Origin of the sequence: Amycolatopsis sp. VS8301801F10 (genome assembly GCF_046195355.1) — a bacterium.
Lineage (GTDB): Bacteria > Actinomycetota > Actinomycetes > Mycobacteriales > Pseudonocardiaceae > Amycolatopsis.
This window is the reverse complement of record NZ_CP176065.1, coordinates 6,119,141-6,174,449: the sequence shown is the minus strand read 5'-3', so window position 1 is coordinate 6,174,449 and position 55,309 is coordinate 6,119,141. Positions and strand designations below refer to the sequence as shown.

The 55,309-nt window shown below is 71.2% G+C and carries 55 protein-coding genes (2 of these 55 cut by a window edge); 30 read left to right on the top strand and 25 right to left on the bottom strand.

Features of this window, described 5'->3' with window-relative positions; translation table 11 throughout:
* On the bottom strand, positions 1–580 hold the 5' portion of the coding sequence (locus tag F9C11_RS29170) for a helix-turn-helix domain-containing protein (RefSeq protein WP_409180556.1). It extends 272 nt beyond the left edge of the window; 580 of the gene's 852 nt are visible here — the first part of the coding sequence; the start codon lies at positions 578–580; the stop codon falls past the left edge of the window.
* 113 nt (positions 581–693) lie between these two features.
* Between F9C11_RS29170 and F9C11_RS29165 the strand changes: the two genes are divergently transcribed.
* Positions 694–1,470, top strand: a complete 777-nt coding sequence (locus F9C11_RS29165) for an alpha/beta fold hydrolase (RefSeq protein ID WP_409180555.1) — start codon at positions 694–696, stop codon at positions 1,468–1,470.
* Positions 1,471–1,474: 4 nt separating this feature from the next.
* On the opposite strand, the gene F9C11_RS29160 is transcribed toward F9C11_RS29165, so the two are convergent.
* The 6 genes from F9C11_RS29160 to F9C11_RS29135 are packed head-to-tail and all read right to left on the bottom strand — an operon-like array spanning position 1,475 to position 6,710.
* Positions 1,475–1,936 (bottom strand): tRNA (cytidine(34)-2'-O)-methyltransferase, encoded by a 462-nt coding sequence (locus tag F9C11_RS29160; protein ID WP_409180554.1) that lies wholly within the window; start codon positions 1,934–1,936, stop codon positions 1,475–1,477.
* Positions 1,936–2,361 carry an acyl-CoA thioesterase gene (locus F9C11_RS29155; protein ID WP_409180553.1) on the bottom strand — a complete coding sequence of 142 codons (426 nt, stop codon included), beginning with the start codon at positions 2,359–2,361 and terminating at the stop codon, positions 1,936–1,938. Before F9C11_RS29155 ends, F9C11_RS29160 begins: the two co-directional genes overlap by 1 nt.
* A 16-nt stretch (positions 2,362–2,377) precedes the next feature.
* The gene (locus F9C11_RS29150; RefSeq protein WP_409180552.1) at positions 2,378–3,319 is read right to left on the bottom strand and encodes a TAXI family TRAP transporter solute-binding subunit; all 942 of its coding nucleotides are present in this window, start codon (positions 3,317–3,319) and stop codon (positions 2,378–2,380) included.
* Positions 3,316–4,704 carry a sensor histidine kinase gene (locus F9C11_RS29145; protein WP_409180551.1) on the bottom strand — a complete coding sequence of 463 codons (1,389 nt, stop codon included), beginning with the start codon at positions 4,702–4,704 and terminating at the stop codon, positions 3,316–3,318. The genes F9C11_RS29150 and F9C11_RS29145 overlap by 4 nt, the downstream gene beginning before the upstream one ends.
* 3 nt (positions 4,705–4,707) lie before the next feature.
* Positions 4,708–5,373, bottom strand: coding sequence for a response regulator transcription factor (locus F9C11_RS29140; RefSeq protein WP_409180550.1), 666 nt, complete (start codon positions 5,371–5,373; stop codon positions 4,708–4,710).
* 14 nt (positions 5,374–5,387) lie between these two features.
* Positions 5,388–6,710 carry an MFS transporter gene (locus tag F9C11_RS29135; RefSeq protein ID WP_409180549.1) on the bottom strand — a complete coding sequence of 441 codons (1,323 nt, stop codon included), beginning with the start codon at positions 6,708–6,710 and terminating at the stop codon, positions 5,388–5,390.
* 167 nt (positions 6,711–6,877) lie between these two features.
* Here F9C11_RS29135 and fabG point away from each other — a divergent pair, with 167 nt between their 5' ends.
* Both fabG and fabI read left to right on the top strand, forming a co-directional pair.
* Positions 6,878–7,582: a beta-ketoacyl-ACP reductase gene (fabG, locus tag F9C11_RS29130; RefSeq protein ID WP_043826988.1), complete on the top strand. Its 705-nt coding sequence runs from the start codon at positions 6,878–6,880 to the stop codon at positions 7,580–7,582.
* 41 nt (positions 7,583–7,623) lie between these two features.
* On the top strand, positions 7,624–8,391 hold the full coding sequence (gene fabI, locus F9C11_RS29125; protein WP_409180548.1) for an enoyl-ACP reductase FabI: 768 nt from the start codon (positions 7,624–7,626) through the stop codon (positions 8,389–8,391).
* Between the two features lie 52 nt (positions 8,392–8,443).
* On the opposite strand, the gene F9C11_RS29120 is transcribed toward fabI, so the two are convergent.
* Positions 8,444–9,613, bottom strand: coding sequence for a Cmx/CmrA family chloramphenicol efflux MFS transporter (locus F9C11_RS29120; RefSeq protein WP_409180547.1), 1,170 nt, complete (start codon positions 9,611–9,613; stop codon positions 8,444–8,446).
* 360 nt (positions 9,614–9,973) lie between these two features.
* On the bottom strand, positions 9,974–10,558 hold the full coding sequence (locus F9C11_RS29115; protein ID WP_409180546.1) for a TetR/AcrR family transcriptional regulator: 585 nt from the start codon (positions 10,556–10,558) through the stop codon (positions 9,974–9,976).
* Positions 10,559–10,645: 87 nt separating this feature from the next.
* On the opposite strand from F9C11_RS29115, the gene F9C11_RS29110 reads away from it, so the two are divergent.
* Positions 10,646–11,689, top strand: a complete 1,044-nt coding sequence (locus F9C11_RS29110) for a ferrochelatase (protein WP_409186995.1) — start codon at positions 10,646–10,648, stop codon at positions 11,687–11,689.
* Positions 11,690–11,977: 288 nt separating this feature from the next.
* On the opposite strand, the gene F9C11_RS29105 is transcribed toward F9C11_RS29110, so the two are convergent.
* Complete coding sequence (locus tag F9C11_RS29105) at positions 11,978–12,775, bottom strand: hypothetical protein (RefSeq protein ID WP_409180545.1); 798 nt, start codon at positions 12,773–12,775, stop codon at positions 11,978–11,980.
* A 100-nt stretch (positions 12,776–12,875) separates the two neighbouring features.
* Between F9C11_RS29105 and F9C11_RS29100 the strand changes: the two genes are divergently transcribed.
* Together F9C11_RS29100 and F9C11_RS29095 are read left to right on the top strand one after the other, a co-directional pair.
* Entirely contained in the window at positions 12,876–14,273 is a 1,398-nt protein-coding gene (locus tag F9C11_RS29100; protein WP_409180544.1) for an ATP-binding protein, read from the top strand.
* Positions 14,273–16,231: a hypothetical protein gene (locus F9C11_RS29095; RefSeq protein WP_409180543.1), complete on the top strand. Its 1,959-nt coding sequence runs from the start codon at positions 14,273–14,275 to the stop codon at positions 16,229–16,231. The genes F9C11_RS29100 and F9C11_RS29095 overlap by 1 nt, the downstream gene beginning before the upstream one ends.
* A 57-nt stretch (positions 16,232–16,288) precedes the next feature.
* Here F9C11_RS29095 and F9C11_RS29090 read toward each other — a convergent pair whose 3' ends face one another.
* Entirely contained in the window at positions 16,289–17,602 is a 1,314-nt protein-coding gene (locus F9C11_RS29090; RefSeq protein WP_409186994.1) for a cytochrome P450, read from the bottom strand.
* 117 nt (positions 17,603–17,719) lie between these two features.
* On the opposite strand from F9C11_RS29090, the gene F9C11_RS29085 reads away from it, so the two are divergent.
* Both F9C11_RS29085 and mshC read left to right on the top strand, forming a co-directional pair.
* Positions 17,720–18,484, top strand: coding sequence for a MerR family transcriptional regulator (locus tag F9C11_RS29085; protein ID WP_409180542.1), 765 nt, complete (start codon positions 17,720–17,722; stop codon positions 18,482–18,484).
* Between the two features lie 82 nt (positions 18,485–18,566).
* Positions 18,567–19,805, top strand: a complete 1,239-nt coding sequence (gene mshC / locus F9C11_RS29080; protein WP_409180541.1) for a cysteine--1-D-myo-inosityl 2-amino-2-deoxy-alpha-D-glucopyranoside ligase — start codon at positions 18,567–18,569, stop codon at positions 19,803–19,805.
* Between the two features lie 64 nt (positions 19,806–19,869).
* Here the strand turns inward: mshC and F9C11_RS29075 are convergent, their stop codons facing one another.
* Positions 19,870–21,495: an ABC-F family ATP-binding cassette domain-containing protein gene (locus F9C11_RS29075; RefSeq protein ID WP_409180540.1), complete on the bottom strand. Its 1,626-nt coding sequence runs from the start codon at positions 21,493–21,495 to the stop codon at positions 19,870–19,872.
* A gap of 397 nt (positions 21,496–21,892) precedes the next feature.
* Here F9C11_RS29075 and F9C11_RS29070 point away from each other — a divergent pair, with 397 nt between their 5' ends.
* The 3 genes from F9C11_RS29070 to F9C11_RS29060 are packed head-to-tail and all read left to right on the top strand — an operon-like array spanning position 21,893 to position 24,524.
* The gene (locus F9C11_RS29070) at positions 21,893–22,477 is read left to right on the top strand and encodes an ArsR/SmtB family transcription factor (protein WP_409180539.1); all 585 of its coding nucleotides are present in this window, start codon (positions 21,893–21,895) and stop codon (positions 22,475–22,477) included.
* A complete protein-coding gene (locus tag F9C11_RS29065) occupies positions 22,474–23,730 on the top strand; it encodes an MFS transporter (protein WP_409180538.1) in 1,257 nt (418 codons plus the stop codon). Before F9C11_RS29070 ends, F9C11_RS29065 begins: the two co-directional genes overlap by 4 nt.
* Positions 23,694–24,524 carry a metallophosphoesterase family protein gene (locus F9C11_RS29060; RefSeq protein ID WP_409180537.1) on the top strand — a complete coding sequence of 277 codons (831 nt, stop codon included), beginning with the start codon at positions 23,694–23,696 and terminating at the stop codon, positions 24,522–24,524. Before F9C11_RS29065 ends, F9C11_RS29060 begins: the two co-directional genes overlap by 37 nt.
* A 36-nt stretch (positions 24,525–24,560) precedes the next feature.
* On the opposite strand, the gene F9C11_RS29055 is transcribed toward F9C11_RS29060, so the two are convergent.
* Together F9C11_RS29055 and F9C11_RS29050 are read right to left on the bottom strand one after the other, a co-directional pair.
* On the bottom strand, positions 24,561–24,830 hold the full coding sequence (locus tag F9C11_RS29055; protein WP_409180536.1) for a hypothetical protein: 270 nt from the start codon (positions 24,828–24,830) through the stop codon (positions 24,561–24,563).
* A gap of 205 nt (positions 24,831–25,035) precedes the next feature.
* Entirely contained in the window at positions 25,036–25,947 is a 912-nt protein-coding gene (locus F9C11_RS29050) for a PAC2 family protein (RefSeq protein WP_409180535.1), read from the bottom strand.
* A gap of 151 nt (positions 25,948–26,098) precedes the next feature.
* On the opposite strand from F9C11_RS29050, the gene F9C11_RS29045 reads away from it, so the two are divergent.
* The 3 genes from F9C11_RS29045 to hisG all read left to right on the top strand — a co-directional run bounded on the left by F9C11_RS29045 (position 26,099) and on the right by hisG (position 27,994).
* The gene (locus tag F9C11_RS29045; protein ID WP_409180534.1) at positions 26,099–26,785 is read left to right on the top strand and encodes an HAD family hydrolase; all 687 of its coding nucleotides are present in this window, start codon (positions 26,099–26,101) and stop codon (positions 26,783–26,785) included.
* 64 nt (positions 26,786–26,849) lie between these two features.
* The gene (locus F9C11_RS29040; RefSeq protein ID WP_033287726.1) at positions 26,850–27,113 is read left to right on the top strand and encodes a phosphoribosyl-ATP diphosphatase; all 264 of its coding nucleotides are present in this window, start codon (positions 26,850–26,852) and stop codon (positions 27,111–27,113) included.
* A 35-nt stretch (positions 27,114–27,148) separates the two neighbouring features.
* Positions 27,149–27,994: an ATP phosphoribosyltransferase gene (hisG, locus tag F9C11_RS29035; RefSeq protein ID WP_409180533.1), complete on the top strand. Its 846-nt coding sequence runs from the start codon at positions 27,149–27,151 to the stop codon at positions 27,992–27,994.
* Between the two features lie 138 nt (positions 27,995–28,132).
* On the opposite strand, the gene F9C11_RS29030 is transcribed toward hisG, so the two are convergent.
* The 3 genes from F9C11_RS29030 to F9C11_RS29020 form a co-directional block, all read right to left on the bottom strand.
* Positions 28,133–29,068, bottom strand: a complete 936-nt coding sequence (locus tag F9C11_RS29030) for a ParA family protein (protein WP_409180532.1) — start codon at positions 29,066–29,068, stop codon at positions 28,133–28,135.
* Positions 29,069–29,130: 62 nt separating this feature from the next.
* On the bottom strand, positions 29,131–29,922 hold the full coding sequence (locus F9C11_RS29025; protein ID WP_409180531.1) for a thioesterase family protein: 792 nt from the start codon (positions 29,920–29,922) through the stop codon (positions 29,131–29,133).
* A complete protein-coding gene (locus F9C11_RS29020) occupies positions 29,922–30,812 on the bottom strand; it encodes a RecB family exonuclease (RefSeq protein ID WP_409180530.1) in 891 nt (296 codons plus the stop codon). The genes F9C11_RS29025 and F9C11_RS29020 overlap by 1 nt, the downstream gene beginning before the upstream one ends.
* 494 nt (positions 30,813–31,306) lie before the next feature.
* On the opposite strand from F9C11_RS29020, the gene F9C11_RS29015 reads away from it, so the two are divergent.
* From F9C11_RS29015 to F9C11_RS29000, 4 genes are all read left to right on the top strand, one after another.
* Positions 31,307–31,837, top strand: a complete 531-nt coding sequence (locus F9C11_RS29015; RefSeq protein ID WP_409180529.1) for a helix-turn-helix transcriptional regulator — start codon at positions 31,307–31,309, stop codon at positions 31,835–31,837.
* Positions 31,838–31,943: 106 nt separating this feature from the next.
* The gene (locus F9C11_RS29010; RefSeq protein ID WP_409180528.1) at positions 31,944–33,089 is read left to right on the top strand and encodes a 4-hydroxybenzoate 3-monooxygenase; all 1,146 of its coding nucleotides are present in this window, start codon (positions 31,944–31,946) and stop codon (positions 33,087–33,089) included.
* Positions 33,090–33,170: 81 nt separating this feature from the next.
* Complete coding sequence (locus F9C11_RS29005) at positions 33,171–34,325, top strand: M50 family metallopeptidase (RefSeq protein WP_409180527.1); 1,155 nt, start codon at positions 33,171–33,173, stop codon at positions 34,323–34,325.
* An 81-nt stretch (positions 34,326–34,406) separates the two neighbouring features.
* Positions 34,407–35,237 (top strand): tRNA (adenine-N1)-methyltransferase, encoded by an 831-nt coding sequence (locus tag F9C11_RS29000; RefSeq protein ID WP_009078143.1) that lies wholly within the window; start codon positions 34,407–34,409, stop codon positions 35,235–35,237.
* Here the strand turns inward: F9C11_RS29000 and F9C11_RS28995 are convergent.
* Positions 35,234–35,692, bottom strand: a complete 459-nt coding sequence (locus F9C11_RS28995) for a hypothetical protein (protein WP_409180526.1) — start codon at positions 35,690–35,692, stop codon at positions 35,234–35,236. The two genes, F9C11_RS29000 and F9C11_RS28995, sit on opposite strands and share 4 nt — an antisense overlap.
* Positions 35,693–36,622 (bottom strand): hypothetical protein, encoded by a 930-nt coding sequence (locus tag F9C11_RS28990; RefSeq protein WP_409180525.1) that lies wholly within the window; start codon positions 36,620–36,622, stop codon positions 35,693–35,695.
* A gap of 341 nt (positions 36,623–36,963) precedes the next feature.
* On the opposite strand from F9C11_RS28990, the gene arc reads away from it, so the two are divergent.
* On the top strand, positions 36,964–38,766 hold the full coding sequence (gene arc / locus F9C11_RS28985) for a proteasome ATPase (RefSeq protein WP_409180524.1): 1,803 nt from the start codon (positions 36,964–36,966) through the stop codon (positions 38,764–38,766).
* 56 nt (positions 38,767–38,822) lie between these two features.
* On the opposite strand, the gene F9C11_RS28980 is transcribed toward arc, so the two are convergent.
* Entirely contained in the window at positions 38,823–39,728 is a 906-nt protein-coding gene (locus F9C11_RS28980) for a DMT family transporter (protein WP_409180523.1), read from the bottom strand.
* A 120-nt stretch (positions 39,729–39,848) separates the two neighbouring features.
* On the opposite strand from F9C11_RS28980, the gene F9C11_RS28975 reads away from it, so the two are divergent.
* From F9C11_RS28975 to F9C11_RS28965, 3 genes are all read left to right on the top strand, one after another.
* Entirely contained in the window at positions 39,849–40,187 is a 339-nt protein-coding gene (locus F9C11_RS28975) for a hypothetical protein (RefSeq protein WP_409180522.1), read from the top strand.
* Positions 40,188–40,283: 96 nt separating this feature from the next.
* Positions 40,284–41,207, top strand: a complete 924-nt coding sequence (locus F9C11_RS28970) for an aldo/keto reductase (protein ID WP_409180521.1) — start codon at positions 40,284–40,286, stop codon at positions 41,205–41,207.
* Between the two features lie 70 nt (positions 41,208–41,277).
* Positions 41,278–41,889 (top strand): hypothetical protein, encoded by a 612-nt coding sequence (locus F9C11_RS28965; protein WP_409180520.1) that lies wholly within the window; start codon positions 41,278–41,280, stop codon positions 41,887–41,889.
* Between the two features lie 156 nt (positions 41,890–42,045).
* On the opposite strand, the gene F9C11_RS28960 is transcribed toward F9C11_RS28965, so the two are convergent.
* Positions 42,046–42,564 carry an NUDIX domain-containing protein gene (locus F9C11_RS28960; protein ID WP_409180519.1) on the bottom strand — a complete coding sequence of 173 codons (519 nt, stop codon included), beginning with the start codon at positions 42,562–42,564 and terminating at the stop codon, positions 42,046–42,048.
* Between the two features lie 40 nt (positions 42,565–42,604).
* Here F9C11_RS28960 and dop point away from each other — a divergent pair, with 40 nt between their 5' ends.
* The 4 genes from dop to prcA all read left to right on the top strand — a co-directional run bounded on the left by dop (position 42,605) and on the right by prcA (position 46,260).
* A complete protein-coding gene (dop, locus tag F9C11_RS28955) occupies positions 42,605–44,107 on the top strand; it encodes a depupylase/deamidase Dop (protein WP_409180518.1) in 1,503 nt (500 codons plus the stop codon).
* 89 nt (positions 44,108–44,196) lie between these two features.
* Positions 44,197–44,391: a ubiquitin-like protein Pup gene (locus F9C11_RS28950; protein ID WP_037363480.1), complete on the top strand. Its 195-nt coding sequence runs from the start codon at positions 44,197–44,199 to the stop codon at positions 44,389–44,391.
* Between the two features lie 137 nt (positions 44,392–44,528).
* A complete protein-coding gene (gene prcB, locus F9C11_RS28945) occupies positions 44,529–45,392 on the top strand; it encodes a proteasome subunit beta (protein ID WP_409180517.1) in 864 nt (287 codons plus the stop codon).
* A gap of 61 nt (positions 45,393–45,453) precedes the next feature.
* Complete coding sequence (gene prcA, locus F9C11_RS28940) at positions 45,454–46,260, top strand: proteasome subunit alpha (RefSeq protein WP_409180516.1); 807 nt, start codon at positions 45,454–45,456, stop codon at positions 46,258–46,260.
* Between the two features lie 328 nt (positions 46,261–46,588).
* Here the strand turns inward: prcA and F9C11_RS28935 are convergent, their stop codons facing one another.
* The 4 genes from F9C11_RS28935 to F9C11_RS28920 all read right to left on the bottom strand — a co-directional run bounded on the left by F9C11_RS28935 (position 46,589) and on the right by F9C11_RS28920 (position 51,230).
* Positions 46,589–47,794, bottom strand: a complete 1,206-nt coding sequence (locus F9C11_RS28935; protein ID WP_409186993.1) for an RNA polymerase sigma factor — start codon at positions 47,792–47,794, stop codon at positions 46,589–46,591.
* A gap of 22 nt (positions 47,795–47,816) precedes the next feature.
* Entirely contained in the window at positions 47,817–48,167 is a 351-nt protein-coding gene (locus tag F9C11_RS28930; protein ID WP_409180515.1) for a YciI family protein, read from the bottom strand.
* 112 nt (positions 48,168–48,279) lie between these two features.
* On the bottom strand, positions 48,280–49,503 hold the full coding sequence (locus F9C11_RS28925; protein WP_409180514.1) for an alpha/beta hydrolase: 1,224 nt from the start codon (positions 49,501–49,503) through the stop codon (positions 48,280–48,282).
* A 287-nt stretch (positions 49,504–49,790) separates the two neighbouring features.
* Complete coding sequence (locus F9C11_RS28920) at positions 49,791–51,230, bottom strand: bifunctional phosphatase PAP2/diacylglycerol kinase family protein (protein ID WP_409186992.1); 1,440 nt, start codon at positions 51,228–51,230, stop codon at positions 49,791–49,793.
* A gap of 204 nt (positions 51,231–51,434) precedes the next feature.
* On the opposite strand from F9C11_RS28920, the gene pafA reads away from it, so the two are divergent.
* From pafA to F9C11_RS28900, 4 genes are all read left to right on the top strand, one after another.
* On the top strand, positions 51,435–52,793 hold the full coding sequence (pafA, locus tag F9C11_RS28915) for a Pup--protein ligase (protein ID WP_009078177.1): 1,359 nt from the start codon (positions 51,435–51,437) through the stop codon (positions 52,791–52,793).
* A gap of 203 nt (positions 52,794–52,996) precedes the next feature.
* Positions 52,997–54,034 carry a WD40/YVTN/BNR-like repeat-containing protein gene (locus F9C11_RS28910; protein ID WP_409180513.1) on the top strand — a complete coding sequence of 346 codons (1,038 nt, stop codon included), beginning with the start codon at positions 52,997–52,999 and terminating at the stop codon, positions 54,032–54,034.
* A gap of 155 nt (positions 54,035–54,189) precedes the next feature.
* Positions 54,190–55,182 (top strand): helix-turn-helix transcriptional regulator, encoded by a 993-nt coding sequence (locus tag F9C11_RS28905; RefSeq protein ID WP_409180512.1) that lies wholly within the window; start codon positions 54,190–54,192, stop codon positions 55,180–55,182.
* On the top strand, positions 55,179–55,309 hold the beginning of the coding sequence (locus F9C11_RS28900) for a helix-turn-helix transcriptional regulator (protein WP_409180511.1). It continues 850 nt past the right edge of the window; 131 of the gene's 981 nt are visible here — the first part of the coding sequence; it begins with the start codon at positions 55,179–55,181; its stop codon lies beyond the right edge, outside the window. The genes F9C11_RS28905 and F9C11_RS28900 overlap by 4 nt, the downstream gene beginning before the upstream one ends.

The following is a 55,309-nucleotide window of genomic DNA, read 5'->3' as shown; positions in this document are numbered from 1 at the left end:
GCGTCCGGGCGTAGTAGCCGGCGTCGTGATGCTCCCGGAAGTGCGCTTCGACGCTGGACTGGAACCGCCGGAACACCGGATTGGCCGATGCCGCTCCGGCGGGGCGGGGGCAGAGCCGGGCGAGGAGCGCGGAGAGCAGGATCCCGGGCAGCTCCGCCGGGATGTCCTCGGGCGGGGCGGAGGTTTCGAGGACGAGATGGTCGCGCGCGGCGGCGACGAACGGCCAGTCGGCTTCGGGAATGCTCCACTGCGCGGCCAGCTCCGGGGACGCGGCGAGTTCCCGGGTGGCGCGGGTGACCGGCGCGGTCGGCACGAACAGCATGAGATGCCCCGCCACCCCGGCGATGTCCTCCCACCGGTGCACCGCTCCGGGCGCGACCCACACCGCGGACCGCTCCTGGAGCGGGTGCCGGAGGAAGTCCACGGCGACTGATCCGTGCCCGGCGTCGACAACGGCGAGGACGTGGAAGTCGGCACGCTGGGTCCCGCCGTCGTTCAGCTCGCGAAGGCGGTCGAACGGCATGGTTTCGACAGCGGCCGCGCGGCGCCCGGCGGGCTGGTAGGTCATCTGCCGGATCATCTGTCCAGTTTTCACCATGAGGCGACCAGTCCTGCCGATGCCTCGCCCGCGTGGAAGAGATTCGATGGAGACACCGAAAACCAGCCGCGCAAGCCCTGATCGAGAGGGTTCCGATGACCACGACACCGCAGTCGCTCCTGCCCGTTTACGACCACCGGCCGGGGACCGGGCCGACCCTGGTGTTCCTGCACTACTGGGGCGGCTCCGCCCGCACCTGGGACCTCGTCGTCGACCGTCTCGCCGGACGCGACACGCTCGCCGCCGACTTCCGCGGGTGGAGCCGCTCGAAGAACCTGGCGGGCCCCTACACCCTTCGCCAGCTGGCCGACGACACGCTCGCCGTGGTCGCTGACGCGGGCGTCACCGACTACGTCCTGATCGGACATTCCATGGGCGGCAAGGTCGCGCAGCTCATCGCAGCGACGCGGCCCGCCGGTCTCCGCGGGATCGTTCTCGTCGGTTCCGCTCCGGCGAAGCCCGCCGCTGCCGTCACGCCCGAGTACCGGGAAGGCCTTTCCCGTGCCTACGACTCGGCGGAGTCCGTCGCCGGCGCCCGGGACCACGTCCTCACCGCGACCGAGCTGCCCGAGCGGATCAAGGCGCAGATCGCGACCGACTCGCGGGCGTGCGCCGACGCCGCCCGCACCGAGTGGCCGCTGCGCGGGATCGCGGAGGACATCAGCGGACAGGCCCGCAGGATCAGCGTCCCGGCCCTCGTGCTCGCCGGAGAGAACGACCAGGTCGAGCCCGCCGACGTCCTCGTCGGCAACCTGCTGCCCTACCTGCCGGGAGCCGGCTTCGCGGTGCTCCCGGAAACCGGCCACCTGATCCCGCTGGAAGCTCCGGCCGCTCTTGCCGACGCGATCACGGCCTTCGCCCCAGCTGCCTGATCGCCTACGGTGTCGCGAAGCCGTTCTGCCGCCAGCCCTCGTAAACCGCGATGGCGGCCGTGTTCGCGAGGTTCAGCGACCGGTTGTTCGGCAGCATCGGCAGCCGCAGCCGGTCGGTGACCTCCGCCGCCCGCTGGACCTCGTCCGGCAGCCCGGCGGATTCCGGCCCGAACATCAGCACGTCCCCGGGCGCGTAAGAAACGTCCGTGTACAGCCGGGTCGCGGTCGCACTGAACGCGTACACCTTCGCCGGCAAGAGGACTTGCCACGCGGCGGCCAGATCAGCATGCACGTGGACGCGCGCGAGGTCGTGGTAATCCAGCCCGGCGCGGCGGAGCTGCTTGTCCTCCAAGGTGAATCCGAGCGGCTCCACCAGATGCAGCTCGCATCCGGTGTTCGCGGCCAGCCGGATCGCGTTGCCGGTGTTGGGCGGGATTTCGGGGCGGTAGAAGAGCACCCGGAACATCACGCCGCCTCGGGAAGGTGCTTCGCGTAGGCCGCACGCACCTCCGGCGGCGGCTCCGCCTTGCGGTAGTCCGCGGTGTCCACGAACACGTACCGCAGCCGGATCTCGGTCGTCACCGTCTCGCCGCGGCGGATCTCCAGCTCGAACTGCATCGACGTGGTGCCAAGGTGCGCCAGGTACACGGAGACCACCAGCTCGTCGTCGAACCGGCACGGCGCGAAGTACCGCAGGTTCGATTCGGCGACCACCACGTCGACCCCGGTGGCGAGCAGTGCGTCGTGCGAACCGAAGAGCGCTCTCTCCACCTCGAACGCCGCCATGTCCGCGTAGGCCAGGTAATGCGCGTTGAAGACGATCCCCTGGCCGTCGCATTCGTGGTAGCGCACGCGAAGGGGCATTTCGACGATGGGTCGGCGTTCGGTCACCCGGCCAATCTAGCGATCAGCCGTGCAGGGCGCGGTAAGTGTCGGCCGCGCCGCGGTGCAGGGGGATGGGCTGGGTGCCGATGAGGGTGCGCACGTCGAGGAACTGGGTTCCGACGGCTTGGGCGGGCACGAGTTCGGCGGCGCGTTCGGCGAGCACCCGGACCACCGCCGCGGCGACGTCGAACGGCAGTTTGGGGGAGCAGACCAGCAGGTTCGCGACCCCGATGGTGCCGAGCGCGCCGACCCCGCGGTAGGCCCCGGCGGGGACCTGGACCTGTTCGTACAGCGGGCCGTACGCCTTGCGCAGCTGGGGGAGCACCGACGTCAGCGGGATGAGCGAGAGCGGCGTGGTGCGGTTGAGGTCGGCGAGGGCGGGCGTCGGGATTCCGCCGGACCAGAGGAACGCGTCGATCCGGCGGTCGTGCAGCGCGGCGACCGCGTCGTTCAGCGGCAGGTGCTGCGCCTGGACGGGAACGCTGCTCGCGGCGAAAACCCGTTCGCCCAGCTGCGCGGCGCCGGAGCGGCTCGCGCCGACCGAGATGGGGCGTCCGGCCAGCGAACGCAGGTCGGTGAGCCGGTCTTCGGCGCGGACGACGAGCTGCAGGTAGTTCTCGTAGACCCGGCCGAGTGCTTGCAGCGGAACGGCTTTCCCGAACGGCGAGCCGCCGGTGATGGCCGATTGCGCGACGTCGGCGAGCGCCAAACCGAAGTCGGCCGTTCCGTCCTGGACCCGTTGCACGTTCTCGACGCTCGCCTCGGTGGGGAGCGCGCTGCAGTGCAGCCGCGGTTCGGCGCGCGACAGTTCGGCGGCCAGGACCTCGGCGAAGGCCAGGTAGAAGCCGCCGGGTTCGCCGGACGCGATGGTGATCTCGCGGTCCGGGCCGCGGTAGGTGTCGTCGCAGGCGGCGAGCGTGAGGGCGAGGCCGCCGAGGAGCGCGGTGCGGCGGGTGAGGCTCATGGCGTCCCCGCCGCGGGCAGCGTGACCCGGACCTGCAGGCCGTGCGGTTCGACCCCGCGCAGCTCCAGAACCCCGCCCCGGGCCCGGGTCTGCTCGCGGGCGATGGCCAGCCCGAGGCCGGTTCCGCGCGGTGCGCCGTCGCCGCCCGCGCGCCAGAACCGTTCGGTGGCCCGGGGGAGGTCCTCCGGCGGCAGGCCGGGCCCGTCGTCGGAGACGATCAGCGTGACACTGTCCGAAGCGGACTCCCAAGCGGCGGTGATGGTCGCTCCCTGACCGGCGTGGTGGACGGCGTTGTCCAGCAGGACGTCGAGAATCTGCGCCAGTTCGCTTTCCGGGGTGCGCACCAGCAGCGGCTCAGTATGCACCTCGCACGGCACGAGGGTCGCGCCGGCTTCCTCGGCGGACAACCGCCACGCGTCGACCCGTTCGGCCACGACCGCGGCCAGGTCGGCGGGTTCGTCGTCGGCGCGGGCGGCGAGCCGGGTCGCGGTGCTTTCCGCGGTGGCCAGGGCGAGCAGGCCGTCGAGAATCCGTTCCAGCCGTTCGACTTCCGCCACGGTCGCCTCGTAGGCCGGGCGGTTTTCGACCTCGGTGCCGAGCAGGTCGAGCCGCAGCCGCAGCGCGGCCATCGGGTTCCGCAGCTGGTGCGAGGTGTCCGCGACGAGCCGCCGCTGCTGGTTCGCCGATTCGACCACCGCGTCGGACATCCGGTTCACCGACGCCGCGAGCGACCGCAGTTCGCGCGGCCCGGACCGCTCCGGCACCTGCGCCCGTCGCCCGCCCGCCACCGCCAGCACGCCGGTCTCCAGCTCCACCAGCGGCCGCACCATCCACCTCGACAGCAGGACCGCGAGCAACACGAACAGCGCCGCGACCACCATCGCCCCGGCCGCGATCGCGCTCCACGCCGCCGCCACGTCCTCCGCCGCGGCGGTCACCGACGCGCGCAGCAGGACCACGCCGGACACCCGCGTCCCGGTGCCGACCGGACGGGCGAACAGCACCGGATCGTCCGACCACGGCCGGATCCGCTCGACCGGCGCCTCCGGCTCGTTCCGCAGCGTCGCCTCGATGAGCGTCCGCGCGGCTGGATCGCTGCTGGTCAGGCCGCCGGTTTCGACCAGCGGCCGCCGTTGCGCGTCGACGATCAGCACGCCTTCGCTGTATAACGACGAATACTGCCGGGCGTCGGCGCTCAACGCGGTCGCGTCGCCGGAATCGACGGCCTGTTGCGCGAGCACCACGAAGCGGTCGACGTCGCTGCTGCGCGAAATCACCAGCTGCTGGGTCCGCTGATCGGCGGTCGCGGACAGCAACGGCACGGCGAACGCGGCCACGACGGCGAGCGCGAGCGTGACCAGGACAGCCAGCAGGCGAGTGCGCACCGATCAGCTCCGGCCGAGCCGGTAGCCGAAGCCGCGGATCGTGGTGAGCAGGCCGGGCCGGTCGAGCTTCGCGCGCAGCTGCGTCATGTGGACGTCGAGCGAGCGCGACACGGCCAGGTACGCGTCGCCCCACACCTCGTCCATCAGCTGCTGGCGGCTCACCGCCGTGCCGGGACGCGCGGCGAGCACCGCCAGCACCGCGAACTCTTTCGTGGTCAGCCCGATGTCGCGGCCGCCGACGACGACCCGGCGCGCGCCGAGGTCGATCTCGACGTCCTCGATCCGCACCACCGGGTCTTTCGGCTCCGGGGACGAGCCGGCCGCCCGCCGCGCCACCGCGTCCATCCGGGCCAGCAGTTCGGCCATCCGCACCGGTTTCGCCAGGTAGTCGTCCGCGCCGAAGCGCAGCGCCCGGACCACCGACCGCTCGTCGTCGCGCGCGGTCAGCACGATCACCGGCACCGGGGAGACCTGGCGGATCTTGCGGAGCACGTCGAGCCCGTCGAGATCCGGCAGGCCGAGGTCGAGCAGCAGCAGGTCCGCGTCGCGGTGCCGGGTGAGGGCGTCCGAGCCGCGGCCGACCGAGGCGACCGAGTGGCCGTGCGCCTGCAGCGTTTCGGCGAGTGCCCGGGCGACCCCGGTGTCGTCCTCCACGAGCAGCACGCGCACGGCCGTCCTCCCGATCAGTCCTCGCCGCGTTCGAGAGCCGACGAACGCGAAGTTTCCCGCATTGTCGCGTACACGACGAGCGAGACGAGGACGCAGCCCGCGACGTACCAGAAGAAGAGCGATTCGTGCCCCGCCTTCTTCAGCGCCTGCGCGATCAGCTCGGCGGTCCCGCCGAAGATCGCGACGGTGAGCGCATACGGCAGGCCGACGCCGATCGCGCGGATCCGCGTCGGGAACAGCTCGGCCTTCACGATCGCGTTGATCGAGGTGTAGCCGGTCACGATCACCAGCGCGCCGAGCAGCAGCAGGAACGCGAGGAACGGCTGGCTGGTGTGCGCCATCAGGGTCATGATCGGCACGGTCAGCAGGGTGCCCGCGATGCCGAAGAACATCAGCAGCTTCCGGCGGCCGATCCGGTCCGACAGCCGTCCGGCCAGCGGCTGCAGGATCGCGAAGACCAGCAGCGCCAGGAACATGATCACGGTGACCGTGCGCCGCGGGATGTGCGCGGTGTTCTCCAGGAACTTCTGCGTGTAGGTGGCGTAGGTGTAGAACGCGACCGTGCCGCCGAGCGTCAGGCCGACGACCAGCAGGATCTCCCGCGGGTACTTCACGAGCTGGCGCAGCGTGCCGCGTTCGCCCTTGCCGGTCTCCGCGCCTTCGGTGACGCGCTGGTAGCTCTCGGACTCGTCCATCGACCGCCGCAGCGCCATCACGATCACCGCCGCGAGCGCGCCGACCACGAACGCGATCCGCCAGCCCCAGTCGCCCATCTGCTTGTCGGTGAGCACGCTCTGCAGGATCAGCTGCAGCCCGAGCGCGAGCAGCTGCCCGCCGACGAGCGTCACGTACTGGAAGCTGGAGTAGAACCCGCGCTTGCCCGGAGTGGCCACTTCGGACAGATACGTCGCCGAGGTGGAGTACTCGCCGCCGACCGAAAGCCCTTGCAGCAGCCGGGAGAACACCAGCAGGATCGGCGCCGCGATGCCGATCGTCGAGTAGCCCGGCGTCACCGCGATGAGCAGCGAACCGGCCGCCATCATCGAAACCGAGAGCACGAGCGCCGAACGCCGTCCGTAGCGGTCGGCGAACCGGCCGAGCAGCCAGCCGCCGAGCGGGCGCATGAGGAAGCCGACGGCGAACACCGCCGCGGTGTTGAGGAACTGCGCCGTGGCGTCGCCGCCGGGGAAGAACGCCTTCGCGAAGTAGACGGTGAACGCGGAATAGGCGTACCAGTCGTACCACTCGACGAGATTTCCGATCGAGCCGCGCAGCACGTTGCCGACCACGCGCCGCTCGTCCCGCGCCGAGCCGGCGTCCTGGATCCGGGTAGTCATCCTTGACCTCCTGTGTCGCGACTCACGGTGACCAACCGGGCAGTAACCATCAAGGTCGAGACGCGGTTCCTTACCTCCGCTTAGGACGGGAGTGCCGGGTGCGCCGCCGGTCAGCGCAGCCGATAGCCTCAGGCGGGCGCAGCAGCGAAGACGACGAGGAGAACTCAGTGGGACGGTCGGTCTTGGTCACCGGCGGCAACCGAGGCATCGGGCTGGCGATCGCCCGCGACCTCGCGGAGCAGGGCCACCGGGTCGCGGTCACGCACCGCGGGTCCGGCGCGCCGGAGGGGCTTTTCGGCGTGCAGGCCGACGTCACCGACGCCGAGCAGGTGGACGCGGCGTTCAAGCTCGTGGAGGAGCACCAGGGGCCGGTCGAGGTCCTGGTGTCCAACGCCGGGCTCACCGACGACACCCTGCTCATGCGGATGTCGGAGGAGCAGTTCGAGCGCGTGCTGAACGCGAACCTCACCGGGGCGTTCCGCGTCGCCAAGCGGGCCTCGCGCGGCATGCTGCGCGCCCGCTGGGGCCGCTTCGTGTTCATCTCGTCCGTGGTGGGCCTTTCCGGCTCGGCCGGGCAGGCGAACTACGCCGCTTCGAAGGCCGGTCTGGTCGGCTTCGCGCGTTCGCTCGCGCGGGAGCTGGGCTCGCGCAACATCACCGCGAACGTGGTCGCGCCCGGCTTCGTGCACACCGACATGACCGACGCGCTGAGCGAGGACCGGCGCAAGGAGATCCTCGCCAACGTCCCGTCCGGCCGCTACGCCGAGCCGGCCGAGATCGCCGCCGCGGTGCGGTACCTGTCCTCGGACGAGGCGGGCTACGTCAACGGCGCGGTGCTGCCCGTCGACGGCGGCCTCGGCCTCGGCCACTGATTCTTCTTTCCCGTACCCAACCCCACGACCTGGAGGACGCGTTGCCCGGATTGCTCGAAGGCAAGCGGCTGCTGATCACCGGCGTCATCACCGACGCCTCGCTCGCGTTCCACGCGGCCCGCATCGCCCAGCAGGAGGGCGCGAAGGTCGTGCTCACCGGCTTCGGACGGCTCTCGCTGGTGGAGCGCATCGCCAAGCGGCTGCCCGAGCCCGCCCCGGTGCTGGAGCTGGACGTCACGAACTCCGAGCACCTGGACTCGCTGGCCGACCGCGTCCGCGAGCACGTCGACGGCCTCGACGGCGTGCTGCACTCGATCGGCTTCGCGCCGCAGAGCTGCCTCGGCGCGCCGTTCCTGGACGCCCCCAGCGACGACGTGAAGGTCGCGGTCGACGTCTCGGCGTTCTCGTTCAAGTCGCTCGCGGTCGCGACGCTGCCGCTGCTCGGCCGCGGCGCCTCGATCGTCGGCATGGACTTCGACGCGCGCGTCGCGTGGCCGGTCTACAACTGGATGGGCGTCGCGAAGGCCGCGCTCGAGTCGGTGAACCGGTACCTGGCCAAGGAACTCGGCCCGCGGGGCATCCGGGTCAACCTGGTCAGCGCCGGCCCGATGAAGACCATGGCCGCCAAGTCCATCCCCGGCTTCGGCGAACTCGAAGGCGGCTGGGACGGCCGCGCGCCGCTCGGCTGGGACTCCTCGGACCCGGAGCCGACCGCCAAGACGGTGTGCGCCGTGCTGTCCGACTGGCTGCCCGCCACCACCGGGTCGATGATCATGGTCGACGGCGGAGTGCACGCGCTCGGCATCTGAGCGGGTTTGTGCGATGGCCCCGCGGGATCCTTTCCCGCGGGGCCATTTCTCTTTAGACGGTCGCCAGTCGCGGCGTGTGGTCGCGGTGGTGCAGACGCAGGGCGAATGTCAGGGCCGCCAGCGCGAGCGCTCCGAGCGCGACGCTCACCCACGCCACGCTCGAGAAGCCGAGCCCGGCGCTGATTGTGGTGCCGCCAAGCCACGGGCCGACGGTGTTGCCGACATTGAACGCGGACGTCGTGCTCGCGCCGACGAGGGTCGAGGTGCCGCCTGCCTCGACATAGGCTCGGACATTGAGCGCTGGGTTCGCTGCGAATCCCGCTGCGCCGAGGACGAGTACAGCGGCGACTGCGACGACCGGGTTGGTGGCGAAGGCGAGCGCGACGAGAGCGGCGACGGCGATGCCGAGGCTGCCGTAAAGGGTCGCGAACGGATACGCGTCAGCGAGTTTGCCGCCCGCAAAAATTCCGATTACCGCGCCGCCGCCGAACAGCGCGAGCACTACTGGCACCGCGGATTCCGGCAGTCCTGCGACGGAGACCAGCAGGGGAGCGAGGTAGCTGAACGTCGCGAACACCATCGCCTGCAGGAGGGCGATCACGCCGAGCGCGAGCCACAGTCGGCCGCGGCGGAACACGCGCAGTTCTTCGGCGATTCGCGGGGCTTCGGTGTGCTTCGCGGTGCGCGGGACCGTCAGCAGGACGGCGATGGCGGCTACGACGGTCAGCGCGGCTACTGCCCAGAAGGCGCTTCGCCAGCCTGCGTGCTGGCCCAGGAGGGTGCCTGCCGGGACGCCTACGACGTTGGCGATGGTGAGGCCGCCGACCAGTACTGCGAGCGCTTGTCCGCGGCGGGCTTCCGGGACGAGGCTGACGGTGGTCGCGGCGGCTACCGCCCAGAATCCGGCGCAGGCGACCGCGCTGATGATCCGGGTGGCGAAGAGGATGGCGTAGCCATCGGAGACCGCGCCGACGACGTGTGCGGCGGCGAAGACGGCCAGCAGGCCCAGGAGGGTGGTCCGGCGGGGGAGGCGGAGGGTGCTGACGGCGAGCAGCGGGGCGCCGACGACCATGCCGATGGCGAAGGCGGAGATCAGGAGGCCCGCGTCCGGGATGGTGACGTTCAGGTCGGCGGCCATGCCGGGGAGGAGGCCGGTGATCATGAACTCGGAGGTGCCCAGCGCGAAGATGCTGAGGCCGAGCACGAAGACGGCTAGGGGCATTGTCTGGGGTCGCTTTCTGGAATCGGTGGTACAAAATTGGGTCGGGTTTTGGGGTCGGCTCGTCGCCCTGGCGGGCGACATTGCCGATTGGGTTGTTGCGTGGGGCCCCCGAAGTTTGATTGTGCTGACGGTTCGGGGGTGCTTGTCAAGGCGGGAAAGATGCCTTGACAAGCACCCCCGAACCGCAGGGAGGCTTCGTATCGGGGGCGGGGGGAGGTGTGGGTGCCTCGCTCGTTGGGTGCGGCGGTTGCTGTTGGTGCGTGGTGTGAGGGAGGGGCTGGGTGCTTCGATTTTTGGGTGTGGTGGTGCGGTTTTTGGTGTGTGTGGTTGGGAGGTTGTCGGGGTGGTGTCAGTGGGTGGTTAGCGGCGGGCTACTGCGCTCGTCGCGATTTCCGCTACTGACGTCAGTGCTTCTCTTTCTGCTCCGCGGCGGGACATCGTGCGGAGGCCGGAGATGGTGGCGTGGATGAAGTTCGCGATGTCGGCGGCGTCGCGGTCGCGGGTGACGCTGCCGTCTGCTTGGCCGGTGCGGGCGAAGTGGGTCAGTGCCGACAGGTGTGCTTCGGTGTCGGCGTTTACCTGTGCCGCGAATTCCGGGTCGGTGGTGCCGAATTCGGCGATCGTGTTCACCATCAGGCAGCCGCGTCTGCCGTTTTCCAGTTCGTCGTCGATGGTCGACGCCAGGAGCAGGCGGATGGCTCCCAGTCCGTCCGGTGCGTTGTCCAGCAAGGTTTCCCGCAGCCGGATGCCTCGGTGCGAGTAGTGGTCGAGCACGCGCCGGAACAGTTCGTGTTTGCTGGAGAACGTGTTGTAGATGCTGCTGCGGCCCAGTCCGGTGGCGGCGCACAGTTCCTCGGTCGAGGTCGCTTCGTATCCGCGTGCCCAGAAGGCGTTCATCGCGCCTTCGAGCGCTTCGGTCTCGTCGAACTCTCGTGGCCTCGGCATACCGACCACGCTAACACATTTTAGATAGCTCAGTACACAACTGGCCCGCCGAGGCGTGCGGAGCGCCACAGGGGCAGGATGAGCACCGTGGGTTACGACGCGTTGCTATGGCTTTCGTTCGGCGGTCCGGAGGGGCCCGACGAGGTGATGCCGTTCCTGGAGAACGTCACCCGGGGGCGGGGCGTGCCGCGGGAGCGGCTGCTCGAGGTTGCCGAGCACTACCAGCACTTCGGCGGGGTCTCGCCGATCAACCGGCTCAACCGGGCCGCGATCGCCGCGGTCGAGAAGCAGCTCGCGGCGGAGAACATCGAGCTTCCGGTGCACTTCGGCAACCGCAACTGGGCGCCGATGGTCGAGGACACCGTGGCCAGGATGAAGGACGCGGGCGTCCGTCGCGCGTTGGTGTTCCCGACGAGCGCGTACGGCGGCTACTCCGCGTGCCGCCAGTACGACGAGGACATCGAACGAGCCCGCGCCGCAGTCGGCGAAGGCGCACCGGAACTGGTGAAACTGCGCCAGTTCTTCGACCACCCGCTGTTCGTCGCCGCGGTCGCCGACGCAGTCCGCGCCGCCCACGCCAAACTCGGCAACCGTCCCGGCACCCGCACGGTCTTCACCGCCCACTCGATCCCGGAAAGCGCCGACCTGGCCTCCGGCCCACCGTCCGAAGGCGGCCGCCGTTACTCGAGCCAGATCGCCGAAGCCGCCCGCCTCGTGGCCGCCGAAGCGGGAATCGCTGAGTACGACGTGGTCTGGCAGTCGCGCTCCGGTCCGCCGCAGATCCCGTGGCTGGAACCGGACATCGTCGACCACCTCGACGCCCTGCACGCGCAAGGCGTGGACTCGGTAGTGGTCAGCCCGATCGGCTTCGTCGCGGACCACCTGGAGGTAATCTGGGACCTGGACAACGAAGCAGCAGACCGAGCCGCCGAACACGGCATGGCCTTCGCCCGCGCCGCGACGCCGGACGCCGACCCGAGGTTCGCGGAAATGGTGGTCGAACTGGTCCGCGAACACCTGACGGATGCACCCGCGCGAAAACTCTCGCCCTTCCCAGCGGCAGGCTGCACCGTCAACGGCGCCCCCTGCGCACTCAACTGCTGCGAACCCCCGCGCCGCCCCACCCGCTAACCGTCCCTGTTCCCCCCACGGACTTCACGGAGCCACCACCACTGCCGCAGCGTGGGGCGCTAGCCCCACCCAAAAAACCGCCGCCGCTGCACCCAAACAGCGAGGCACCCACCCCTCCCCCCGCCCCGATACGAAGCCTCCCTGCGGTTCGGGGGTGCTTGTCAAGGCATCTTTCCCGCCTTGACAAGCACCCCCGAACCGTCAGCACAATCAAACTTCGGGGGCCCCACGCAACCACTCAACCGGCAATGTCGCCCCCCAGGGCGACGAGCCGAACCCCCGTCCCCCTCAAACCTGCCGATCCCCCTGCTCAGCAAAAACCCGCACCGCCTCATTAACCGACGCAGTACGAGCCCCCCGAACCGCCTCCGTCAACGGCCGCAACGCCTCCGCCCGCCGATTCACCGCCGAAGCCGACAACGCCCCACCGGGATCATCCGCCTGAGCCACAGCCAAAATCGCCGAAATCTCCTCGGCCCGCTGCAACACCCGCAACGCCCGCCCCGGCGTCCCGGCAGGCCACTCCACCTGAGGCCGAGCCCGCAAATGCGCCGACAGCTCCGCCCGCACCCCAGGCCGATCGCTGGCCACGTCCAACGCCTGCAACGCCCCAGCACTCGCCCGGATAGCGTCAGTCAACCCGTGCTCAGCGTCCGGCAACGGCTGATACTCCAGCGAAACCGGCGCGGGAAGCGAATACACCGTCCACCGCATCAACCCTTCGGCGATCGGCTCCGGCACCAGCCCGAACCCCAGCCCGCCGAGCACCACGGCCTCCCCGCACCGCAACGCCGCCTCAGCGAACGGCCCGCCCCCGCCGAGACCCCGCACATCGCCCGGCACCGGCAGCACGAGCTGGACACTGACCGCCCCCTGCGCCCGCAACGCGAGGAGCAGCTGCACCGGAGTGGCCGCCCGGTGAAAGGCGAGCGGCAGATCGAACGCCTCGGCCGCGGCGGGATCGGCCGCTACGACGTCGTGGGCCTCGGCCCAGTCCTGCAGGGCGTCGAGGACGTCGTCGGACGCCGCGGCCCCGTTCAGCCACGCGGAGGACCAGACGGCGAGAGTCGCACTGGGTCGGCACACGACTGCTCATTTTACCGGTTCCTCCCGGCTCCGCCGATCCCCGCCCGGCTGGAGCCGCTCCACATCGACGGATGCCGGAACGGTCAGTAGCGTCGAAGGGGTGAACGCTGTTCCCGACGCTCTTCCCCGCACCGCCGGCGAGCTCCGCGCCGCCGGATACGCCCCGCGCCCGATCGCGCGCGAGATCCACGACAACCTGCTCGCGGCGCTGCGCGAGGGCCGCGACGCCTGGCCCGGCATCGTCGGCTTCTCCCGCACCGTGCTGCCCCAGCTCGAACGCGCCCTGCTCGCAGGCCACGACGTCGTCCTGCTCGGCGAACGCGGACAGGGCAAGACCCGCCTGCTGCGCACCCTGGCCGGCCTGCTCGACGAGTGGACCCCGGTCATCGAGGGCTCCGAGCTGGGCGAACACCCGCTCGAGCCGATCACCCCCGCGTCGATCCGGCGCGCCGCCGAACTCGGCGACGACCTGCCGGTGGCCTGGCGGCACCGCAGCGAGCGCTACACCGAAAAGCTGGCCACGCCGGACACGAGCGTGGGCGACCTGATCGGCGACGTCGACCCGGTGAAGGTCGCGCAGGGCCGCAGCCTCGGCGACCCGGAGACCATCCACTTCGGACTCGTGCCGCGCGCGCACCGCGGCATCGTCGCGATCAACGAGCTGCCCGACCTCGCCGAGCGGATCCAGGTCGCGCTGCTGAACGTGATGGAGGAACGCGACATCCAGGTCCGCGGCTACACGCTGCGGCTGCCGCTGGACGTCCTCCTCGTCGCCACCGCCAACCCCGAGGACTACACCAACCGCGGCCGGATCATCACGCCGCTGAAGGACCGGTTCGGCGCGGAAATCCGCACGCACTACCCGCTGGACGTCGAGTCCGAGGTCGCCGTGGTGCGCCAGGAGGCCAATCTCGTCGCGGAGGTCGGCGAGCCGCTGCTGGAGGTGCTGGCCCGGTTCGTGCGCAACCTGCGCGAGTCGCCGGTGATCGACCAGCGTTCCGGCGTGTCCGCCCGGTTCGCGGTGGCGGCGGCGGAAACCGTCGCGGCGGCGGCGCTGCGCCGGGCCGCGGTGACGGGGGAGGACCCGGCGGTCGCGCGGCCGGTCGACCTCGAGGCCGTGCCCGCCGTGCTGCGCGGCAAGATCGAGTTCGAGCCCGGCGAGGAAGGCCGCGAGGTCGAGCACCTCGTGCACCTGATGCGCCGGGCGATCGCGGAAACCGCCCGCGAACGGTTCGCCGGGCTGGACCTGCGGCCGCTGTCCGACGCGGTGGCGGACGGCCACCTGGTCGCCACCGGCGAGCGCGTCCCCGGCTCGGAAGTCCTTGCCGCGCTGCCGGAACTGCCGGTGCTGCACGAGGTCGCGCAGCGGGCCGGAGTGGGCGCGGACGAGCCGGCGGGCCGGATCGCGGCGGCGGTCGAACTGGCGCTGGAGTCGCTGTTCCTCGCCCGCAGGCTGGCGAAGGACTCCGACGACGGCACGACGGTGTACGGCGAATAATGCCGCTCTTACCGGAGGGATATTCCTACGGCCCGTGGCACGACGGGCCGGATCCGCTGGCCCCGCCCGCCGACCTGCGCGACGCGCTGGACGAGATCGGCCGCGAGGTCATGGGCGGCTCGTCGCCGCGCGCGGCGCTGGAGGAACTGCTGCGCCGCGGCACCGAACGCACCGCCGGCCTGGACGAGCTGACCCGCCGGCTGTGGCAGCGCCGCTCGCAGATCCAGCGGCGGCACCGGCTGGACGGCACGCTGCGGGAAGTCCAGCAGCTGCTGCAGGAGGCGCTCGAAGCCGAACGCCGGGAACTGTTCCCGGACCCCGACGACGAGGCCCGCTTCCGCGAAGCCCAGCTCGACGCCTTGCCGCCCGGCACCGCGGCGGCGGTCCGCGAGCTGAACGAGTACGACTGGCGTTCGGACGAAGCCCGGCAGAAGTACGAACAGATCCGCGACCTCCTCGGCCGCGAAATGCTGGACGCGCGCTTCCAGGGCATGAAGCAGGCGATGCGGAACGCCGGTCCCGAGGACGTCGAGCGGATCAACCAGATGCTCGGCGACCTCAACGCGCTGCTCTCCGCGCATGCCCAGGGCGCGAGCGACATCGGCGAACGCTTCAGCGAGTTCATGCGGCGGCACGGCGAGTTCTTCCCGGAGAATCCGCGGAACGTCGACGAGCTGATCGACGTTCTCGCCGCCCGTTCCGCCGCCGCGCAGCGGATGCTGAACTCGATGTCCGAGGAACAGCGCGCCGAACTGGCCGAGCTCGCGAACCAAGCGTTCGGCGACCCAAGGCTGGCGCAGCAACTGTCCGCTTTGGACTCCCAGCTGCGCGCGTTGCGGCCAGGGGAGGACTGGACGTCGTCGTCGCGTTTCCGCGGCCAAGACCCGCTGGGGCTCGGTGAGGGCGCGCAGGCGATGGCCGACCTGGCGGAACTGGACGCGCTCGCCGAGCAGCTCGGCCAGTCGTACCCGGGGGCCCGGCTGGAAGACATCGACCTGGAGGCACTGGAACGCCAGCTCGGCCCGGACGCGGGCGTCGACGCTCGCCGGCTGTCCGAATTGGAACGAGAACTGCGGCAGCAGGGCTTGTTCGAGCGTGCCGCGGACGGCGCCTTGCGGTTGTCTCCCAAGGCATTGCGCCGCCTCGGCGAGACCGCACTGTCCGATGTGGTCAATTCGCTGCGCGGCAAGACCGGGGAGCGCGAGACCGAATCCGCGGGCGCGGCGGGCGAACCGACCGGATCGAGCCGTCCCTGGCGGTTCGGGGACATGCAGCCCTGGGACGTCCCGCGGACCGTGCGCAACGCGGTGTTGCGCTCCGCTGCGGTGGGCGAGGGGAGTGTTCGCCTCGACGTCGAGGACGTCGAGGTCGTCGAGACCGAACACCGCTCCCGAGCCGCGGTCGCGCTGCTGGTCGACACGTCGTGGTCGATGGTCCAAGAGGGCCGCTGGCTGCCGATGAAACGCACCGCGCTGGCGCTGCACCAGCTGATCAGCACCAGATTCCGCAACGACGCCCTGCAGCTGATCACCTTCGGCCGCTACGCGATGCCGGTGGAGCTGCCCGAACTGGTCGGCCTGGAAGGCACCTGGGAACAGGGCACCAACGCGCACCACGCGCTGCTGCTGGCCGGAAGGCACCTGCGCCGCCACCCGGACGCCCAGCCGGTCGTCCTGATGGTCACCGACGGCGAGCCGACCGCCCATCTGGAGCCCGACGGCGAGGCGGAATTCTCCTATCCGCCGGAACCGGCGACCATCTACAAGACACTGTCCGAAGTGGACCGGATCGCCAAGCTGGGCGCGTCCGTGACCGTTTTCCGGCTGGGCGACGACCCGCGTCTGGAAGCCTTCGTGGACACCATCGCCCGCCGCTCCGGCGGGCGGGTCGTGGCCCCGGACCTGGACGGCCTGGGCGCCGCGGTCGTAGGCGACTACCTCCGCACGCGCCGCCGCTGACCCCCGGGCAAGGTCCGGGAAGGGCTCGCTGACTCACTCGCCGAGCCCTTCCCGGACTTACCGGCGGTGCACCAGGATCCGGGCGCCGTCGCCGGGAACGAGCGTGATGTGCCGCGTCTTGGTCCGCTCCGGCCGCGGGCTCGGCGCGCTGACCCGGTACCGCGCGAACAGCTCCCGCAGCACGATCGTCGCCTCCAGCAACGAGAATCCCGCCCCGAGACAGCGCCGCGCGCCGCCGCCGAAGGGGAACCAGCTGCCGGTCGGCGGTCCGCTGCCGAGGAATCGCGTCGGGTCGAACACCTCCGGCGACGGATGGTGCTCCGCGTCCGCGTGAATCATCGAAATCGACGGCAGCACCAGGTATCCGGCCGGAACCGTGTACGGCCCCACGCGGACGTCCTTGGTCAGCTTCCGCGAAACCTCGGAAATGATCGGCCGCAGCCGCATCGCTTCCTTGGCAACGGCTTCCAGGTACTTCTCGTCGCCCTCGCCGGCCGCGCGGGCGGTCTCCGCGGCGGTGACCGGATCCCGGGCCAGCTCGTGCAGCGCCCAGGCCAGCGCGGTCGCCGTGGTCTCGTGCCCGGCCAGCAGCAACGTGATCAGCTGGTCGCGCAGTTCGAGATCGGAGAGCTGATCGTCGCCGGGAACGGTCAGCAGCCGCGACAGCACATCGCTTCGCTCCGCCAGATCCGGCGCGGCCCGCCGTTCGGCGATCTCCGCGTACAGCAGCTGGTCGACCCGCTCCTGCCGCTCGCGGTTCCGCCGCCACGGCCCGAACTTCTGCAGCGCCGGGCTGTGCCAGCCGAAGAGATCCAGCGCGCTGATGTCGATGACCTGCTCCAGCGCCACGCGCAACTCCGCGAGCCGAGGCCCGTCGGTCACGCCGAAAACGACCCGCAGGATCACTTCCAGGGTCAGCGCGCGCATCCGGTCGTGCGCCCGGAACGCCCGGCCCTGCGGCCAGCGCTCCAGCTCCGCGACGGTCAGCTCGGTGACCAGGTCGCGGTATCCGCGCATCGCCGCCCCGTTGAACGCGGGCATCAGCAGCTTCCGCGCCCGGCGGTGCTCCTCCTCGTCGGTGAGCAGCACGGAATGCTCGCCCAGTATGGGCTTGAGCACCATGTTCCCCTCGCCGGCGTGGAACGTCTCGACCGGGCCGGCGAAGATCTCGCGGACCAGATCGAGGTCCCCGATCAGCACCACCGAACGCTCCGGGTAGAGCTTCAGCCGCACGACGTCCCCGTAACGCCGCCGCAGCAGCGGAAGCAGAGAGTTGCGGAAAGCGCCGAAAAGGACGGTCTGGACGGCGAGCGGCAGGCGGGGACCGGGGGGAAGAGGAGAATGGGCGCGGAGGGGCGTGCGCAAAGCCATGCTTCGTTCGTACTCGCGCCGGAGCGCGGTGTCCACCAGACTTGACCCTCACGCGACGTGAGGCGCGATCGTGGTTTCTCGCAAGGGCCATTCGGCCGAAGAAACAGGGGGAGAGCGATGGGCTACCGGGTGGGCGAGGCGGCGGCGCTGGCCGGCGTCACCGTGCGCACGCTGCACCACTACGACGAGATCGGCCTGTTGTCGCCGAGCGGGCGCACCGCGTCCGGCTACCGGCGCTACGCCGCCGCCGACCTCGACCGGCTGCAGCGGATCCTGCTCTACCGGGAGCTCGGCTTTCCCCTGGAGACGATCGCGTCCGTGCTCGCAGAGCCGGGAACCGACGCCGACGGCCACCTGAAACGGCAGCGGGAGCTGCTGGTGGCGAAGGCGGAGCGGATCGCGCGCATGGTCGCGGCCGTCGATCGATTGCTGGAGGCGAGAGCCATGGGCAACGCGTTGACGCCCGAGGAGAAGTTCGAAGTGTTCGGCGGGTTCCAGGTGCCGGACGGCTACTCGGAGGAGGCGGTCCGCCGGTGGGGCGGCTGCGCCGAGTGGCAGCAGACCCAACTGCCGGAGAGCAAGGAGGAGTGGGCCGAGGCGGAGCGGCGGCGGAAGGACTGGGTGCGGCGGCTGGTCGCGCTGGTCGACGACGGCGCGCCCGCGGACAGCCCGGCGGTGGCCGAGCTCGCCGAGGAGCACCGGGCGATGCTGGCGGCGGTGATGGGGGAGTGCGGGTACGAGATGCAGCAGAAGATCGCGGACCTGTACGCCGACGAGCCCGCGCAGCTGGCGTTCCTCGTCCGGGAGGACGAGCAGCGGCCCGGCATCGGGGCGTATGTGCGGGACGCCGTCCGGGCTAACGCCGTCCGGCAACGGGTCTGATCCCCGGGGGTGGGAGGGACGCGGCGGTCGTCCCTCCCACCTCATGGGAAAGCGGACGGACGTCACGCTTACAGTCGGAGGCATGCAGACTTGGTCCTCCGTCGCCGTGCCCCGGCTGCCCGGCACCCCTCGCCCCCTCCGGCTCCACGACACCGCGACCGGGCAGGTCCGCCCGAGCGCGCCCGGGGCCGTCGCCCGGATGTACGTCTGCGGCATCACCCCCTACGACGCCACCCACCTCGGCCACGCCGCCACCTATCTCGCGTTCGACCTGGTCAACCGGATCTGGCGGGACAACGGGCACGAGGTGCACTACGTCCAGAACGTCACCGACATCGACGAGCCGCTGCTGGAGCGCGCGGAACGCGATTCGGACGACTGGGTCGTGCTCGGCATGCGCGAGACGGCGCTGTTCCGCGAGGACATGGAAGCGCTGCGGGTGCTGCCGCCGCGGCAGTTCGTCGGCGCGGTCGAGGCGATCCCGGAGATCGTCGAGGTGATCGCGAAGCTGCTCGCCAACGGCAGCGCCTACCGCGCGGACGACGCCGAGTTCCCGGACGTCTACTTCGACCACAACGCGACCGGCCGGTTCGGCTACGAGTCGAACTACGACGCCGAGACCATGGCGAAGTTCTTCGCCGAGCGCGGCGGCGACCCGGACCGTCCCGGCAAGCGGCACCCGCTGGACGCGCTGCTGTGGCGCGTCGCGCGCGAAGGCGAACCGTCGTGGGAGTCGGAGCTGGGCGCCGGACGGCCGGGCTGGCACATCGAATGCAGCGCCATCGCGGTGAACCGCCTCGGACTCGGCTTCGACGTGCAGGGCGGCGGTTCCGACCTGATCTTCCCGCACCACGAGTACAGCGCCGCGCACGCCGAGGCCGTCGCCGCCGATCACCCGTTCGCCCGGCACTACGTGCACGCCGGGATGATCGGGCTCGACGGCGAGAAGATGTCGAAGTCCCGCGGCAACCTGGTCTTCGTGTCGCGGCTGCGCGCCGACGGCGTCGACCCGGCGGCGATCCGGCTCGCGCTGTTCGCCGGGCACTACCGCGAGGACCGGGCCTGGACCGGCCAGCTGCTGGTCGATGCGCAGGACCGGCTGGCCCGCTGGCGCGAAGCGGTCGCGCTCCCAGCCGGACCGGACGCGGAGGACACCGTGGCGCGGCTGCGCGACCACCTCTCCGACGACCTGAACACCCCGAAGGCCCTCACCGCGATCGACGCCTGGGTCACGTCGGCACTGCGCCGCGACGGCACCGACCAGGCCGCTCCGGGTCTGATCAAGGAGGCCGTGGACGCCTTGCTGGGCATCGTTCTCTGAGTTTCAGCCGCGGGCAGTGGCCGGAACTCCCGGCCACTGCCCGCCGACTCAACTGTATAACGACCTATACATCCTCGCGATGGCCATCCGCCAGCGCAAGGTGGTCGCCCTCCCAACGGCGACGCAACCACCGATCATGGGAAGCAAGGACGACCGCGCCGGGCGCGCTGTCCAGCGCCTCGGACAATTCCTCGGCCAGGCTGAGCGACAGGTGGTTGGTCGGCTCGTCCAGCAGCAGCACGTCCGGCGGTTCCGCGAGCAGCACCGCCAGCGCCAACCGGCGACGCTGACCCACTGAAAGCTCGCCGACCGGCCGGTCGTGCTCCCTCGGCGGCAGCAACCCGAGCGTGGACAGCGAAGGAGCCGCCTCGCCGGCCGCGGCGCGGTACACCTCCTGCGCGGTCCGCTTCGGTCGAGCGAACGCGACGTCCTGCTCCAGCAGCCCCACTCGCACGCCGGGTCCGAAGTGGACAGTCCCGGCCGACGGCGTGAGCTGACCGGCCAGCACCGACAACAGCGTGGACTTCCCGGCCCCGTTGCCGCCGGTCACGAGGAGCCGCGCGGTGCGGTCCACGTCCAGCTCGTCCAGGTGCACGCGGCCGGGCACCGCGATGCCGCGCACCGACACGGCCGGGCCTTCGCCGCCGGCGTCCGCGGTGAGCGGGGCTCGAAACCGCAGTGGTGCGGGCGGTTTGCGGACCTGCTCGCGTTCCAGCGTGTCGAGCTTGAGCTGGGCGTTGCGGACCCGGCGGGAAATCTGCTTCTGCACGCGACCGGTCTTGAAGTCGTAGAGCATCTTCGCGTTGTCCCGGGGAGCGCGGTCGTGCGCTACCCGCCGCGCGGTGCCGTGCACGGCTTCCCGCAGCTGTTTGAGTTCCTCCTGTTCTTCGCTGAACCGCTGCTCCCACCGGGCTCGTTCGGCCTTTTTCTGGCCGAGGTACGCGGTGTAGCTGCCGCCGTAGCGCGTCGCGCCGCCGACGCGGCGGTCCGCCGGCGCTGGGTCCAAGTCCACGATGTCCGTGCAGACCGCGTCGAGGAACACGCGATCGTGCGAGGACAGCACGACGACGCCGGTCAGCTCCGCGAGGTGGCGCTCGAGGAACTCCATGGCGTTGTCGTCGAGGTGGTTGGTCGGCTCGTCGAGCAGCAGAATGCGCGGCCGCCGGACCAGCAGCGCGGCCAGTCCGAGCCGCGACCGCTGGCCGCCGGAAAGCGTCTGCAGCCGCCGGTCGTGCTTGATGTCGCCGAGTCCGAGACCGGCGAGGACGAGGTCCGCGCGCCGGTCCGCGTCCCAGAGGTCGTGGGCCTGGGCCCATTCCAGGACGTGGCCGTACTCGCTGAGCGCCGCCGGATCGTCGGGGCGTTCGGCGAGCACGGTGGCCAGTTTGTCGAGCGTTGCGGCGGCGGTGCGGATCTCGGCCAGTGCCTCGTCGAGGACGTCGGAAACCGTTGCGGTGCCGGCGAACGGCAGCTCCTGGAAGAGGAAGCCGAGGTCGCCGTGCCGCACGACGTCGCCGGCGCGCGGGACTTCGAGCCCGGCGAGCAACCGCAGCAAGGTGGATTTCCCGACCCCGTTTTCGCCGACGAGACCGATCCGCCTCCCGGGCGACGCGACGAGCGAGACGCCGTTGAGGACGGTGCGGGCGCCGTAGCCGAAAACGAGATCGGAGGCGTGCAGGACAGTAGACATGAGTGATCACCGGGCCTTCGCGGTGGAAGCAGAAATCCCCGACGGGCAACGCGCGGCTTCCCGGGAGCAGGGCTCGACCGGGAGCGGCCTCGATGCGGGGAGGGCTCGGATCAGCTGTACATGATGGCCAGGAGGATAACTCGGGAGCGGCGGGGGAGGGCAACCGGTTTTCTCCGGACGCGGTCCGCGAAGCTGGCTCCGAGCGGCCGCGCGAAGAGCTGTTCCGCTACCGCAGTGACTAGCGCTCGCTGCCCCGTGTACGACCCTGAAGCGGCCGGTTCGCCCCTGAGCGCTTGCGCTCCTTGCCGCGCGGTGCCGGTCTGCTTGACGTCGCGTGGTCGGCCTGCAACTCTGAAAGAACTGTTTCGAAAGAATCCCTTCAGAGTTTGGACCGCTGATGACTGAACTGCCCCCGCGGAAGCGAGTCGACGACGTCGAGCTGCTGCGCGCGCTCGCCCACCCGCTGCGGTCCGCCCTGGTGCACCACCTGATGGCAGTCGGCCCGTCGACGGCGAGCGAATGCGCGGACGCGGTCGGCTCGACGGCGTCGAACTGCAGCTGGCACCTGCGCAAGCTGGCGGAACACGGCCTGGTCGAACGGGCCGAAGGCGGCGACGGGCGGGAGCGGCCGTGGCGGGCCTGCCAGGTCGGGCTGGTGCTCGGCGGCTCGGGCGACGACCCGGCGCTCGCGGCGGCGCAGCTGGCGGTCACCGGCACCGAGCTGGCCGAGGAACAAGAGCTGACCCAGCGGTACCTCGACACGATCGAGGAGCTGGACGAGGACTGGCGCGAGGCAGGCGGCTTCTTCTCCTACGGATTGAACGCGACCCCGGAGGAAGTCGCCGCCCTGACCAAGGCGATCGACGACCTGGTCCGGCCGTACGTCAGCACGATCCGCCAAGACGCCCCGCCCGGCGCCCGCCCGGTTTTCCTCGGCATGCGCGCGTTCCGCCGGATCGGGCACGACGGGAAACCGGCATGAGACGGCTGCTGGCGGCACCGGGATTCGCCCGGCTGTGGGTTTCCGCGTTCTTCGGCGAGACCGCCGAATGGATGCTGCAGGTCGCGCTGCCGGTGTACCTGTTCGTCCGCACCGGATCCGCGGTCACGACGGCGCTGAGCATCGTGCTCGGGCTGCTGCCCGCGGTACTGCTGAGCCCGGTCGCGGGGATCGTCGCGGACCGGCGGGACCGCCGGGTCGTGCTGGCGGTCGTGTGCGCCGGGCAGGCGGTCGTGGTGCTGCCGCTGCTGGCCGGCGCCGAGCTGCCGGTCGCGGCGGTCTACGCGGTGATGGCGGCGCAGGCCGGGCTGGCGTCGGTGTTCGAACCGGCGCGCAGTGCGCTGGTCCCGGAGCTGGTGGGCGTCGAGGACGTCACCCCGGCGAACGGGCTGATGAGCGTGAACAGCAGCGTCGCGCGGCTGGCGGGCGGCTGGGCCGGGGGAGCGTTGCTGGGCTGGGGCGGGCTGGACCGGGTGGTCGCCGGCTACCTCGTCGCGCTCGCGGCGGCGGGGATGCTGCTCGCGTTCCCGTTCCGCCGGGTCGCGGTCCGCACGACCGCGCCGGAGCGGGCGGACTGGCTCGCGGGCGTGCGCGATCTGGCGGGCGAACGGCTGCGGGCGACCAGTGCGTCGGCGCTGCTGACTTCGCTCGCGCAGGGCATGTTCCTGGTGCTGTTCGTGGTGTTCGTGCTCGACCTCCTCCGGGGCAGCGAGGCGGACGCCGGGCTGTTGCGCGGAGTGCAGGCGATCGGCGGCCTGGCGGCCGGATTCGCGGTGGCGACGCTGGCGCGCCGGGTCGCGCCGGTGCTGCTGCAGGGCTGGGGCCTGGTCGCCGCGGGGCTGATGTCGGCGGCGATCTGGAATCTGCCGGCCGCGACCACGGTGCTCGGGGTGTACGTCGGCCTGTTCATGGCCGTCGGCGCGCCCGCCGTCGTGGCCGGGGCCGGGCTGCTGTCGCACGTGCAGGCCGAGACCGGGCCGGACCGGGCGGGACGGGTGCTGAGCACGGTGTACGCGCTGACGGCCGCGGGCACGGCGGCCGGTGCGCTGCTGGCCGGCGCGCTCGTCGCGGTGACCGGGCCGACAGTGCTGCTGAACGTGCAGGCAGGCCTCCACGTGAGCGCCGGGCTGGTCGTTCTGGGGTGGGGGAATGGGCGGTTCCGGCGCTCCCGGGCGCGGAAAGTCGTTACGGTGGACGAGTGCCGTCTCTCTTCGCCACCAGCGACCTCCACGTGACCCACGAGGGCAACGGCCCGATCGTCGACGAAATCGTGCCCGGCGGTCCCGGCGACTGGCTGCTCGTCGCCGGCGACGTCGCCGAGTCCGCCAAGGTCGTCCGGGAGACGCTCGCGACGCTGCGCGAGCGGTTCGCCAAGGTCGTGTGGGTCCCGGGCAACCACGAGCTGTGGACCACGCCGAACGACGAATGCCAGCTGCGCGGGCAGGCGCGGTACGAGTTCCTGGTGGAGCAGTGCCGCGCGATCGACGTGCTCACGCCCGAGGACGAGTTCCCGGTGTGGGACTTCGGCCCGGAGCCGCTGACCGTCGCGCCGCTGTTCGTGTTCTACGACTACAGCTGGCGCACCCCGGCGACCGAGGGCAAGACCCGCGAAGAAGCGCTCGCGCACGCCCGCGAGATCGGCGTCGTGTGCACCGACGAGTACTACCTGCACCCGGATCCCTACGAATCGCGCGCAGCCTGGTGCGAGCAGCGGCTGAAGGTCAGCCGCGACCGGCTGGACGCGATCCCGGCCGGGCGCCGCACGATCCTGATGTCGCACTGGCCGCTGCACCGGCACCCGACGAACCCGTTGTACTACCCCGATTTCGCGCTCTGGTGCGGCACCACGCAGACCGAGGACTGGCACCTGCGCTACCGCGCCGAGCTGGCCGTGTACGGGCACCTGCACATCCCGCGCACGACGTCCGCGGACGGGGTGCGCTTCGAGGAGGTGTCGCTCGGCTATCCGCGGGAGTGGCGCAAGCGGGAACGCGGCGCGGTTCCGGTGCGGAAGCTGCTCACCGCCTGAGCGCGACCGGCCAGCCCGGTCGCGCTCCTCGGCGGATCAGTCGAACGAGAGCCGGCAGGCCGTCGCCGCGACCTGCGCGGGAACGTAGGCGCGGCGAAGCACCCAGTAGCACTCCTCGAACGAGTCGGCGTCGCACGCGTCGTGGGCGAGCCAGGGCTCGACGTCGTACTCGCCCACCGCGTAGTCCATGCAAGCGCCGAAGTCGTTCACCTTCACCGGCGAAACCGGTGCCGCCGACGCTGTCGCCGCCGACGCGGTGAGCGCGCCCGCTGCGAGCACTGCCGCCGCTAGTGCCTTGCCGAACATTCCCATACCTCCTGGTCCGCGCGATGTCGCTCGCGCCAGGCCAGTCAACGAGACGCACTCGGGACGGCACCAGAGCAGCGCGGCGCGATCAGTCAACGGCGCAGGCACCGTCATCCCGCCGGGCGGCGCGGATCACTGTTCGGAGTTGCTCGATCACGGTGCGTTCCCCCGCTCGCGCAAGGGGAACACCCGGTCCCGATGCGGGTCAGCGGAGGCCGAACCCGCCGTCCTGCCCGGGGCGGCGGCGCCGCAGGTAGCGCTCGAACTCGGCGGCGATCTTGTCGCCGGAGACCTCTTCCATGGTGAAATCGGTCTCCGCGTCGCCGCGTTCCTCGAGGCTGCGCACGTACTCGCTGATTTCCTCGTCCTCGTCGGCCATCTCGCTGACCGTCTGCTGCCACTCCTCGGCCTGCTCCGGCAGCGCGCCCAGCGGGATCTCGACGTCGAGCACGTCCTCCAGCTTGTGCAGCAGCGCCAGCGTGGCCTTCGGCGACGGCGGGTGCGAGACGTAGTGCGGCACCGCGGCCCAGATCGACACCGCGGGGATGCCGGCCTGCACGCAGTAGTCCTGCAGGATCCCGACGATCCCGGTCGGGCCCTGGTAGTTGTTCACCTCGAGCCGGTACTTGCTCGCGGTGTCCTTGTCGTGCGCCGTCCCGGTGACCGGGACCGGCCGGGTGTGCGCGGTGTCGGCCAGCAGGGCGCCGAGCGCGACCACCATCGCCACGTCCAGCTCCTGGACGTGCTCCACGATCTCCGCGCAGAACTTGCGCCAGCGCATGTTCGGCTCCGGGCCGGTCACCAGCACCAGGTCGCGGTCGTAGCCCTCGGGGCGGCACACCGACAGCCGCGTGGTCGGCCATTCGACCCGCCGGGTGATGCCGTCGACCATCTTCACCGTGGGGCGGCTGACCTGGAAGTCGTAGTAGTCGTCCGGTTCGAGCTCGGCCAGCGGGGTCGCGTCCCAGGTGAGCTGGAGGTGTTCGATCGCCTGGCTGGCCGCGTCGCCCGCGTCGTTCCAGCCTTCGAAGGCCAAAATCATGATCGGGCGCGGGGCATCGGCGCGGTCCTGCTCCGGGTCGCCGGGCCGCGGGGTGTCGTCGACAGGCTCACTCACCTGACCAGCCTACGGCCTCGGCCACCTACGCTGCGCAGCGTGTCCGCCCCCGCGTGTCACGGGACGGGTGTGGCCCCGCTCACGGCGGACCGCGTGGGACGCTGGAGGGGAGCGCGCCCGGCCGGGGCGCCGCGCCGGACAAGGAGACACTGTGACTGCACCGTCCTCTTCGGACGGATTGGCGGCTGTCCTCTGGGACATGGACGGCACCCTCGTCGATTCCGAGAAACTGTGGGACGTCGCGCTGTACGAGGCCGCCGAGGCGCTCGGCGGCACGCTTTCGGAGGAAGTCCGGATGACGCTCGTGGGGTCCAACATGGACGCCACCGCGACCGTGCTGCTGGAGCAGACCGGCCGCCCGGTCACGCCGGAAGCGGTCGCGGAAACGGGGGAGTGGATCCGCCGCCGCACCGCCGGGCTGTTCGACGACGCGCTGCCCTGGCGTCCCGGCGCGCGCGAGGCGCTGGCCGCGGTCCGCGCGGCCGGGCTCAAATCCGCACTGGTCACCTCCACCGAACGGGCGCTGACCGAACTCGCGCTGGACACGATCGGGCGGGATTTCTTCGCCGTCACGGTCTGCGGCGACGAGGTCGACGGCCAGAACAAGCCCCTCCCTCGGCCGTACCTGAAGGCCGCCGAACTGCTCGGCGTGGCCCCGGAGCGCTGCGTCGCGGTCGAGGACTCGCCGCCGGGCGCGGAGTCGGCCGAACGCGCCGGCTGCACGGTGCTCGTGGTGCCCAACGACGTGGCCGTCCCGGACGGCCCGCGCCGCGTGTTCCGCACGTCGCTGGCCGGCGTCGGCGTGCCCGAACTGGCCGCGCTGCTGCCGCCGCTGTGACCTCGGCGGCTTCCGGGTCACCCGGAACGGCGCGGGCGAGCGCGGGATGAAAGGATTCGGCCCCGTGAAGACCTTCGATGAGCTGTTCGCGGAGCTTGCCGAGCGCGCGCGTACCCGTCCCGACGGGTCCGGCACCGTCGCCGCACTGGACGCCGGAGTGCACGCCCAGGGCAAGAAGGTGCTCGAAGAGGCGGGCGAGGTGTGGATCGCCGCCGAGCACGAGTCCGACGACCGGCTGGCGGAGGAGATCTCGCAACTGCTGTACCGGGTGCAGGTGCTCATGCTCGGCCGGGGGATCTCGGCCGAGGACGTGTACCGCTACCTGTGACGCGCTCGCGCACCGGAGACCGAGGAGAGACCGAAATGCTGCGTGTTGCCGTGCCGAACAAGGGAGCCCTCGCCGCCGCGTCGGCGGAGATGCTTTCCGAGGCGGGCTACCGCAAGCGACATGACGGCAAGGACCTGACCGTCCTCGACCCGGTCAACGAGGTCGAGTTCTTCTTCCTCCGCCCCAAGGACATCGCCATCTACGTCGGTTCCGGCGAGCTGGACCTCGGCATCACCGGCCGGGACCTCGCGCTCGACTCCGGAGCCCCGGTCGAAGAGGTGCTCGCGCTCGGGTTCGGCGCGTCGACGTTCCGGTACGCCGCTCCCGCCGGGCGCGACTGGAAACCGGCCGACCTCCAGGGAAAGCGGCTCGCGACGTCGTACCCGCGGCTGGTCCGCGACGACCTCGCGCGGCACGGCGTCGAGGCCGAGGTGATCCGGCTCGACGGCGCGGTGGAGATCTCGATCCAGCTCGGGGTCGCCGACGCCATCGCGGACGTCGTCGAATCCGGGCGCTCGCTGCGGCAGCACAATCTCGTCGCGTTCGGCGAGCCGATCTGCGCGTCCGAGGCGGTGTTGCTGCAGCGCGCCGGCAGCGAAGGATCGCGGGCGAAGTCGCAGCTGGCGGCACGGCTGCAGGGCGTGGTTTTCGCGCAGCACTACATGATGCTCGACTACGACTGCCCGCGCGACATCCTCGAGCAGGCCATTTCGATCACGCCGGGCCTGGAGTCGCCGACGGTGGCCCCGCTGGCGGACGAGAAGTGGGTCGCGGTGCGGGCGATGGTGCCGCGCAAGGAAGTCAACCGGATCATGGACGAGCTCGCCGAAACCGGCGCGAAAGCCGTGCTGGCGTCCGACATCCGCTCCTGCCGGCTCTGATCGCGCCGCCGCCGCGGCGGGATCGCCTTCAAGCCGGCGTCAGGGCGGAGCGGCGTGCGGGCCTGGCGGCCTGTCACACCGCTCCGCCCCGACGCCGGCGCGATCCCGCGTTGTTGTCAAGTCCGAAGTGGACAGTCTTCAGCGCGGGCGGTTCGGCCGTTTCGGCATCAGGTCGTACAGCTTCTTGCGCGCGCCGTTGTCGTTGACGTTGCGGGCCACCGCGACCTCGGAGATGAAGTCCTCGAAGACGAACTCGTCGTCCGCGGGAACCTCGGTGGGACCGGGATTCTGCGCCAGGTACCCGTCCAAGGTCTCGGCGATCTCGCGGAACGACACCGCCTGGATGGTCTCCGGGGCGAACGTCGTCACCGGGACGCCGTGCGCGGCCGCCTCGTTCATCACCACGCCCAGCGGGATGTGCGAGAGCATCGGCACGCCGAAGGAGTACATCTCCTGCAGCGCGGCCGCGGCGTAGTGCGAGATCGGGCGGCGGTACAGGCCCGGCACGATGCCGAACCACGAGATCGGGGCGCGGCCGGTGGTCTGCTCGACGTAGCGGACCTGCTCCGACAGCAGGCGCAAGGCCCGGATGCTCGTCTTGTCCGGCTGAACCGGCACCAGGATGCCGTGCGAAGCGGCCAGCGCGTTGTTCGTCAGCACGTCCTGGGCGGGCGGGCAGTCGATGATCACGTGGTCGTAGTGCGCGAACTGGATCACCCGCGCCAGCTGCCAGCCGGGCACCCGGAACTGGTCCAGCCTGCGGATCAGGTCGAACATCCCCGGCGACGTCGGGATCACGTCGAACGCGCCGCCGCGGCCCAGGTTGCTGCGCGGATGCGGCACGGCCAGCTGCTCGATCGGGCCCTTCCACAGCTTCGTCAGCGCCTTCGCCAGGCTCGGCGCGTCCGCCGGGACCTCGTCCATGCCGAGCATCTCGGTCGTCGCGTGTCCCTGCGGGTCGAGGTCGACGAGCAGCACCCGCCTGCCTCGTTCGGCGAGGGCCGCCGCCGCGCCCACGCTCAGCGAGGTCTTGCCCACCCCGCCCTTCTGGTTGACCACCGAGGTGATCTGCATGCCGGAGCGCTCCCTTGTCGGTCGTTCCGCGAAGGCTATCGGACTTGCCCGCGCCAGCGCGCTCATCCGCCCCCGGCCTGTCGCGGACGCACCAGCAAAGCCTGCGCGCCCGTGCCGACCGGACCGGACCGGTCGTGCAGCGTACTGGTCGCGGTGCCGATCCCGTGCGGCCCGACCAGCGTGACCGCGTCGAGCCCGATCCACTCGCCCTCGGGCATCCGGCGCAGGTGCACGGTCAGCTCCGAATTGATGAACCACCAGTCCGCCGTCGGCAGGAAATGCGACACCCCGCTGCCGGAATCGGCGATCACGAACAACCGCTGCAGCCCCGTCGGCTCCTCGCCGTCGACCAGCGGATACCGCTGCCGCGCCCACACCGCGGCCGGACCCGGCCCGGAAATCGCGCCGCGCACCGAACGCCATTCGATCGCGTGCAGGTAACCGCCCTGCCAGCCGTCCGGGAAAGCCGCTTCGCTGCCCGCCTCGGCCGCGGGCAGCAGCGGACCGCCGTCGGTGGCGATATCCGCCGTGTCGGACGTCGCGATCCGCCACCCCGACGCGCGCGCCACCGTCCGTCCGTTCGCGGACAGCTCGGACTGGACCAATTCGACCGTCCGGCCCGGCCGTTCGATCCACGACCGCTGCTCCAGCACGCCCACCGGAGCCGGGCCGAGAATCTCGACCGTCACCCGGGCCAGCTCCGCCGGACGATCCGACCCCAGCCGTTCGAGCCCGCGCACCAGCAGCGCCGACGGCGGGCCGAAATGCTGCGCGCCCGGACTCCACGGGCCGGTGGTGTGCTCAGTCGCCTCGTACCGCTCGCCGCCCAGCGGGAGGAAGAACGCGTCGCCCATCAGTCGGCCCGGTCCAAGACCGTCTCCTCGCCCGGATCCGGCTCCGGCCAGCCCGGATACTCCGGCGGCGTCCCCCCGAACTCCGGGCAATGCGCCTGATGGTCGCACCACGAGCACAGCTTGCCCTTGTTCGGCCGGAAATCGCCGGTCTTGCCCGCCCTCAGGATCGCCTGCCAGATCGCCTCCAGCGTGCGCTCGAACCGGACCAGCTCCGCCTCGTCCGGCGTATACGCCAGCGACTGGCCGTCGGTCAGGTACATCAGCTTCAGCTGCCGCGGGACCACCCCGCGCAACCGCCACAGCACCAGCGCGTAGAACTTCATCTGGAACAGCGCCTTCGCCTCGCCGATCTCGCGAGGAGCCGCCCCGGTTTTGTAGTCCACGACCCGGATCTCGCCGGTCGGCGCGACATCCACCCGGTCGATGTACCCGCGCAGCAGCACCCCCGAGCCCAGCTCGATCTCGACGTGCAGCTCGCACGCCTCCGGCTCCAGCCGGCGCGGATCCTCCAGCTCGAAATACGCGTCGAGCAGCTTCTCGGCCGAAGCCAGCCACTTGTCGGTCTCGCCCGGCTCGCCGTCCGCGAACAGCTCCGTCCACTCCGGACTCTCGCTCGACAGCTCGCTCCACGTCGGCGCGAGCAGCTCCTTCGCCCGCGGAGCGACCCGCTCCGCGGCGGGAAGCGCGAAAAGCCGCTCCAGAACCGCGTGGACGAGCGTGCCGCGCAGCTGCGCCCGGGTGGGCACCTCCGGCAGCCGATCGACCGCGCGGAACCGGTAGAGCAGCGGGCACTGCTTGAAGTCGCTCGCCCGGGACGGCGACAACGCGGGCCGCCTCCGGGCGGGCGCGTCGGCCCCGGGAGGGGTGGTGACCGTGGCGGTGTCGGACATGGCCAGAGCGTAACGCGGGGGTACGACAATTGTGTTTGCCCCGCCTTCGGCGGGGCGGGCGGGATCGCCTTCAAGTCGGCGTGCGGAGGGGCGCTGCGCCCGGCCCGGGGGGCCGTGCACAGCGCCCCTCCGCACGCCGACGCGATCCCGCGTGGTGGCTGGGTTCGGAGTGGCTGGGGTCGGGGTCGGGGTGGTTGGGTCGGAATGGGTGGGGCCGAGGTGGCTGGGGTCGGGGGAGAGGGGAGTGTGGCGTGGGCGGGGTCGGTGTGGTGGGGAGGCCGTCGGGGATGTCGTCTCGGGGGGCTGGGTGGTTGCCTGGCGGGTTTCGGATGGGGTGGCATTCCCATGCGGGCGGGCAGTTGGTTTATGCGGCCAGCGGGGGGTTTGCCACCAGTACGGAGCTCGGGACCTGGGTCGCCGTTGCGGATCGGGTGGTGTGGACGCCGCCTGGGGTGGGGCATTCGCATCGGTTTTACGGGCGGACTGACGCGCGGGTGGTCGAGGTTCCGGTGGAGGAGTGCGGCGGGGTGGCGCGGCGGCCTGGTGTGTTTGCTGTTTCGCCGTTGCTGCGGGCCGGGATTTTGGCGTTGACCGGCGGGAAGGAGCGGTCTCCCGAGGAAGCCGGGCGGGTTCGGGCGGTGGTGCTCGACGAGCTGGGGGAGGTCCCGGGGGAGTCGTTGCATCTTCCGGAGCCTCGGGACGATCGGCTGCGGGTCGTGAGCGAGCTGCTGCACGAGGATCCGGGGCGGGACGGGACGCTGGCCGAGCTGGGGCGGGCCGCGGGGGCCAGCGAGCGGACGCTCAGCCGGTTGTTCCAGGCCGAGCTCGGCATGAGTTTTCAGCGGTGGCGCACGGTGTTGCGGATCCACCACGCGTTGTTCCGGCTGAGCGAGGGCGAATCGGTGACGGATACCGCGATCGCGTGCGGGTGGTCGAATCCGTCGGCGTTCATCGGGGCGTTCACGGCGCTGGTCGGGCAGACGCCGGGGCGGTATCAGGCGGGGTTGCGCGGCCGCGGCGAGTAGGTTGGCGGGTTTTCGGGATCGGGTGTCCGGTGCGTGGTGGTCGGCGTCGCGGGGCCGGGAAGAGAGTGGTGATCGTCAGGTTCGCCAGCACTCTTTCGGAGAAAACATGACACAGGCAGACGAGAAAACCGCGGTGGTCGTGGTGGGCGGCGGGGTGGCGGGGCTCGCGCTCGGCACGTTTCTCCTGCGCAGCGGGATTCCTTGCGTGGTCTTGGAAAAGAACAGTCGCGAGTACGTCGAGCAGCGGCAGAGAGCGGGATCTCTCGACGGTCGCGGCGTGCGGATGCTGCGCGACTGGGGCGTGGGCGAGGCCGTGGAGGGGCACGGAGACGGGCCGTCCGACGTCCTGCTGCCGCTGATCGTCCACGGCGAGCAGCGCGCCTGGCGGATGGACACCGACGAGGAGGGCGCGGGGGCGTTCCTCCCGCAGCAGGTGCTCGTCCGCAACCTCGTCCGGATCTTCCTCCGCGACGGCGGCGACCTCCGGTTCGGGGCGGAGGACGTCACGCTCGAAGGGCTCGACACCGAGCAGCCCCGGGTGCGCTACCGGGACGATCGGGGTACCAGGGCGATCGACTGCGCGTTCGTCGCCGGCGCCGACGGCTTCCACGGCGTCAGCCGGACGGCGATCCCGGACGGCTTCCTCTCCTGCCACAGCCACGAGTTCGGCTACGCCTGGCTGACCGTCCTGGCGGAAGTGCCCGCCGATCCGCTAGCTGTGATGGCAGTGCATTCCCGGGGCTTCGCCGCGCAGATCACCCGCGGGCCGAACGCCAGCCGGATCTACTTGCAGTGTCCGGTCGACGACACCATCGGCGACTGGCCGGACGAACGGATCTGGGAAGAACTCGGCGCCAGGTTCGCCGCACCGGTGCCGCGCGGGCCGATCGCGACGAAGCAGGTGGTGCCGCTGCGCGGGGTGGTGTTCAGCCCGATGCGCTACGGCAGGTTGTTCCTTCTCGGCGACGCGGCGCACCTGATCTCGCCGATGAGCGCGGAGGGCATGAGCCTCGCACTGCACGACGCGGAGGCGCTCGCCCGCGCGGTCGTGCACCAAGTCGAGAAGGACGATCCGAGCGCGCTGGAGAACTACTCGGACACCTGCCTGGCGCATGTCTGGGAACGGCAGGCGGCGGCGGTCTGGATGACCGACGCGATGCACGACTCCGGCGACGCGTCCTATCGCGGCGAGTTCCGGAAGCAGGTCGCGCTCGCGAATCTGGAGAACCTCGTCCAGCCGCGACCCGCCTGACCCGGGCGGCGAGACGGACACCACCCGTCCGGGGAGACCGGGTCACCGGCTTCCCACACGCGGCCCCCTACTCTGTCCGGCATGGCCGCGACCAGTCAGCACGGCGCCGGTCCCGCCCGGCGCGCCGGCGGGGACGGCGGCCTGCTGCTGTTCCGGGTCGGCGGGGTCCCCGTTTTGCTCGCCCCGTCGTGGTGGATCGGGTCGCTGATCATCGTGGTGCTCTACGCGCCGCTGGTCGGGCGGCTCCTGCCGGACGTTTCGACACCGACCTCGTGGCTGCTCGCCGCCGCGTTCGCCGTGCTGCTCGGGCTTTCCGTGCTCGCGCACGAACTCGGGCACTGCCTCGTCGCGCTGCGGCTCGGGATCCCGGTCCGGCGGCTGCGGCTCTTCCTGCTCGGCGGACTGTCCGAAGTGGCCCGTACGCCGCGAAGGCCGGGCCAGGAAGGGCTGGTCGCCGCGGCGGGGCCCGCGGTTTCGCTGGTGCTGGGCGGGTTCTGCTCGCTGCTGCTGTTCGCGGTGCCGCCGGACGGCGCGGTGTGGCTGCTGGTCGCGGAGTGCGCGGTGGCGAACTTCGCGGTCGGCTTCTTCAACCTGCTGCCGGGATTGCCGCTGGACGGCGGACGGCTCGTGCGCGCCGGGGTCTGGGCGATGACCGGATTCCGCGCCAAGGGGACCAAGGCGGCGGTCGCCGGCGGCGCGCTCGTCGCGACCGGGCTGATCGTCTGGGCGCTGCTCGGGTTGGCGATGCAGAGCCCGGACCGGTGGCTGCGGCTCGGCGTGTGCGTCGTGACGGCGTGGTTCGTGATCCTCGGCGCGCGGTCGGAACTGGCCGCGGAAGCCCGGCGCGGCTGGCCCGCCGGACTGGAACTGTCCGATTTGGTGCGTCCGGTTCTGCAGCTGCCGGCGGAAAGCCCGGTGTCCGACGCGCTGGCCGCGTCGGCGGGACGCGGCGTCGTGCTGGTGCGCGCAGACGGGGTCGCGGCGGGACTGCTGGACGAGCAAGCCGCGCAACAGCTGGCGAGCGTCAGCCCGCACGCGCCCGCCGAACAGGCCGCCGAGCCGATCCGGGCGGAGACCGTGCTGCTCGCCTCGGAGCCGGGGGAGGAGATCGCCGAGCGCGTGCGCGAGACGCCCGCCTGGCAGTTCCTCGTGGTCGACGACGAAGGCCGGCCCGCGGGCGTGCTGCGCCGCGAAGACTTGCGGACCGCGCTGATGCAGGGCCGTCGTGCGCAGTGAGGGGCACCCGCGCACGACGGGCGCGGGACGACCTGCGAGGATTCGACGTCGGCGTTCCGGGTTTCGCAGTGGAGGAAGAAGTTGTCGGTCAGCGGACCGTTTCGTGCAGGTGACCGGGTTCAGCTGACGGACTCGAAAGGCAGGCACTACACCCTTACCCTCGCCGACGGCGGCGAGTACCACACGCATCGCGGCGCGCTCGCGCACGACGATCTCATCGGCCGCCCCGAGGGCAGCGTGGTGACTTCCGCGGGCGGCAGCACGTATCTCGCGCTGCGGCCGCTGCTGCCGGACTACGTGCTGTCGATGCCGCGCGGCGCGCAGGTGATCTACCCCAAGGACGCCGCGCAGATCGTGATGTGGGGCGACATCTTCCCGGGCGCCCGCGTCCTCGAAGCAGGCGCCGGTTCGGGCGCGCTCACCTGCTCGCTGCTGCGCGCGGTCGGCCCGGCGGGACAGGTGTTCTCGTACGAGATCCGCGACGACCACGCGGAGCACGCCGAGCGCAACGTCGTGAAGTTCTTCGGCGAGAAGCCGGACAACTGGACGCTCACCGTCGCCGATCTGGCCACGCACACCGGCGAGGTCGACCGGGTCGTGCTGGACATGCTCGCGCCGTGGGACCAGCTGCCGAACGTCGCCGAGCACCTGGTGCCCGGCGGGGTCCTGACCGTCTACGTCGCCACGGTCACGCAGCTGTCGCGCGTCACGGAATCGCTGCGAGAACAGCAGTGCTGGACCGAGCCGGAGTCGTGGGAAACGCTGATGCGGCCTTGGCACGTCGTCGGCCTCGCGGTGCGGCCGGACCACCGGATGGTCGCGCACACCGCATTCCTGCTCACTGCCCGTCGACTGGCGGACGGCACAGTGTCGCCGCGCGTTTCACGGCGGCCCAGCAAGGGCAAAGGCTAACCAGGGACGCACCATCGGCCGTTCTCGCGGTGCAGCGGGAACGGCGTCTCCTTGTGCCCGCCGGCGCCTTCGACCCGGACGGTCACCGTCGCGTCGTCGCCCGCGATCGCCGGTTGTCCAACCAGTGAGACGCGCAGCGCGCCCGCGGCGTCCCATTTCTCCTGGAGTTCCTTCAGCGCCGCCGCAGTTTGCGGTTTGCACGCGAGAGTGCCGAATTCGGCGGAGTCTGCGCGCGTGATCGCGTCGACGAGAGTGCGGGCCAGCGCGGCGATCGCGGCCTGATCCGCGGCGGGCGCGGGACTCGGGGACGTGCTGACCCGCGGCGGAGGCGGCGGAGCGGGCGGTTCCGAAGAGGGACGGGCGGGCCCCGGCAGGCCGATCGAGAGCAAGCCGAGGACACCGCCCGCGACAACGACTGCGAGCAGGCAGAGTGCCGTGCCGAGCCGGCGTCTCACCTAGTGGTCCGTGCTGACCTTCCCGAGGCACCAGGCCCCGCCCTGGCGCAGCGCGGTGAGGGTGCCGTCGGCGGTCTTGCTGGTCATGCTGACGTGGTACTTCACCGTGGCCTGGTCGCCGTTCTCCTGCGGGCTGCTGGTCAGCTCGAAGTGGATGCCCGAGGGCATCTTCTCGGTCGGCTTCTGGCCCTTGGTGAGGCTGGTGCACAGCAGCGAGAACAGGCCGTCGGTGTCGGAGCTGTTGTACGCCTCGGACGCGGCCTGGAACAGCTCGCCCGACGTCGCTTTCGCCCCGGCTGCCGCGGGGTAGTTGCCGCTGCTCGAACCCGACGACGACGAGGACGACGGGGAGGACGACGAACTGCCGCCCGGGCCGCTGGACTGCGGGCCGGCGGCGGGAGCCGAGGACGACGCGGGCGGGGCCGCGGTCTTGGAGTCCTTGCTGTCGCCGGTGAGCCAGATGACCAGGCCGGTCGCGCCGCCGAGCACGACCACCGCGCCGATCGCGAGGCCGACGATCAGGCCGGTCTTCTTCTTTTTCGGCGGCTCCTCGCCGAACCCGCCGAACTGCCCGCCCGGCTGCTGCCCGAACTGCCCGCCGGGCTGCCCCGGCTGTCCGAACTGCCCCGGCTGGCCCGGCTGTCCGAACTGGCCGGGCTGCTGTCCGAACTGCCCGAACTGGTCCGGCTGCTGCCCATACTGCTGGGGACCGCCCTGCTGCGGGTATCCGCCCTGGTAGGGGCCGCCCTGACCGGGGGTTCCGGGCGCGGCCGGGAACCCGCCGGACTGCGGTCCGGGCTGCCCGCCCTGGTTCCATCCGCCCTGCTGGGGCTGGCCGTACTGCGGCTGCCCGCCCGGCTGCTGCCCGTACGGGTTCGGCTGCTGGCCGCCCTGGTCCCAGCCGCCGGGCTGCTGCGGCGGATAAGTCATCTCGGTTCCCCCTGCCGTGCTCGCGAAAAATCGAGGCCGCGGACGGAGCGCGGCCACCCGGGGATGCTAGCCAGCCGCGGGCGTTCGTGCGCAGCCAACCCGCAACTCGGGTTTGCCGGGCGCCTGGCGGGGCAATCCGCAGCGTGTTCAGTTCCGCGTTGCGGAAACCCGCGCGGAGCGGATTCCCGTCCGCGGCACCGAATCGGCCGCTTGCGCTGCGCTCGCGGCCGTGCTTCCCCGGAAGAAAAAGCGCGACGCGCCGGTCTTGTGATGCGGAAAGGCCTTTTCTTGTCGGTGATCGCCGGTACCGTGGAATGAAAAGCACTCCGAGGAGGTGCCCGATGCATCATGACCTTCCCGGAGGTCGGCGCGAGGAGGCCGACCCTTCAGCAACCGGCGGAGCAGGGCAGACACCAGAGGAACAAGCCCGGCAGATCCGTTTTCTCGAGGAAGAAGTGGCGCTGCTGCGCCGCAGGCTCACCGATTCCCCGCGACAGAACCGCGTTCTCGAACAACGTCTCGCCGAGGCGTCGGAACGGGTGAGTCAGCTCACCGAGCGGAACACGAAACTCGTCGAAACCCTGCGCGAAGCACGGGGTCAGCTGCTCGCCCTCCGCGAGGAGGTCGACCGGCTCGCCCAGCCGCCGAGCGGGTACGGGGTGTTCGTCGAGGCGTACGAGGACAACACCGTGGACGTCTACACCGCGGGGCGCAAGATGCGCGTCTCGGTGTCGCCCGCGGTGGAGGTCTCGTCGCTGCGGCGCGGGCAGGCGTTGCGGCTCAACGAGGCGCTCACGGTCGTCGAAGCCGGCGATTTCGAGCGCACCGGCGAGGTCTGCGCGCTGCGCGAGGTGCTCGCCCCGGAGAACGAGGGCGGCGTCACGCGCGCGCTCGTGGTCGGGCACGCGGACGAGGAGCGGGTGGTCCTGCTGTCGGACCCGCTCGCCGAGCAGCCGCTCAAACCGGGCGATTCGCTCCTGGTGGACTCCAAGGCGGGCTACGCCTACGAACGGGTGCCGAAGGCGGAGGTCGAGGACCTCGTGCTGGAGGAGGTGCCGGACGTCCGCTACGAGGACATCGGCGGCCTGACCCGGCAGATCGAGCAGATCCGCGACGCCGTGGAGCTGCCGTTCCTGCACGCGGACCTCTACGAGCAGTACCAGCTGCGCCCGCCGAAGGGCGTGCTGCTCTACGGCCCGCCCGGCTGCGGCAAGACGCTCATCGCGAAGGCGGTGGCGAACTCGCTGGCCAAGAAGGTGGCCGAGGCTCGCGGGGACAACGCGGACGGCAAGTCCTACTTCCTCAACATCAAGGGCCCGGAACTGCTGAACAAGTTCGTCGGCGAGACCGAGCGGTCGATCCGGCTGATCTTCCAGCGGGCCCGGGAGAAGGCTTCCGAGGGCACCCCGGTGATCGTGTTCTTCGACGAGATGGACTCGATCTTCCGCACCCGCGGCTCGGGCGTGTCCTCCGACGTGGAGACCACGATCGTGCCGCAGCTGCTGTCGGAGATCGACGGCGTCGAGGGGCTGGAGAACGTCATCGTCATCGGCGCCTCCAACCGCGAGGACATGATCGACCCGGCGATCCTGCGGCCGGGCCGGCTCGACGTCAAGATCAAGATCGAGCGGCCGGACGCCGAGGGCGCGAAGGACATCTTCTCGAAGTACCTGGCCGAGGGCCTGCCGATCCACGCCGACGACCTGGCGGAGTTCGGCGGGGACCAGAAGGCCACGTTCGACGCGATGATCCAGCACACCGTCGAGCGGATGTACGAGGAGAGCGACGAGAACCGGTTCCTGGAGGTCACCTACGCCAACGGGGACAAGGAAGTCCTGTACTTCCGCGACTTCAACTCGGGCGCGATGATCCAGAACATCGTGGACCGGGCGAAGAAGTCGGCGATCAAGTCGGTGCTGGAGACCAAGCAGCCCGGCCTGCGCGTGCAGCACCTGCTGGACGCGATCGTCGACGAGTTCGCGGAGAACGAGGACCTGCCCAACACCACCAACCCGGACGACTGGGCCCGGATCTCCGGCAAGAAGGGCGAGCGGATCGTCTACATCCGCACGCTCGTCACCGGCAAGAACCAGGAATCGGGGCGGGCGATCGACACCGCCACGAACACCGGTCAGTACCTGTAGGACAGTGCGAACGCCGCGGGGCCGCCGGATCTCCTCCGGCGGCCCCGCGGTCGTCTTCAGACGCGTTCCAGGACCGGTTGCCGCACCCGGGAAAACCGTCCGTGCGACGCCAGGATCCCGAGCACCACGAGCACGGCTCCGACGGGTTCGTTCCAGTGCACCGGCTCGTCGAGGACCAGCACGCCGAGCAACACTCCGACTACTGGAGTGAGGTAAGTCACAGCGGATGCGTTGGCGGCGCCCCAAGCGGCGGCGATGGCGGCGTTCCAGGCGTAGGCCACGCCGGTGCCGAGCACGCCGAGCGCCGCCATGGACAGGATCACGCCGAGATTCAGGCGCACCGGCTGCGCGGCGAGCACGGGTGCCGCAGCCAGCAGGACGATCGTGGCGAAACCGGTTTGCCCGAACGCGACCACGACCGGGTCCGGATCGTGCGGCGATACGAACTTCCGCAAATACACGAAAGCCAAGCCATAGCAGGTGGTCGCGCCGAGGCAGGCGAGCTGGGCGAGGACTTCGTGGCTGAGGTCGATGCCGCGCCAGACGCCGACGAGCGTGAGGACGCCCGCGAAACCGATCAGCAGCCCGGCGGTTTTCGGCCGGGTGAGCCGTTCCGCGGGCAGCGCGGCCGCGGCGAACAGCATGGTCAGCAGGGGAGTGGTGGCGTTGAAGATGCTGGCGAGCCCGGACGCGACGTACTGCTCGGCCCACGAGAACAGCAGGAACGGCCCGACGCAGAACAGCAGCGAAACCACCGCGAGATGCGCCCACAACGCGGGATCGCGGGGGAGCGATCGCCTGCGCAGCACCAGGAACGCGCCGAGCGTCAACGCGCCCAGCGCGACCCGGGCCAGCGCCACCTGAGCCGGCGACAACCCCTCCAGACCCACCTTGATGAACAGAAAACTCGCGCCCCACACGACGGCGAGCGCGACGAACCGCGCGGCGATGCCGAACCTCACTGAACCTCCGAAACGACCAGCGGACTGCCTCGGCCAGTCAACGTCCCCGCCACGCCCGGAGTCCAGCGGGTTTCGGTCACCGCGTTCGACCTCGGTGTATAACGCCCTATACTGCGCCGCGTGAGCACAGAAAACGCCCGCCCGCGCCCGCCGATCACCGAAGCCGACGTCCTCGCCTGGCTCGAGACGACCGCCGCCGCCGTCCAAGCGGGGGAGCTGAACGCCAACGACCTGATCGACCTGCTGGGGGAGCTGCGCCGCGCCTCCGCGGCCTGCGCCGACGCCTCCGACTGGGCACTCCTCGCCGCCCGCGAGGAAGGAGCCAGCCTCCGCCAGATCGCCCCGGTCTTCGGCAAAGGCTACGTCCGCGCACCCGCCGCCCGCCTCGAAAAACTCCACCGCCAAGCCCAGAACTCCGGCCAATGGCTCGCCATCCTCCGGCACAAACAAAGTGTATAACGACCTATACGGCAGGCGATGTGAAAGCACCACCGCTCGTCTTGCCTGAGCACACCGTGCTCACTCCCGAAAACCGCTGAAGACAAGGGGATTCCGATGGACCGCATCGCGGTGGGGCTGGCCGCGCTCGGCCGTCCGGCATACATCAATCTGGGGCGGGACCTGCCCGAAGTGCGGGACGTCCCGTCGATGCGAACCGCGACGCACGAGGTGCTCGACGCGGCGTACGCGGCGGGAATCCGGTGGGTTGATGTCGCGCGGTCTTACGGCCGTTCGGAGGAGTTCCTCGGCAGCTGGCTGGCCGACCGTGGGCACCAGGACGTGACCGTGTCCAGCAAATGGGGCTACCGCTACGTCGGCGACTGGCGGCTGGACGCGGACGTCCACGAGGTCAAGGAACACACCCTGCCGCGGTTTCGCGAGCAATGGGCGCAGACGCGGGAACTCCTGGCGGATCACGTGCACCTGTACCAGGTGCATTCGCTCACTGTGGACAGTCCACTTTTGACTGATCGGCCCTTGATCGACGCGCTGGCCGGGCTTTCCGCCGAGGGCGTCGAGGTCGGTTTCTCCACCTCCGGACCCGCGCAGGCGGACGTAGTGCGCCGGGCGTTCGAGCTGGAATCGGCCGGGCAGCCGGTGTTCGCGTCGGTCCAGTCCACGTGGAACGTCTTCGAGCCTTCGGCCGGGCCGGCGCTGGCGGAAGCGAAAGCGGCCGGGAAACGGGTGCTGGTCAAGGAAACCCTCGCGAACGGACGGCTCGTCGCGGAGGCTCCGGAGCCGTTGCGGCGGATCGCCGAGGCGCACGGCGTCGGCCCGGACGCGATCGCGGTGGCGGCGGTGCTCGGGCAGGAGTGGGCCCCGGTGGCGGTGCTGGGCCCGTCGAGCCCGGCGCAGCTGGCCGCGAACCTCGCCGCGACGCGGGTGCGGCTCAGCGACGGCGACCGCGCTGTGCTGGGAGAACTCGCGCAGGACGCGCGGGAGTACTGGACGCGCCGATCCCACCTCGGGTGGAGCTGAGCGATTGCATTACCCTCGGGGCCCAGCATGGCCCGGGGCGAACGGGCAACACTGAGCGCGGAGGGGCAACGTGCGTCGTCGGCAGGTGCCAGCAGTCGCTGTGCTGGTCGGGCTGGGGGCGCTGGCCGGGCTCGCCGGATGCGGCAACCGGCCCAACAATCTCGAGACCTACTACGACGATCCGGCTCCGGCGCCGGGCACGAGCGCTCCGGTCGCTCCGCCGGTGTCGCGCGCGGTCGATCCTCCGGCCGTTTCTTCTTCGGCGGCCCCGGATCCGAGGCGCGCGGAGGCGGCGCTGCTGTCCGATTCGGACGTTGCCGAGGAGGGCGTGACGCCGGGCTCAGGGCGCGTTTCGGGGTGCCTGACCGGGTTGGCCGCGGGCGAGCGCAAGTCGGTGAGCTGGGTGTATCCGAGCGGTTCGGCGTTGACGCACGAGGTCACGGCGTACCCGGACCGCAGCGGCGAGGACGTCGTGGCAGCCACGCATTGCGCAGGCACAGAGATCTCGTTGCCGCCGCAGCCAGGAATCACCGTGCAACGAGCCTGGTGCGAAGGTTCGACCTGCGCAGTACTGGTGGCGAAGGGCAACCTCGTCTCAGCCCTGAGCGTCGCCGCGAGCACCCCCGCCCGCGCCCAAGACGCAGCCAAACGCCTGCTGCCCAAACTCACAGCAAAGCTGTAACCCCCCGCCCCACCCACCCTTCTTGAAACCGGACCACCACCGCGGGATCGCGTCGGCGTCTGACCGAGTGGTGTGCCCGGCCCCCCGGGCCCAGCACACCACTCGGTCAGACGCCGACTGAAGGCGATCCCGCGCGCGCCGACGAAGTCGGCGCAATCAAACACAGTTCCGGAACCACTCTCGAATGCCCTCCCGCCCGTCGGGAATGAACGGCAGCTCGGGTTCGGGGTCGAAGACCCACTCCCGAAGCTCCTCCAGCGAAATCCAGCGCCCCTCCACGATTTCCTCGGCCTGCAGCCGGACCGGCCCGTCCCAGCGGACTTCGAAGGCGAAGTTGTGGCAGCGGATCGTGCCGTCGTCGTAGATTTTGGTGAACAGCGGTTCCGGTTCCACTCCGTGGACGCCGAGTTCTTCGGCGAGTTCGCGGCGGGCGCAGTCGGCGGGGGTTTCGCCGGCGGCGACGATTCCGCCCGCCCAGCAGTCCCAGGTGGAGGGGAAGATGTCCTTGTCCGCCGTGCGGAGGTGCACGTAGACCGAGCGGCCGTCGCCCGATCGGACGAGGACGACGCCGGCGGCGTGCCAGAGGCCTTCGGCCCGCACGCGGGAGCGGAGCGTCTCGCCGATCGCGCGGCCGGTGTCGTCATAGAGGGCAACGAGTTCGTCACTGCCTGGCATGGGGGCATCGTCGCACGCGCCGAACCCGTAGGGTGGTGGCATGCGTCGGATCATGGGAACCGAAGTCGAGTACGGCATCGCCGTGCCCGGGGACGCCACGGCGAACCCGGTGCTCACCTCGACTCAGGTGGTGCTGGCCTACGCCGCGGCTGCGGACATCCCGAGGGCGCGCCGGGCGCGCTGGGACTACGAGGTGGAGTCGCCGTTGCGCGACGCGCGCGGGTTCGACCTGACCGGGCCGGGCGGTCCCGGGCACGACCCGGACGTCGAGGACCTCGGGGCGGCGAACGTCATTCTCACCAACGGCGCCCGGCTGTACGTGGACCACGCGCATCCGGAGTACTCCGCGCCGGAGGTCACGAACGCGCGGGACGCGGTGATCTGGGACAAAGCGGGCGAGCGGGTGATGGAGGAGGCCGCGCTGAAGGCGGCCACCGTGCCGGGGCAGCCGCCGTTGCAGCTGTACAAGAACAACGTGGACGGCAAGGGCGCGAGCTACGGCACGCACGAGAACTACCTGATGCAGCGGTCGACGCCGTTCACCGCGGTGATCGGGGGGCTGACGCCGTTCTTCGCGTCGCGGCAGGTGGTCTGCGGTTCGGGCCGGGTGGGGATCGGGCAGCAGAGCGAGGAGGCGGGTTTCCAGCTTTCGCAGCGCTCGGACTACATCGAGGTCGAGGTCGGGCTGGAGACGACGCTCAAGCGCGGGATCATCAACACGCGCGACGAGCCGCACGCGGACGCGGACAAGTACCGGCGGCTGCACGTGATCATCGGGGACGCGAACCTGTCGGAGTACTCGACGTATCTGAAGGTCGGGACGACGGCGCTGGTACTGGACCTGATCGAGGCCGGGGTGCGGTTCGACGACCTGAAGCTGGACGAGCCGGTGCGGGCGGTGCACAAGATCAGCCACGACCCGACGCTGAAGACGAAGGTCGAGCTGGCGAACGGGAAGAAGTTCACCGGGCTGGACCTGCAGTTCGCCTATCACGAGCTGGCGGCGGCGAACCTGGAGCGCACGGGCGCGGACGAGGCGTCGAAGGAAGTGCTGCGGGTGTGGGGCGAGGTGCTGGACGCGCTGGCGCGGGATCCGCAGGAGTGCGCGGACCGGCTGGACTGGCCCGCGAAGCTGCGGCTGCTGGAGGGGTACCGGGAGCGGGACCAGCTGGCGTGGGGCGCGCCGCGGCTGCGGCTGGTGGACCTGCAGTATTCGGACGTGCGGCTGGGCAAGGGCCTGTACAACCGGCTGGTCACGCGGGGGTCGATGAAGCGGCTGGTGACCGAGGAGGAGGTGCAGGCGGCGATCACGAATCCGCCGTCGGACACGCGCGCCTACTTCCGGGGCCGGGCGCTGGAGAAGTACGCGTCGTCGATCGCGGCGGCGTCGTGGGATTCGGTGATTTTCGACGTGGGCCGGGAGTCGCTGGTGCGGATCCCGACGCTGGAGCCGTTGCGGGGGACGAAGGCGCACGTCGGGAAGCTGCTGGACGCGGCGGCGACGGCGGAGGAGCTGGTGGAGGCGATCACCGGTTCGGACTAGCGCGATCCCGGCGTTTCGGGCCGAGGGAAGGCCCTTTTCGTCGGTACCGCTGGGTAGGCTAGGGAACATCGGCCAGACCGGGAGGCGAGATGGCGCAGGAGAAGATCGAGAAGCACGGCGGCGGCGATTCCGACGAGGAGTTCGACGGCGCGGGTGCGGCGGGCCAGGAGCGGCGGGAGAAGCTCGGCGAGGACGTGGACACGATCCTCGACGAGATCGACGACGTGCTGGAGGAGAACGCCGAGGACTTCGTCCGCGCTTACGTGCAGAAGGGCGGCGAGTAGCCGTCCGCCCGTCGCGGCCGTCCCGGGTGCGGGGCGGTGCGGCGGGCGCGCGCTGGGCCGGAGGTTTCGCGCGGCGGCGCCGGGGGCAGTTCCCGGCGTTGCCGGGCACGGGATGAAGATGGGAACCGAGAGCACGTATGGACAACACCTCCTCTGGGGCGGGTTTTTCCGGGCCCGGACTGCCGTCGGCCTACTTTTCGCCGACGACGTCGTCGTTCGCGGATTTCGTGCGCGCGACCGCGCCGGAGCTGCTGCCGGCGCGGCGGGTGCCGGCGGGCGCGGCTGAGCTGGACGCGCCGCACGGCACGACGATCGTGGCGGTCGCGTTCGCCGGCGGGGTGCTGATCGCCGGCGACCGGCGGGCGACGTCGGGGAACCTGATCGCGAGCCGGGACATCGAGAAGGTGCACGTCACGGACGAGTACTCGGCGGTGGGCATCGCGGGGACCGCGGGGCTGGCCGTGGAGATGGTCCGGCTGTACGCGGTGGAGCTGGCGCATTACGAGAAGATCGAGGGCGTTTCGCTTTCGCTGGACGGCAAGACGAACAAGCTGGCCGGGATGGTGAAGGCGAACCTGGAGATGGCGATGGCAGGGCTGGCGGTCGTGCCGTTGTTCGTCGGGTACGACCTGGAGGCCGAGGACGCGAAGCACGCGGGCCGGATCGTGTCGTACGACGCGGCGGGCGGGCGGTACGAGGAGCACGCCGGGTACGCCAGCGTCGGTTCGGGGTCGTTGTTCGCGAAGTCGTCGCTGAAGAAGCTGTACGACCCGGACGCGGACGTGGACGCGGCGGTGCGGACGGCGCTGGAGGCGTTGTACGACGCGGCGGACGACGACACCGCGAGCGGCGGGCCGGACCTGGTGCGGCGGATTTTCCCGAACGTCATCACCATCACCGCGGAGGACGGCGCGGTGCTGCTGTCCGCGGAGCAGACGGGTGCGGTGGCCGAGGCGGTGGTGGCCGGGCGCGCGGAGCGCAATCACCACCGGCCGGTCTGAGGCCGCCGATGTCCGCTGAGTCAATGATTGCCGAGTTTTCGGAGAACGTGGAGCCGACACCGTGACGATGCCGTTGTATGCCTCTCCCGAGCAGTTGATGCGGGAGCGTTCCGAGCTGGCGCGCAAGGGGATCGCGCGGGGCCGGAGCGTGGTGGTGCTGAAGTACGCGGGCGGGGTGCTGTTCGTGGCGGAGAATCCGTCGGCGACGCTGCACAAGGTGTCCGAGATCTACGACCGGATCGGGTTCGCCGCGGTGGGCCGGTATTCGGAGTTCGAGAACCTGCGGGTGGCGGGGATCCGGCACGCGGACCTGAAGGGCTACCAGTACGACCGCCGGGACGTGAGCGCGCGGGCGCTGGCGAACGCGTACGCGGCGACGCTGGGCAGCATTTTCACCGAGCAGCTGAAGCCGTTCGAGGTCGAGGTGTGCGTGGCCGAGGTCGGGGCGACCGCGGCGGAGGACCAGCTGTACCGGTTGACGTTCGACGGGTCGATTTTCGACGAGTCGCCGTTCGTGGTGATGGGCGGGCAGACGGAGCCGATCAGTGCGAAGCTGAAGGACGTCGTGGATCCCGGCCACGATCTGCGCACGGCGCTGGCGACGGCGATCGAGGGGCTGCGGGCGACCGCGGCGTCGTCGAACGGGAACGGGTCGGCGGCGGAGGCGGAGATCAAGCTCGAGGTCGCGGTGCTGGACCGGGCGAAGCCGCGGCGGGCGTTCCGGCGGTTGTCGGGGGCGGCGCTGGAGGCGTTGCTGCCGGCGAAGGCGGAGCCGGCCGAGAAGGCGGACGATTCCGGCGAGGGCGATTCCGGGAAGGGCTCGGACCAGGATTCCGGCAAGGGCGAGGATTCGGCCGAGAAGGAATGACGTAACGGACTGCGGGCCGTCGGGGGAAACCCGGCGGCCCGCAGTCGTTTTCCCCAATGCCGACGGGTGCGCTGGTGACTCCGTGGTGGCGTCGCCGGGGCGGGGTTCGTGCAGTCAGGGCTGGCGATTCTGGAGGGAGTCGCGCGGGCGCGGGTGGGGTGGCCGGAGTTCCGGATCGCGGACGGCGATCGACTGGCACGGCGTCACCTGCGAGAGCGGGGGAGCGTGCGACGTGCTGTCGCGACGACCTGTTCCGGCACCACGGCCAGACGCTGTCCGGACCGTTGACGGCGCTCGTCGCCCCCGTCCTCAGCAGGTGGGTGCCGAGCTAGAGCGATTCCAGCCGTTGACGCAAATGTGCGCGTTCCGGCTCGGTTCCCGCGTTGGACAGCGCTTCCTGGTACGCCGCCGCTGCTTCGGCGTCGCGGCCGAGGCGGTGCAGCAAGTCTCCGCGCGCCGCGGCGTACGGGTGGTAGCCCTGGAGCCGGGGCTCGTCGGCCAAGCCGTCCAGGAGTTCCAGCCCCGCTTCGGGCCCGTCGCGCATCGCGACCGCAGCCGCGCGGTTGAGCGCGACCACCGGGGTCGGCGTGAGCGTCAGCAGGATGTCGTACAGCGCGACGATCTGCGGCCAGTCAGTGCGCGCGACGTCCGGTGCTTCGGCGTGGAGCGCGGCGATCGCCGACTGCACCCCGTACGGCCCGGGCGGCCCGCCGGTGAGCGCGACCGGCACCAGCGCGCGGCCCTCGTCGATCAGCGCCGCGTCCCAGGACGTGCGGTCCTGGTCTTCGAGCAGGACGAACTCGCCCTCGGGCCCGGTGCGGGCCGCGCGGCGGGCGTGCACCAGCAGCAGAAGCGCGAGCAGCCCGGTGACTTCGCGTTCGTCCGGCAGCAGGCGGTGCAGGATCCGGGCCAGCCGGATGGCTTCCTCGGCCAGGTCGGGCCGCTGGATGTCCGGGCCGGAACTGGCCGCGTAGCCCTCGGTGAACAGCGAATACAGCACCTGCAGCACGCCGGGAAGCCGGGTGCGCAGCTCGTCGCCCGCGGGGACGCGGAACGGGATGCGGTGGTCGCGGATCCGGTTCTTGGCCCGCACGATCCGCTTCGCCATCGTCGCGGTCGGCACGAGGAACGCCCGCGCCACCTCGGGCGTCGTGAGCCCGGCCAGGCAGCGCAGGGTGAGCGCGAGCCGGTCCTCGGCGGCCAGCGCGGGATGGGCGCAGGTGAAGAACAGCTGGAGCCGGTCGTCGGGCAGGTCGCCGTCGGCCCCGGGCGGCGGGGGAGGGTCGGTGCGGTCGGATTCCGCTTGCAGGACAGCCAGTTTCGCCGCGTACGCCTGGTCGCGGCGGAGCCGGTCGACCGCCTTGCGGCGCGCGGTCGTCATCAGCCACGCGCCGGGTTTCGGCGGGACGCCGTCGATCGGCCACCGCACCAGCGCGGCCTCCACCGCTTCGGCGGCGACCTCCTCGGCCAGGTCGAGATCGCCGAACCGGCGGACGAGCGCGCCGAGCAGGCGGCCGTGCTCCTCGCGGAACACGGCCGCCACGGACGCTCGTGCGTCAGGCACTGAAGTCGGCGATCGGCCGGACCACGATCGAACCGTCGCGGGCGCCCGGGCAGCGGGCCGCCCAGTCGAGCGCGGCGTCGAGGTCCGGCACGTCCAGCACGTAGAACCCGCCGAGCAGCTCGCGGGTCTCGGCGAACGGGCCGTCGGTGGTGATCGAGCGCTCGCCGTCCGCGCCGACCTGCACCTTGGTCGCGGTCACGAGGTCGGCGAGCGACTCGCCGCTGACGTACACGCCCGCGTCGCGGACTTCCTTGTCGTAGGCCATCCAGTCGGCGGGCTCGCAGCCGGCGGCCCCGCCCTGCTCGGTGGCCGCGGAAGCGTGGATCAGCAGCAGGTACTTCATGGTCGGGCTCCTTCGTCGGTCGGCGCGGCCGGAGTGCCGCGCTGACCTCACCACGAACGGCGCCCGCCCGGATGGACAGGGCCCGGAAGATATTTTTCCCCGGGCGATCCGCTCAGAAGGAGGCAGGGGCGCTGCGGAAGTTCTGATCGGCGAAGGCGAGCATGTAGGGCAGCGTCGCGCGGGCGGTGTGCCAGGTGTGGTTGAACCCGCGTTCGGCGTGCACCACGACCTCCTGGCCGCGCCGCTGCAGCGACCCGGCGATGCGGTGCGCGGTCGCCACGTCGGTCGGCGCGCCGGTGCCGACGGTCAGCATCACGGCGATCTTCTGCGGGAACGGCATCGTCGGGATGTAGCGGCGCGGGGTGTTCGCCGCGATCGCCGCCTGGTTGCCGCCGAGGACGCCGACCGAGTCGTTCAGGTCGTCGTAGGGCAGCGAGATCAGCAGCGTGCCGAACTCGTCGAGGTGGTGCAGCCCGATGTTCAGCGCGCCGAAGCCGCCGCCGGACATGCCGCCGAGCGCGCGGTGGCCGCGGTCGGCGAAGGTGCGGTAGTGCTTGTCGACCGACGGGACGATGCCGCTGGCGAGGTACGTCTCCAGCTGCGGCCCGCCCGGGACGTTGAGGCATTCCCAGTCGGTGCTCGGCCGGTTGGCGGTGAGGTCGACGCTCACGATGATCATCGGCTGGATCACGTGGGCGTCCTCGAGGCTCTTCAGCGTCTGCGGCGCGGAGCCGGAGGTGAGCCAGTCGCGCGGGCCGCCGTAGGGGTAGCCGTGGATGAGGTAGACGACCGGGTAGCGCTTGTTCGCGTTCGCCGGGTCGTGGTAGCCGGCCGGGAGGACCACGTAGTTCTCGCCGTTCGACACGCCGTGCGCCGGGTCGGGCACGTTCAGCACCTCGATGCTGCCGTTGCCGCTGGGCGGGGCCGCGGGCCGGGCGGCGGTGGGGGAGCTGCCGCTGGTCCCGCCGGTGGCGCTGAGGTCGGAGTCCTCGCCCGGATCGTCGCTGGTGCTGCGCAGCAGGGTGCCCGCGACGTTCATCGCGCCGCCCCCGCGCTGCAGGAGCCTGCCGAGGTCGCTGGGCGTGCGGACGTAGCCGACGTAGCTGTTCACCGCGGTGATCGCGGCGATCAGGAAGAGCGCGATCGAACCGCTGATGCCCCAGCGGCGCACGCGGCGGCGGTGCGCGAGAGCGATGGTGACGGCGAGGACCGCCGCGGCGGCTCCGGCGAACGCGAGCCACAGCAGCGGGGATTCGAGCGGCCCGAGGTCCCTTGCCTGGGAGGTGACCGACGGGGGCAGGACCGGGTCGACCGCCCGCGGGAGCAGCTGGCTCATCCGCGGCCTGCCGGAGACGGGCAGCTGCGACCGCGGGAGGAAAAACGCACTGAGAAGACCCCTGCCGTGAACTGGTGCGGACAGGGCAGTCCGCACCTCGAAGATCACGCTAGGGAGGGCTCGCTGTGGATTCGTTGAGAAAAGGTAAAGAAACGGTCAAGTGCCGTCGAGGGGCAGCCCAGCTGGCGGTAATCGCGCAGGTCAGGGCCGCGAGAGCCGAGCGTCGAGTGGCGAACGCCTCGGTGCCCGAGCACGCGCTCTCCGAGGGACCTTAGGGTACGAAGCGGTCAGGAGCCACCGTCCGGATTCCGGTAGACGGTCAGCGCGCTCGGCCGCGACCGGAACCGGAACTCCCGCCCGAGCGGGCCCACCTCGCCGTCGGTGGCGACCCGGCGGTTCCCGTCGAGCAGCCGCACGTGCAGCTCCGGCAGGTCCCGCTGCCGGTAGACGTGGCTCGCGTGCAGGCTGTTGGTGAGGCTCGCGAGCACGAACCGGGTCCGCGACCAGCGCACGTCGGCCCGCACGTAGCGGACGTCGAGCAGGCCGGTGTCGAGCGCCGGGCGCCGCGACGGCGCGAACCCCTTCGGCGCGTACGTGCCGTTGCCGACGAAGATCAGCCACACCTGCGTCGGCTTCCCGTTCAGCTGCACGCGCAGCGGTTTCGCGCGCCGCAGCACGCGCACGAGCGCGAGCGCCGCGGACGGCCACTTCGGAAACCGGCTCTGCAGCTTTTCCCGCAGCCGCACCATTTCCGGGTACCCGCCGAGGCTGGCGGTGTTGACGAACCAGCGGTGCCCGGGTTCTCCGGAGCCGTCGATCTCGACCTCGGCCAGGTCAATGCCGACCGCGTGGCCGCCCTCGGTCGCCTCGTCCGCGTCCGGCATCGAACGCACCCCGATGTCGCGGGCGAAATGGTTGAGCGTCCCGGCCGGGATGAGCGCCAGCGGCAGCCCGCGTTCGGCGGCGACCGACGCCACGGCCGCGACCGTGCCGTCCCCGCCCGCGACGCCGAGCGCGCGGACCGAGCCGTGCGCTTCGATCTCGGCGGCGAGCTGCTCGCGCAGGTCCCGCGACGGATCCGGGTAGATCAGCGACGCCTTCGGCCAGGCGTAGCGGACGTCCTCGGTCGGGTCGAGCCCGTTGACGCCCGAATTCGGGTTCACCAGCGCCAGCATGTCCTCGCCGTCGCGCATCTCCGGCGCTTCCGCGGCGTGCGCGGTGCGGGCCCGCGCGTCCGGGTGCAGCGGCCACCAGTGCCGGGTCAGCACGGCGATCCCGGTCCCGATCGCCAGCCCGGCGGCGACGTCGCTCGGCCAGTGCACCCCGGTGTGGACCCGCGAGTACGCGACCGCCCCGGCGAGCGGGACGACCACGAGCCCGGCCTTCGGCGACTCCATCGCGACTGCGGTCGCGAACGCGGCGGCCGAGGCCGAATGCCCGGACGGGAACGACGACGACGTCGGCCGTTTCCGCAGCTGACGGTGCGCCGGAACCTCCTCCTCGGCCGGACGGCGGCGCGGGAACAGCGGCTTCGCGACCAGGTTCGCCGCGGCGCTCGCGCCGGCGATGGCGGCGATCCCGCGCAGCGCGCCGCGGCGCGCCGGGCCCTTCCGGACCGCCAGCACCGCCGCCACGCCCCACCAGAGCCGCGATTTGTTCGCACTCCGGGACAACGCGGTCACCACGTCGTCGGCCCGGGTGCGGGGAATCGCCGCACTGCGCCGCATCAGCGCCCGATCCCGCTGCCCGACCTGCCGGAACGCCCGGCCGACCTGCTGGAACACTCTCGTCCACCTCCGCTGGCCGCGCCGGATCCACCCCGGTCCCGGCGACCGGTTTCCGCCGCAATGTCACCACTTGCAACGTACCGACCGCGTGTCGCCGCCCGAACGGCGCACCTTCCGCGGGGGTCCAGCGCCTACTCTGGGGGGATGCAGCGGCGGATCTTTGGCATCGAGACCGAGTTCGGGGTCACGTGCACCTTTCACGGCCAGCGCAGGCTCTCCCCCGACGAGGTCGCGCGCTACCTCTTCCGGCGGGTCGTCTCGTGGGGACGCTCGTCCAACGTGTTCCTGTCCAACGGCTCCAGGCTCTACCTCGACGTGGGCTCGCACCCGGAGTACGCGACGGCCGAGTGCGACGACCTGACCCAGCTCGTCACCCACGACAAGGCCGGCGAGCGGATCCTCGAGGACCTCCTCGTGGACGCCGAGCGCCGGCTCGCCGACGAGGGCATCGGCGGCGACATCTTCCTGTTCAAGAACAACACCGACTCCGCGGGCAACTCCTACGGCTGCCACGAGAACTACCTGGTCACCCGGGCCGGGGAGTTCTCCCGGATCGCCGACGTGCTGCTGCCCTTCCTCGTCACCCGCCAGCTCATCTGCGGCGCGGGCAAGGTGCTGCAGACCCCGCGCGGCGCGGTGTACTGCCTCTCCCAGCGCGCCGAGCACATCTGGGAAGGCGTCTCCAGCGCCACCACCCGGTCCCGGCCGATCATCAACACCCGCGACGAACCCCACGCCGACGCCGAGCGCTACCGGCGCCTGCACGTCATCGTGGGCGACTCGAACATGGCCGAGCCCACCACCATGCTCAAGATCGGATCGGCCAACCTCGTGCTCGAGATGATCGAGGCCGGCGTCCAGTTCCGCGACTTCACGCTCGACAACCCGATCCGCGCGATCCGGGAGATCAGCCACGACCTCACCGGACGCCGCCAGGTCCGGCTCGCCGGCGGGCGCGAGGCCTCCGCGCTGGACATCCAGCGGGAGTACCACGCCCGGGCGGTCCAGCACCTGAAGGAGAACGGGTCCACGCCCGCCAACGAGCGGGTCGTCGAACTGTGGGGCCGCGCGCTGGAGGCGGTCGAGGAGCAGGACTTCAGCAAAATCGACACCGAGATCGACTGGGCGATCAAGCACCGGCTGGTCGAACGCTACCGGGCCAAGCACGACCTGGACCTCTCCAGCCCCCGAGTGGCCCAGCTCGACCTCGCCTACCACGACATCCGCCGCGGCCGCGGGATCTTCGACCTGCTGCAGCGGAAAGGACTCGTCCGCCGGGTCACCGACGACGGCGAGATCGAGGCCGCCAAGGACACCCCGCCGCAGACCACCCGGGCGAAACTCCGCGGCGACTTCATCGCGGCGGCCCAGGCCGCTGGGCGGGACTTCACGGTCGACTGGGTGCACCTGAAGCTGAACGACCAGGCACAGCGCACCGTGCTGTGCAAGGACCCGTTCCGGTCGGTGGACGAGCGAGTGGAACGGTTGATCGGGTCGCTGTAATTTTGGCGCCGACTTCGTCGTCGCGGCGGGATCGCCTTCAAGTCGGCGTGCGGAGGGGCGATGCACCCGGCCCTGGGGGCCGTGCACATCGCCCCTCCGCACGCCGACGCGATCCCGCGTTGGGGTTGCGTGAGGGCGGGAAACCGTTGGCGGGGGCGGAGAATCCGACGAAAGTCGTCGGGCGGGTGCGGCAGGATTCTGGCATGCGTGCGTTCCGGGCTGTTTTAGTTCTGGTGGCGGTGTTGTCGGTGTCTCTTGGCGGAGTTGCCGCGGCTTCTTCGCTGCCGTCGTGGCAGCTGCTGTCCACGGGCACCACTGCGCAGTTCCGTGGGCTGTCCGCCGTCAGCGAGCGGGTCGCGTGGGTCAGCGGGACTCAGGGCACGGTGCTGCGGACGGTCGACGGCGGGCGTAACTGGCTGTCGGTCGGGCCGCCGGGCGCCGGGAAGCTCGAGTTTCGCGACATCGAGGGCTTCGACGCCGAGCACGCCGTCGTGCTCTCGATCGGGTCTGGTGCGGATTCCCGGGTCTATCGCACCGACGACGGCGGGAAGCACTGGCGGCAGACGTTCAGCAACCCGGATTCCGCCGCGTTCTACGACTGCCTCGCCTTCTTCGACCCCTGGCGCGGGCTCGCGATGAGCGACCCGGTCAACGGGAAGTTCCGCGTCCAGGCCACCTTCGACGGCGGCCGCAGCTGGAAGCAGATCCCGGACGACGCGTTCCCGCCCGCCGAGCCCGGAGAAGCCGGGTTCGCGGCCAGCGGCCAGTGCGTCACCACCTCCGGGCCGTTCGACGCGTGGCTCGCCACCGGCGGCGGCCCGCAGGCACGCGTTCTGCACTCGGGAGACGGCGGCAGGCACTGGACCGCGGCCCGGACGCCGCTGCCCAGCAGCGCGTCGGCGGGGGTTTTCGCGGTCGCGTTCCGTAACCCGTGGCAGGGCGTCGCGATCGGCGGCGACTACGCCAACCCGACCGCGCCCGGTCCGGCTGTCGCGGTGAGCCATGACCGCGGCCGCAGCTGGCGTACTCCGCCGGAGCATCCCGCCGGGTACCGCTCCGGGCTCGCTTGGCGCGGCGGCACGGTGCTGGCCGTCGGGCCCGGCGGGAGCGATCTGAGCCGCGACGGGGGACGGCACTGGACCTCGTTCGACACCGGCGGTTTCGACACCGTCGACTGCGCCTGGACCGGGGCGTGCTGGGCCAGCGGGGCCAACGGGCGCGTGGCGAAGCTGGTTCCGTAGGAGGGAACCCGTTCCGGGCGGCAAGGCTGTCCGGAACGGCGGCGCGTGACCGGCCGCGCGCCGAGGGTCCCTTCGCCGCGCCCATCCTGACCAGGCGCGACGCGCGCGGGCTGGACCTGACGATCGCGCGCGACGGGGAGAGCTAGAGTCGTCTGGTGTCCACCGCACGCGCCGAACGGCTGGTCAACCTCGTGCTGGCCCTGCTCTCCACCCGGCAATACCTCACCGCGGAGCGGATCCGCGGGATCGTGCCCGGGTACGCCGACGCGGCCAGCGACGACGCCTTCTTCCGCACCTTCGAACGCGACAAGACCGAACTGCGGGAACTCGGCATCCCGCTCGAAACCGGCCGCAACTCCGTCTTCGACCCCGTCGAGGGCTACCGCATCGCCCGGCGCGACTACGAACTCGGCGAGATCGACCTCGCCCCCGACGAGGCCGCGGCCGTCGGGCTCGCCGTCCGGCTCTGGGACTCGCCCGAACTCACCGGGCAGGCCCAGGGCGCGCTGGTGAAACTCCGCGCGGCCGGCGTCGAGGTCGACGACCAGGCCCCGACCCTGATCGAGCCCCGGGTGCGCGCCGAACCGGCGTTCGCGCCGATGCTCGCCGCCGTCCAGGCCGGACAAGCGGTCCGGTTCGAATACCGGCGCAGCGGCTCGCCCGAACGCCGCATCCGCACGCTCGAACCGTGGGGCGTGGTGTCCTGGCGCGCCCGCTGGTACGTCGTCGGGCACGACCGCGACCGCGACGCGCCCCGCTGCTTCCGGCTCTCCCGCGTCACCGGGAAAGTCGCCGCGATCGGGAAACCGGGCGCGGTCGTGCGGCCCGAGGGCGTCAACCTGATGCAGCTCGTGTCGGTGACCGGCGGCAGCGAGGAACCGGCCCCGGTCACCACCGCCCGGCTGTGGGTCGCCGACGGCCGCGCCGCCGGAGTCCGCCGCCGCGGCGACGTCGTGGGCCGCGAAACCGTCGCCGGCGAGGAAGGCGACGTGATCGAGATCGGCCTGTACTTCCCGGAATCGGCCGCCGACTGGATCGCCGCGCAAGGCCCGGACGTGCTCGTGCTCGAACCGGACGTGCTCGCCAAATCCGTGCAGCACCGGCTCGAGGCCGTGCTGGCCCGCGCCGGGCAGGGGAGCGCCCGATGAGCGCCTCCGCCGAGCGCATGCCGAGACTGCTCGCGCTCGTGCCCTACCTGCTCGCCCGCCCCGGCATCCGGATCGACGAGGCCGCCCAGGACTTCGACGTCACCCCGCGCCAGCTGCGCAAGGACCT

Bases quoted from the DNA above. Each gene is read 5' to 3' on its own strand.
- F9C11_RS29165 (WP_409180555.1), top strand. From the start codon at position 694: ATGACCACGACACCGCAGTCGCTCCTGCCCGTTTACGACCACCGGCCG.
- F9C11_RS29160 (WP_409180554.1), bottom strand. From the start codon at position 1,936: ATGTTCCGGGTGCTCTTCTACCGCCCCGAAATCCCGCCCAACACCGGC.
- F9C11_RS29150 (WP_409180552.1), bottom strand. From the start codon at position 3,319: ATGAGCCTCACCCGCCGCACCGCGCTCCTCGGCGGCCTCGCCCTCACG.
- F9C11_RS29135 (WP_409180549.1), bottom strand. From the start codon at position 6,710: ATGACTACCCGGATCCAGGACGCCGGCTCGGCGCGGGACGAGCGGCGC.
- F9C11_RS29120 (WP_409180547.1), bottom strand. From the start codon at position 9,613: ATGCCCCTAGCCGTCTTCGTGCTCGGCCTCAGCATCTTCGCGCTGGGC.
- F9C11_RS29115 (WP_409180546.1), bottom strand. From the start codon at position 10,558: ATGCCGAGGCCACGAGAGTTCGACGAGACCGAAGCGCTCGAAGGCGCG.
- F9C11_RS29095 (WP_409180543.1), top strand. From the start codon at position 14,273: ATGCCGCTCTTACCGGAGGGATATTCCTACGGCCCGTGGCACGACGGG.
- F9C11_RS29090 (WP_409186994.1), bottom strand. From the start codon at position 17,602: ATGGCTTTGCGCACGCCCCTCCGCGCCCATTCTCCTCTTCCCCCCGGT.
- F9C11_RS29085 (WP_409180542.1), top strand. From the start codon at position 17,720: ATGGGCTACCGGGTGGGCGAGGCGGCGGCGCTGGCCGGCGTCACCGTG.
- mshC (WP_409180541.1), top strand. From the start codon at position 18,567: ATGCAGACTTGGTCCTCCGTCGCCGTGCCCCGGCTGCCCGGCACCCCT.
- F9C11_RS29075 (WP_409180540.1), bottom strand. From the start codon at position 21,495: ATGTCTACTGTCCTGCACGCCTCCGATCTCGTTTTCGGCTACGGCGCC.
- F9C11_RS29070 (WP_409180539.1), top strand. From the start codon at position 21,893: ATGACTGAACTGCCCCCGCGGAAGCGAGTCGACGACGTCGAGCTGCTG.
- F9C11_RS29065 (WP_409180538.1), top strand. From the start codon at position 22,474: ATGAGACGGCTGCTGGCGGCACCGGGATTCGCCCGGCTGTGGGTTTCC.
- F9C11_RS29055 (WP_409180536.1), bottom strand. From the start codon at position 24,830: ATGTTCGGCAAGGCACTAGCGGCGGCAGTGCTCGCAGCGGGCGCGCTC.
- hisG (WP_409180533.1), top strand. From the start codon at position 27,149: ATGCTGCGTGTTGCCGTGCCGAACAAGGGAGCCCTCGCCGCCGCGTCG.
- F9C11_RS29030 (WP_409180532.1), bottom strand. From the start codon at position 29,068: ATGCAGATCACCTCGGTGGTCAACCAGAAGGGCGGGGTGGGCAAGACC.
- F9C11_RS29025 (WP_409180531.1), bottom strand. From the start codon at position 29,922: ATGGGCGACGCGTTCTTCCTCCCGCTGGGCGGCGAGCGGTACGAGGCG.
- F9C11_RS29020 (WP_409180530.1), bottom strand. From the start codon at position 30,812: ATGTCCGACACCGCCACGGTCACCACCCCTCCCGGGGCCGACGCGCCC.
- F9C11_RS29010 (WP_409180528.1), top strand. From the start codon at position 31,944: ATGACACAGGCAGACGAGAAAACCGCGGTGGTCGTGGTGGGCGGCGGG.
- F9C11_RS29005 (WP_409180527.1), top strand. From the start codon at position 33,171: ATGGCCGCGACCAGTCAGCACGGCGCCGGTCCCGCCCGGCGCGCCGGC.
- F9C11_RS28990 (WP_409180525.1), bottom strand. From the start codon at position 36,622: ATGACTTATCCGCCGCAGCAGCCCGGCGGCTGGGACCAGGGCGGCCAG.
- arc (WP_409180524.1), top strand. From the start codon at position 36,964: ATGCATCATGACCTTCCCGGAGGTCGGCGCGAGGAGGCCGACCCTTCA.
- F9C11_RS28970 (WP_409180521.1), top strand. From the start codon at position 40,284: ATGGACCGCATCGCGGTGGGGCTGGCCGCGCTCGGCCGTCCGGCATAC.
- F9C11_RS28960 (WP_409180519.1), bottom strand. From the start codon at position 42,564: ATGCCAGGCAGTGACGAACTCGTTGCCCTCTATGACGACACCGGCCGC.
- dop (WP_409180518.1), top strand. From the start codon at position 42,605: ATGCGTCGGATCATGGGAACCGAAGTCGAGTACGGCATCGCCGTGCCC.
- F9C11_RS28950 (WP_037363480.1), top strand. From the start codon at position 44,197: ATGGCGCAGGAGAAGATCGAGAAGCACGGCGGCGGCGATTCCGACGAG.
- prcB (WP_409180517.1), top strand. From the start codon at position 44,529: ATGGACAACACCTCCTCTGGGGCGGGTTTTTCCGGGCCCGGACTGCCG.
- F9C11_RS28930 (WP_409180515.1), bottom strand. From the start codon at position 48,167: ATGAAGTACCTGCTGCTGATCCACGCTTCCGCGGCCACCGAGCAGGGC.
- F9C11_RS28925 (WP_409180514.1), bottom strand. From the start codon at position 49,503: ATGAGCCAGCTGCTCCCGCGGGCGGTCGACCCGGTCCTGCCCCCGTCG.
- F9C11_RS28920 (WP_409186992.1), bottom strand. From the start codon at position 51,230: ATGCGGCGCAGTGCGGCGATTCCCCGCACCCGGGCCGACGACGTGGTG.
- pafA (WP_009078177.1), top strand. From the start codon at position 51,435: ATGCAGCGGCGGATCTTTGGCATCGAGACCGAGTTCGGGGTCACGTGC.
- F9C11_RS28910 (WP_409180513.1), top strand. From the start codon at position 52,997: ATGCGTGCGTTCCGGGCTGTTTTAGTTCTGGTGGCGGTGTTGTCGGTG.